The following is a 57,671-nucleotide window of genomic DNA, read 5'->3' on the forward strand; positions in this document are numbered from 1 at the left end:
CCGAAATTCCTAAAAATATCGATAAATATTATCCTCCATACTATTATTCATTTACAGCTGAAACTGCTAAACTTAAACGTCAGCCGTTTATTAAAAGATTAATAGGGAATTTAAGGTTAAAAAAGCTGCTTAAAAAAGACAGGCCAGCCTTGAGGTATTTAAAGCCAATCGATATAAAATTTTCTGATAAGATATTAGAAATAGGTTGTGGAAAAGGTAGGCAGATTTGCGATTTATTTAATTTAGGTTTTGAGAATATAGAAGGCGTTGACAAATTTATTCCCGAAGAAATAGACCATGGCTTTGGCGTGAAAATTCTGAAAAAGGATATTCAAGAGCTTAGAAATAATAATTACGATCTTATTATCATGAATCATGTTTTAGAACACATGCCTGAACAACAGGAAGTATTAGTAAATTGTAGAAAATTATTAAAAGAGAGGGGTTGCCTTCTCGTAGCTATCCCCATCATTGCCGAGGCTTTTAATATTTATAAAGAAAATTGGGTTCAGCTAGATGCCCCCCGACACTTTTTCCTACATACGGTTAAGAGTATGAATATCTTAGCGAAAGAGACAGGTTTTGAAATTAAACACACACTTTTTGATTCAATAAATTTTCAATTTTGGGCAAGTGAGTTGTATAAAAAAGATATTCCGCTTTTTCCCGAAGAAAATAACAGGTTGGCTTATCCGGTAGAGAAATTTTTCACGTCAGCCGAAATGGAAGACTTTGAAAGAAGATCGACAGCGTTGAATCTGGAAGGTAAAGGCGATACAGCAGTTTTCTATTTATATAAATCTTAAGACTCAACTATTGACCAATAATCCATTTAATTCTGTTTGCTTTGTTGATTAAATACACTAAAAAATAACTTGCGAAATAAGCCATAAAAAATCTTACGTATTGAATTATCACCAGTTCGAATGATGATTTGCCGGCGGCTGTGATTCCCAAAGGACTAAAGATTGTTGGCAATACTTGTACTATTATTATGTAATGGATCAGGTGAATTCCATATGTACTGCTACGCGGATTTAATTTTTTGATCCATTTCGGGTTGCCTAGGCGATATAGAAAAACAAAGCATACCAGAGAATAAATGATATTAGTGAACCTTAAAGTATTATATGGATCTGCTTTTACACCGGCATTTATTAAGTAATAACTTTCCCAGCAAGAGATTATCAGAGCAATAGCAGAAGCCAAGCCCAAGGTAAATACCGAACGTTTTTTAACCCAAACATTAAACTCTTTAAAATATTTATGTAAAATTACGCCTAACCATAAATAGAACACAAATCCTACTACAGCGGTCGTATGGGTACTGTAAATCCATTCATGATATAAATTGACCGAATAAAACAAGGAGCATAATCCTAAAAATATACCTAGTTTATAGTTATAAAGATGCTTTCTAAAGATTAGCAAAATTGAAATGCTGCCAAGAAAATTAAGAATAAACCAAAAGCTTGTTTTAACAACAATGTCATATAGTTGCTGTCCAAGCCCCCAAAGTGGTTCCTCAAACATCGGAGACCAGCTACCTTTTATATAAACAACTAATAGATTTGTGTAGATAAGTATCAGAAACACAATTAACCAAAACAACCATGGTTTAAATGTCCCGTCAAATCGTCTTTTTAAATATTGTAATGACGTGGTGGTATGGATTTTATCTCCTATCAAAAAACCTGCGAGTATATAGAACAGAATTGTTCCAAATTTAAAAACCTGCATGGCAAATAACTGAATGGACTGTTCATAAACATCCTTAAAAAATTTAGGCTCGGGCCACATATAAGTGTGCTCTAATACAATCGTTATGATGGCTATGAATCGAAGCGAGTCAATAAAATCGTAATTTAGTTTTTCTTTTTTAAGCGGTTCTGACATAATAATTTTGCAATAATAAGAACTATAGATTATATATTGCCAATTTTAGTCAGTCATTGTTGGTGAAATAACATTTAACATTTTGTAATTCCTGATTTAATTGTTGTAATCCTTATTTTCGTATTTAATCTAATGAATTTATTTCCCCCAATTTTTTTTTAATGATATCTATAATTATCTCTTCAACAAGTCCTGTTTTTTTAGAAAGTGTAACTAAAAATATTACTGAAACAATTGGCGTTGCATTCGAAATCATTAGTTTCGGTAATGCAGACGGTAAGAGAGGTTTGTCCGAACTTTACAATGAGGGTGCTAGAAAGGCAAAATATGACCTTATCTGCTTTATGCACGAAGATGTAAATGTCAAAACTCAAAACTGGGGAGCCATTGTAGCTCATATTTTCAAACAAAATGAAAAGCTGGGTCTGGTTGGTTTGGCTGGGAGTTCCTATAAAACGTTGGTACCCTCCGGCTGGTTTTGCGATGCTGGAGCAAAGATTACCAATTATGTAAATATGCTTCAGCGATATAAGTTTAGTGAAACAGCAACCAAACTTGTTTATCAAAACCCAAAAGATAAACCTATTGCAAAAGTTACGGCAGTAGATGGCGTTTGGTTTTGTACTAAAAAATCAATTGTCGCCCAATATCCGTTTGATGGAGCGCTTTTTCAAAAGTTTCATTGCTATGATTTAGATTTTTCTTTTAGTGTAAGCCAATCTTATGATGTTATGGTAACTTTTGAGGTGTTATTGGAACATTTTTCTGAGGGAAATTACGATAGAACATGGATAGAAGAAACACTTAAACTTCATGAAAAATGGAGCCACATTTTTCCAATCGATTTTGATGGCTTGACTAAAAAGGAAAAATTTATTGCCGAGAAGTACTCTTTCAGGGTTTTTGTACGGCAAATGCTGGTTGCAGGATATACTAGGCTTGAAATTTTTAAATTATTCTGGAGTAGCCCTTTACGTAGGCAAAACTTCGGTTTATTTTTTAAGTTAATAAAGGAAATTCGCCGAACTCAAATATCGTAACCGGCCGATTTAAAATATGGACGCCAAAAATCTAAATGTAGATCCCAGGCATGGCAACCAAAGGGTAATTCTCCTCCGGTCATTTTTATAGCCCTATCTGGTGCAGTTTCAATTGAGAACCTTAATGCCTTTCTATAGGGTGGTACAATAATTCTTTTGGCTCTTCTGTTTACTTCGATTGTCCAAAACATATCCTCATTAAAATAACCCGATTTTTGATTTTTGTAAGAATTTACTAAGTCTGAGTGCTCCATACAGAAGGTATAAAAAGTAGAAACTTTTCTTAAAGAAAAACCTCCGTTTCCGACATTATTATTCATCTGGCGTTGAATTTCAGGTTTGCCATGTTTATCGAGGTAATTATATCTCCTATGGAGATAAGTCCTGATTTGTTCTTTAAATTTTTTAAATAACGTTGGATATTCTTTCTCCCTTAACCAAGGAGCACCAATGTAATCGTAGCCCAAATTACACCAGTATTTTAGCTTATCAGTAAAAACAAAAGCATCTAACTGATAAATGAGCATATACTCATATTTCAGAAATGTTTTGTAAAAATCAGTTTCGAGCATTAAATTATTATAAGAGAATACATCTTTGAAATACACATTAGGAAAAGAAATTATTTCTTTGATAAATGATAAATCAAAGTCGACTTCATTTTCATTTAAATGTTCGGGCTTAATTATAATTATATCATAGTTAGATAAAATTTTCTTGCACTGGGTTAAGGCGATTTGTTCTAAGGCTGTTAAATCGGTTTTATATATTGGGATTATAACCGCGTAATCAGACATTGTCACTTTCACTTTTAGTAAATAAAATTAAAATACTCATTAGCCCCTTCAATATTTTAAAAGCGATTTTGTTATTTCTGATTGCTAAAAACTGTCTTGTTCGTTTTGAGTTTAATACCTCAATAACTTTATAATCTTCAATAAATAATGGGAAATACCTGGCCATCGTTTCAGCTCTTTCAGCATGCATCAATTTGTGGTTATCAATAATGGATGAAATGCCTTCTGTATCATAATTACAGATAATTTGATTGATGTGCTGATAAGATACATTTGCCTTGCAAATCGCATAAATGAAAAACTCCCAGTCGGATGCTATTTTATAACTTTCATTATAATAAAAAAGCGCGTCAAATAATGTTCTTTTTATAAAACTTGCCTGGTGAGAAAGGTTATGCTCTTTAAAATAACCGAATGAAAGTCTATCCGGATACGTACGAATGTGTTCGCCGTGTTTTTCCATGTACGCTGCATCGCCATAGTATATGCCTGTATTGTTATCAAGATGAGGAACCGCTTTTTCTAAAGTATTGTTTTCGTAGAAGCAATCACCGCTGTTCAGAAATAGGATATAATCGCCGTTAGCCTTAAGAATGCCTTTGTTCATCGCGTTATAAACGCCATTATCCGCTTCGCTAATTGAATAACTAATATTTGCCTGCTCCTCAAACAATATTGCCTTACCACCGTCACTGCTCCCGCCATCTATAACAATGAATTCAAAATTTTTCCATGTCTGGGCCTTTACACTATCGATGGTTTTTTGCAATCCGATTTTGTTATTGAAATTTATGGTAACGATGGATATTTTTATGCTCATGTTTTAGTATTATGGTCGAGCTTATTAAACAGTTCGGTTAGCTTTTTAGAAACCTCCATTGGGGTATAACTCAGGATAGATTCATGCGCATTCCCTTTTATGGTATTCCAAAGATTTACATCCTGATATAATTTAACAATTTTATCAGCAAAATCATTTGTTTCATTGGCGAGCATTACATTCTTTTCATGTGTTAAGTTCATACCTTCGGTTCCAATTTCGGTAGACACTATCGGCAAGCCAAACTCCAAACTTTGCCCGATTTTACCTTTCATTCCGGCTCCATATCTTAGTGGTGCAACAAAAATTCTAGTGTGCAGGAAATAGCTGCTTACATCTTCTAAAAAACCTGGCACAAATACATGATCACCAGCTAAGCTTTTCACTTTTTCAGGTGGGAAACTTCCCAATAAGTAAACGGGGATGTTGCCTAGTTTATTCCAGACCATGGGCATAATTTCATTAATCAGCCACTCTACAGCGTCAACATTTGGCTCGTGTTTATAGCCGCCAATAAACACGATTCCTTTCCTGTTTTCGAAGCTAATTTCAGTTTCCGGAATACAAAGTTCATGTACATTCGGAATGACAAAAATATTATTTATTCCTTCCTTTTCTAAAAGCCCCAGTTCAGTCTCTGTTACAACAAGTGTGGCGTCAGCATCTTTAGCTAAGCCTAGCTCTATTTTTTTAAACTTTATGGCTTTCTTCTTTAACTTTTCATTCTGTTCTTTTTCTGCCTGTCTTAACATGCGTACAAAATGTAAGTCTACGGTATCGAATATAATTTTAATCTTTTTATTCGATTTTAATAATTTCCTGAATTCAATATTTAAAATCGGTCTGGAAATCCAGGCATAATCTATCTCGTTTTTTAACCTTTCCAGGTTATAAAGCATTCCATCTCTATCCGGTGAATTTAAAAGGACATCAACGCCAAGTTGAATTAATTGTTCATAATATGGCGATACCCTTAATCCATTATTTGGTAAATAAACCACGTTGAAATCTAAATTTTTAAAAATTTTAATGATTTCGAAGAGTCGTTTTGAACCCGAAGATTTATCATGTTGAGGCAAATCATCATCTATAACCAGAATGGTTTTTTTCGATGAATCTAAAAAATTTAAGACCATGGTTATCGACGGTGTTTTCTTAAACCATGATTTTATTTTACCCAGCATATTTTATTTATTGGTGTAATTAACGAACAAAAATATAACATTAATCTTTTAATTGGCAAGGCTATTATTTTGAACTCTCGTGGTATATTAATTTAATTAAAGAGAAGGCAGACCGCTTTCTGATGTAAAAAAGTGATTTTATATTAAATAGTAATGTGTTAAAAAGCTTCAAAGAGAAATTCCTTGTATCTAATTCCTTATAGCCATTTAACAGTAATTTTATAAATTCTTTGACGTTTTTAGGGGTTTGAGGATGTTTAGAGAACAGATTTAAATGCGCCATCCTGGTCAATTTTGCATCCGTTCTATCTTTCCCTGTAGAACTTTCCAAATGTTTACGGTGAAGTACGAGTTTATCAGTAATATAATTTATTTTTCCAGTACACGCTGCGGTATAAGCCAGCCACCAATCGTAGTAAAAGGCATCAGGGAAATCAGGCGTTAAGGTTAAAAGTTCTCTTTTTAGCAAACAGGCGTGACCAGAAACGCAATTAAAATACAGCAGGTTTTTTGCGCATTTTCCGTTAACAAACCGATGATGCGAGAGCGTGCTTTTGCCAGTTGGCTTACCCTGTTCATCTATATAGGTTGAGTCATGATAAATCAAAAGGTTCTCTCCAATACGCTCCATCAACCTGGTAATTTTATTTTCTATCCAAATATCGTCCTGGTCTGCAATGGCAATAAAATCAGCAGTGCAATTGTCCATCGCCTTTTTAAAGTTTTGATTAAAACCTAGATTAGATTTATTTACCCAAAACTTGATGTTGTGATTTTTTGAGGCGTAGTATTCTAAAATTTTGACCGTACCATCGTTTGATATATCATCACTAATTATAATTTCTAAATTTGGATAGTCTTGATTTAAAATTGAATCGAGTTGTCTGGCTAAATATTTTTCGCCATTGTAGGTGCATAAAGCAATTGAAACAAGTGGTTTTTTGGTTCCCATTATTTCCTCCGCTTTTTCAGCCCGTTCCACATCCTAACTAAAAATAAAAACAACGGATTTCCGGCTAATTTACCCAGAAATGAACCTGATAAATGAAAAACTGTCGAATTGGTTTGTATCCAGCGGGTTCTAAAAAACCGGTTGTATTTGCTTATCAATTCATTCCTGATCCGAAAAAAATCAGCATCGCGATTGCCTCGGCTTTTGTGGGTCAAGTTAAAAGGGATTACGTAGGAGGAAAAACCATTTAACTCGGCCTGCAGTACCAAATCGGTTGCGTATAAATGAAAACCGCTTAAATCGTTTGAAACTTTGAGGTTTGCACTATTTTTTACGAGGAGGAAATTTTCATCTAAACCGGTTACTTTTAATGGAAATTTACCTTTATTCATAAACGTTCCGTCGGGGTAAGAGATGTAATAAACAATATGGTTCGGACCAACAGCTCCGGCATTGCCACAAACACCCCAACTGGCATCTAAGTTATCCAGCTGCACCAGGCACTTCATCAAATCTTCGAAGCCATCTTTATTTATCAAAATATCCTGATGGCAAATGATTATATACCTTCCTTTTGCCTTTTTCAGAAACAGATTGATCGCGGAGAAAGCATCGAAATTATTTTTTTCGGTATTGTCTGCAAAAATATATTCGCATTTATCTTCACTGAAACCTTTTGATAAAAATGACTGGAGCATTTCGTTATACTCTAGTTTCCGGGTGACAAGGGTACATATCGAAAATTCAAAGGCGTAAGTTTCTGCCTGAATGGAACTGGCGATATTTAAAACGTTACTCATTAATCATTAAACGTTTGCATGTCAATTAAACGTTTGTATAATCCATTTTGCGACATCAGTTGCTGGTGCGTACCAGTTTCGATGACTGCACCTTTATCAATTACCACAATTTTATCGGCATGTTGGATGGTGCTCAAACGATGCGCAATAACAATTGAAGTTCTGTTTTGCATCAGCTTATTCAAAGCATCCTGAACTAATTTCTCAGATTCAGTATCGAGTGCCGAAGTAGCCTCATCAAGCAGCATAATAGGCGGATTAGCGAGAACAGCTCTTGCTATGCAAACCCTTTGTCTTTGTCCGCCGGAAAGCCTGTTTCCTCTATCGCCAACAAAAGTTTGGTAACCGTCTTCCGTGTTAAGGATAAACTCGTGTGCATTTGCAATTTTAGCCGCTGCAATTACTTCTTCTTCGCTTGCTTCGGGTTTTCCGAAGGCGATGTTATTGAAAATACTATCATTAAATAAAAAGGATTCCTGATTTACCGTTCCCATCTGGCTGCGGATGCTTTCAACGGTTAAATCGCGGTAATCACGACCATCAATTTTAATGGTGCCTGATTTAGGATCGTGGAAGCGAGGAATCAGATCCATTAGCGTGCTTTTTCCACCTCCAGAAGGTCCAACCAATGCGACTGTTTGTCCTTTTTCGATATCGAGATTAATGTGTTTTAAAACTTGCTTATCTCCATAATTGAAGGCTACGCTTTCGAAAACCAACGATTTATTGAACATGTTTAAGTTTTCTGCATTGGGCTTATTTGTCAACTCCGGTTTAGTATCAATTAGCTCTAAAACACGTTCACCAGCAGAAATTCCGGAGTGTATTCCACTAAATGAATCTGTTAGGGCTTTTATTGGCTGCATAACCTGACTAAAGGTAGCCAGGTAAACCACAAATTGATCAGCGGATAAATCTCCTTTTCCATTCAAAATCATCGTTCCACCATAAAGCAGGATGAATACAACAACCAACACACCAAGTGTCTGCGAAACGGGGGAAGCAAGTTGTTGCCTTCTTGCCATTTTTCTATTGAGAAAGGAGTAGAATTTATTTTCTTCGCCGAATTTATTTTTAACACGTTCAGAAGCATTGAAAGCTTTTATAATTTTAATACCACTTAAAGATTCATCTAAGAAGCCAATCATCTTCGCAAAAGATTCGTGTGATTGTGTCGCCTGTTGTTTCAATCGTTTAACTATTTTACTTATAATAAACCCCGAAACAGGGATTACAAGTAATGAAAATATGGTTAATTTAAAAGATATTCCGATCAATACAGCAACGAAGAAAATTAACTGCAGAGGTTCTTTAAAAACAACCTGAAGCGTATTTGTTACTGTGAATTGTACCACCTGAACGTCAGAAGCAACCTTGGAAATAATGTCACCTTTACGTTCATTGTTAAAATAGCCAACATGTAGGTTCATCACATTATCAAAAACGGTTTTACGCATGTTTAACAGGGTATGCACGCGTAAGTCTTCCATAAACCTTTGAGAAAAGTACCGGAACAAATTTGAAAGAAAAACTGTAATTATAATTACACCACAAATAACCTGCAATGCATATATCTTGTCGTGCGCAATTATGGTTGCTACATAATCATTAAACTGTCCGAATAGATTCAAAGCGCTACTTTTTTCCGAAGGTGTAACATTAATTGTTGCCTTATCAAGGAACAGGGCCTGCATTAGCGGCCCTAGTAGCGTAAAAAGAAAAGTATTAAAAACAATGGCAAACAAAGTTGCAATAACATATGGAATTGCGAATTTTTCTATGGGTTTAGCAAAAGATAATAAACGGAAATAAGTCTTCATTTTATGGAAAATGGAATATATATCATGGATGACGTAAAAAACATCTCCAAAAAATCTAATTAAAACTTGGCAAATGTACAGTTTTCAAACCAAGCTTTAAATTCTGCTGATTTATGGCAAAGAAAATTACAATCGTTTAATGCTTTTACCTTGAACTGATTTATCAATAACATCCATTACATCTGTAACGTTCAGGGAGGAATTGTATTTCTTTTTTAAATCATTAAGTCGCTGGCGACTATTGTTTATAATATCTAGAGAGGCTAAATAATCTCTGTAAGCGCCCCAAACCCATAATTTACCAGTTAATAATTTGGGCAAAAGTTCAGCAAAAACCAAGTGTAGCGGCAATAACCGCAGCCGGTATCCCTGAAGTTGAATGCGCTGAAGTATAAAACGATTACGGTAATATATTTTCTTGATAAAATTTGATTTGATTTGAGTTTTTGTACTTCCGCTGATGTGATGAAAGCAGACGGACTGGTGTTCATAATAACATTTCCATCCTAGTTGCCAGGCCCGTAAACTTAAGTCAAAATCTTCTGATGAAAATGGAGAAAATATTTCATCAAAGCCGCTCAGTTCTTTTAATTTTTTCGCATCAACTAAGGCATTGGCCCCAGAAAGATAAGCTGTGTATACCTGGTCATCTTCGGGCGTTTGGCTATAATAAAATTTATTTGCTTTAATTCGACAACCACTATAATACAGTAAGCGGGCGGCATCCTCAATTTTGGTTTCATCGAAACTCATTATCCTTCCCATCACCCCAAAAGTATCCGGCCTGTCAAAATATTTCCATTGATGCCGAAAATAATCAGGTGTTAGCTTAACATCGGAGTTTAAAAGCAAGATCAAATCATACCTTGCTTCGCGTATGCCGTGGTTACAGGTGTACGAGAAGCCTCGGTTTTTATCGTTGATTAAGAGATTGATGCTTGGATAGTTATTTTTTATAAAATTGATGCTGTCATCCTTGGAGCCATCATCAATTACAATAACCTCAAAATCCTTATTTACATTTTCCGTGGCAATAAATACCGACGGTAAATATTTTTCCAGCAAATGCCTGCCGTTATAGTTCGGTATTATAATAGAAACACTTAGTTGCATTTATTTCACAATTTTGTAGTTTCTGTACTCGAATAAACGCAAGCCAGTCAAATCCTCAATTTTTTGTAAAAGTCTCCTCCTGAAATTCATTTTGGGCGTTTCTTTAGTTAAATCCTTTTCAAATTTCCAGTTTGCAGCGTCAATTCTTGCTCGCAAAACTTTTGGATGACTACCTGTAAAGTGAACCAGTCTGTCTGCATTATGCATATCGAAAGTATTTTGAACCGGATAATTTTGTTCTATCCATTCTTCCGTTTGATAATATTGGTTAAAGTTGCGGACCTTACCCTGCAAGCCTTTTGGTGGTTTCACCCAACCGTAATGATAAATGTAAGCGTCAATTAATTTAACTTTCAGCTTTCTGTCGTTTATTCTAAAACCCTGCGCATCTTTGTAAGAGTGTATTCCAGGCAAGTTTTTTAATATTCTCACCTCCCTGCGATACCACCTTCTCGATTCCGCCACGTAATCGTAAGATGCATAAAAATGCTTATATTTCAGAAGTAAAGCCTCAACATCATCATTGTTTAGTTCCGCTTCAAGTTCTTTTTTAATTAAAGGTAAATAATCTTCATGTATAGCCTCATCTCCCTGGATATAGATCAACCAATCTGCATCGACTGCCGCCGCTGCCAGTGCTTTGTTCGTCTCATTGGCAAATACGAAACCGCCTTCTTTTAAATTATCGTCCCATACGGTATCAATAGTCCGTATTTTTTCAGGCGCAATGCTTTTAACCAGCGCTGAAGTTTCGTCTGTAGAATTTCCCAGGGCTACAACAAAATCATCGCAGAGTGGTAAAATTGAAAGTATAGCTTCTTTTATCGGATAATCATTAGCAACGGCATTTCTGATGAAGGTAAATCCGGTAACTTTCATTTATTCTTATTGGTTTAGGCTTACATCACCTATTAAATTTTGTTTATTTGTACAAATATAGTTTTATTGATGAATACCCATCGCACTCTTTTAAGCGAAATTAAACAAGGTAATTATAAGGTTTTGGCCAGGACGTTATCCTTGGTTGAAAATGATATTGCGCCGTCCGGATCAATTCTAAGAGATTTAGAGAGTAATTCAAAAACAATAGTTTTAGGAATAACCGGTCCGCCGGGGGCAGGGAAAAGCACATTGGTAAGCGCGATAACAGATCGATGTTTAGCGAATGGAAAACGGGTAGCCATATTGGCCATCGATCCTACATCACCGTTCAATTTCGGTTCTTTACTCGGCGATAGAATCAGGATGGCCTCTCAATTTAATAATCCTGATGTTTTTATCCGCTCGCTGGCAACAAGAGGTGCTTTAGGTGGAATTTCAGCAAAAACCATTGAAATGGTTGATGTTTTAAAAGCTTCCAACTTCGATATAATCATGGTCGAAACCGTTGGCGTTGGACAATCGGAAGTTGAAATTGCCGGTCTTGCCGACAAAACAGTAGTGGTGCTGGTGCCTGAAGCGGGTGATGAAATTCAGAATATTAAATCAGGTTTGATGGAAATAGCCGATTGCTTTGTAGTAAATAAGGCAGATAGGGATGGGGCGGCTACTTTCGCTAATAACCTAAAAAAGATACTCCATCAAGGCACGAAATCTATTCCAGTATTAAAAACAGCAGCAGATAAAAACGAAGGTATTGTCCAGTTATACGATTGGGTTGCCGAACCGATGGACAACACTCAAAACGATAAAAGAGCACTTTTATTTGCTGAAAAAGCATGGAGAATTATTCAGCATAACAATATGAAGCAAGTAGATAAAACAAAGCTTCGTGAAGAAATTCGCGAAGCTTTGATGAAAGATAACTTTAATATTTATCGATTTGCAGACAAGTTTGGGAAGAATGGTTAACGATTTAATTGATAAGTTATTAACCTGAAAAATCGCCAAAGACTACCCGTTCATAATGTCTTCAATCTCCTCAACTTCCAATGGAATATCAGCCATTAAATCAACGTTTCCATTTGAAGTGATTAAAATGTTATTTTCTAAACGGATGCCTAAACTTTCCTCCGGAATATAAATTCCAGGCTCTACTGTTAAAATGTTTCCTGGAGCAAAAGGTGTGTATCGGTTTGCAAAATCGTGTACATCGATACCCAAATGATGTGATGTGCCATGCATGAAATATTTTTTATATGCCGGCCAGGCAGGATTTTGATTTTTCACTTCTTCAGTCGAAATCAACCCTAATCCGATCAGTTGTTCAGTCATGATTTCTCCAACTTCTTCGTGGTAAGTATTCCAAACTGTTCCGGCTATCAGCAAATTCGTAGCCGATTTCATTACGTGTAGAACAGCATTGTAAACATCCTTTTGTCTTTTGGTAAACCGGCCATTTACCGGTACAGATCGACTCATATCAGCATTATAATTTGCATACTCTGCTCCAAAGTCGAATAGTATTACATCACCATCTTTACATTCCTGATTGTTGTCATTATAGTGAAGTATATTTGCATTATGTCCTGACGCAATAATTGGTGTGTATGCGTGGCCTGTACCTCCCTGTCGGATAAATTCATGAATAATTTCAGCCTCGATTTCGTATTCCTTAACCCCGGGTTTAATGAATTTCAGAACTCTGACGAAAGCGTCGCGGGTAATGCCACATGCTTTTCTGGTTAATTCAATCTCCAGATCTGATTTTACTGCCCTCAGTTCACGCATTATTGGTGCCGAACGTTCATAGTGATGTAATGGATATTTGGAGCGTATTTGTTCTATAAAACGGATGTCGCGGTAAGGCACCATGTGTGCATAACGGTCATTCTCGTTTGTGTTTAAATAAATATGGTCCGCGTAATTTATTATGCTATGCAAAATCGAATCAAAATCTTCCAACCAGTAGATGCTTTCAATACCTGATGCGGCCTTAGCCTGCTCTTTGGTATATTTATAACCTTCCCAAACTTTAATGTAGTCGTTTGTCTGTCTTAAAAACAGGACTTGTCTGTACAAAGGATTAGGACAATCAGGATACAAAAGCAAGATTGTTTGTTCCTGATCGATACCAGATAAATAGAATAAGTCAGGATTTTGCTTGAAAATAAAGTTTTGGTCGCCACTTCTCGGGAACTCATCGTTGGACTGAAATATAGCTAATGAGTTCTTCTTTAATCGATTAGTGTATTTTATTCTGTTTGAAGTAAACAAATCATTGTTGATTTTCTGATATTTCATTTTAAATATTTTCTTTTAAGACACGACGCCAAAAGTAATAAAATGATTAATGACTGTGAAGTTTGGAACGGAGTTTGTATAAAAGTTTGAAAATTTAATATTTTGATTAATTTTGCAGCTACTGAAAAATTAATTAATTAAATGTTTAACCCTTAAAAAAGAAAAAGATTATGAATTATTCTACTTTAAAGAAAAGTGTTGCACTTTCTTTAGTGGCATTAACAGGAGTAGCTTCTCTTGCTGTCGCTCAGGAAACTCCTGCAACAACTACTTCTTCAACCAAGGTATTTGGTGGAAGAGGACAGTACAGAACTTGGTCAATTGGCGTTAACGGTGGTGTATTAGCTCCTGTTGTTGCTATTGGCGGTTCTAACGATTTTAACTCATGGGATGTTAATTTAGGTTACGGTTTAAATATCCGTAAACAATTAGGTCACTCATTCGCTTTAGAATTAAACGGATTACGCGGTAAAGTTTCTGGTTCAAATGTTTCTACTAACGGACCAATTGCTCCAGGAAGTGCAACTGCAAGAGAATTCGAAACTCAATTGCAATATGCTGTAGATTTGCGTGGTGTTGTTAACGTTGGTTCTATTGATTTCTTACGTCGTGAGAACTCTGTAGGTTTCTTCGTTACTGCGGGTGCTGGTTATATGGCTTATGCTCCAAAAGTAACTTATACTAACGGTACTGTTGTTGATTGGAAAGGTAAAGCTACAGGCCCTGTAGGTGATCCACATGAAGCAAAAGATTACGTTAAAGGCATGTACATTCCAGTAGGTGTTGGTGTTAAATTTAAAGTTTCTGAGCGTGTTAACTTCAACTTAGGTTACACTATGAACTTTATTGATGCTGATAACTTTGATGGAGTTTACGCTCAAGGAACTACTAAAGATAAATTCTCTTACGGTTATGCTGGTTTAGAATTCTCTTTAGGCTCATCTGCTAAACCTAGCTTAGAATGGACTAACCCATTGGCTACAATGTATGATGATTTAAAAGATCCTACTTTACGTCAAGAAGTTGAAGCTTTGAAAAACCGTGTATCTGCTGTTGAAAAATCTGTTGAAGATTTGAAAAAAGATACTGATGGTGATGGTGTTGCTGATCAATTCGACAAATGCCCAGGAACTCCTGCAGGTACTGCTGTTGATGGTTCAGGATGTCCACTTCCAAAAATGACTGCTCCAGTTGATTCAGCATCAAATGTAACAGGCTTTGAGAGAATTGGTTTCGATTTCAACTCTTCAGTTTTAAAAACTGAGTCTTACCCTACTTTAGATAAATTATCTTCAGTGTTACGTGAAAACGGTGGTAAAGTAACTGTAAACGGTTATGCTTCAAGCGAAGGTACTGCTGCATATAACATGAAGTTATCTAAAGACAGAGCGAATTCTGTTAAAACATACTTAGTAAACTCTGGCGTTAACGCTAGTCAAGTTGCTACTAAAGGTAATGGTGAAGCTAATCCAGTTGCTTCTAACGATACTGAAGAAGGTCGTATCCAAAACCGTCGTGTTGAAACTTCTAGAAACTAGTATTTCAATATAAAATTTAAAAAAAGTCCCGATGCAAATCGGGACTTTTTTTATGCCTTTTAGTTTCGCGTGTTATGGTTTTTAGCTAAGTTTGTATCATGTATTTCTTCAGGAAAAAAGATCCGAACAGGCCAAATAACATCAATTTGAAAATTATGCATTTTATCAATGCATTAGCCATATCTGTTTTTCTTGCCGGCATCATCTATAAGCTGATTCAATGGCTTGCTAAATAAATATTTTATGAAAAAAATCATTACGACTACAAATGCGCCCGCACCAATTGGGCCATATAGCCAGGCGGTACAAGCAGGTAACTTTTTATTTGTATCTGGTCAGGTTGCGATAAATCCCGAAAACGGTGCATTAAACATTGATAATATTGAAGAAGAAACACATCAGGTTATGCGTAACCTTAAAGCTGTATTGCTTGAAGCAGGCTTAACCTTTGATAATGTCGTTAAGTCGACCATATTTTTGAGTGATATGGGTACCTTTGCCCAGGTTAATGAAATTTATGGTCAGTACTTTTCAAGTGATTTCCCTGCTCGAGAAACCGTTCAGGTGTCTGTGCTTCCCAAAAATGTTAATGTAGAAATTTCTGTGATTGCAATAGTAGGATAGTTTTGACGGTAAGCAAAAGCAAGTATTTTTTTGCTGGTATCATTCCGTATATCATTTGGGGTACAATGTCTATCCCATTGAGAAATATAAAATATATTCCGCCTCAGGAGATTTTGTATTACCGGATATTCATTTCTATTTTAATGGTATGGACAACTATATTATTGTTCAGACGTAATGCACTAAAAAAGGATTTAGATTATTTCAATACGCTGAATTCAGCTGCAAAAAGAAAGTTAATCCTATTAACTATTCTATCATCAGTATTAATAACTGGGAATTGGTTTACCTACATCTTCGCGGTTAATAGTGTTAGTTTGAAGGCGGCCGCTTTCGCTTATATGGTTTGCCCCTTGGTAACAGCACTGTGCGGTTTTATTATATTGAAAGAAGCGCTGACAAAGACTAAAACTGTTGCCATTGTAGTAGCGTTCATAAGTGTCGGTTTACTTGCTACTGGTTCATTTTATGAGGTAATATGGGCTGTTATTATTGCATCCTTCTGTGCCCTTTATGTAATTGTATTAAAAGTAATTCAAAACATTGATAAATTCAATTTCTTAGGCGTTCAATTAATCCTTTCGGGATTAATTATGCTACCAATGTACTTCATCAAATCAGAAGCTTTTCCAACAGATATGTTCTTTTGGAATCATATCTTTTTGATAGCAATTGTTTTTACCATAATTCCATTGTTTTTAAATGCTTATGCCTTGCTTGGCATGTCATCGTCTGCACTTGGAATTTTGATTTATTTAAATCCGATAGTTGCTTTTGCAGTTGCATTTTTCTACTTTAAGGAGAAAATCGATAGTCACCAGTTATTTGCATACCTGCTTTTACTTTTATCGATTATTATTTTCAATGCGGAATTGCTTAAAAGTGTTGTTTACAAGAAACGGTAATTACTTTGTCTAATTCGGTTTTAAATACTCCAATAGAATTTATCAAGGGCGTTGGCCCTAGTCGCGCCGACGTTTTAAAAAAAGATCTGGGTCTTTTCACCTATGAGGATATGCTTTCGCATTATCCGTTTAGGTACATCGACAGAACTAAGTATTTCAAAATAAATCAAATTAACCCCGATGCCCAACATATTCAACTGATCGGACGTGTTATCAGCAAGAAAATAATAGGCGAAAAACGTACCAAAAGAATTGTTGCTGTTTTTAAAGATGAAACAGGCATAATGGAGCTGGTTTGGTTCCAGAGTTTAAAATGGGTTGAAGACAATATAACAGTTGGCGTTGCCTATGTTGCTTTCGGTAAACCAACTTTTTTTAACGGAACATTTAGTATTTCTCACCCGGAAATGGAGCTCTACCAGAATAAACCAGTTGGAAGAGGAAATCTGACCTTACAGCCGGTTTATAATTCTACGGAAAAACTTAAAAAGTTTACGCTGGATTCTAAAGGCATCCAACGTTTAATTGCGGGGTTGCTTGACCAGGTAATTCACCAGGTTCCCGAAAACTTGCCGCAGTATATTCTAGATAAATATCAATTGCCTGAAAAAAAAGCGGCATTGCTGAATATTCATTTTCCCAAAAATCAGAAAGATTTAAGTGCGGCAGAAAGAAGATTGAAATTTGAAGAGTTGTTTTTCATTCAACTTCAGTTATTGCACAACAAACAGTTAAGGCAGTTAAAATTTAAAGGCGTTAAATTTGAAAAGGTAGGCGAAAAAGTTAACCGCTTTTACAAAGAATTTTTACCTTTTGAGCTAACCAATGCTCAGAAGCGGGTTGTTAAAGAAATCCGTATCGATACGCAGCGCGGTGTTCAGATGAACCGACTTGTTCAGGGCGACGTAGGCAGCGGTAAAACTGCAGTTGCACTAATGAGTATGCTTTTAGCTAATGACAACGGCTACCAGGCCTGTATGATGGCTCCCACAGAAATTCTGGCCCGACAGCATTACGCTTCAATTACGGATCTGGTTACTGACAGCCTGGTTAAAGTAGCAATTTTAACCGGCAGCACGAAGAAGAAAGACAGAACCGCTTTGCATGAGCAGTTGGAAAACGGCGCAATCGATATCCTGATTGGCACACATGCATTAATTGAAGATAAGGTCCAGTTTAAAAATCTTGGTTTAGTTGTAATCGATGAGCAGCACCGCTTTGGAGTAGAACAAAGGGCTAAATTATGGCGCAAAAATGTAATCCCACCACATATCCTGGTGATGACTGCAACGCCAATTCCCCGAACCCTGGCCATGACTTTATATGGAGATTTAGATGTTTCTATAATTGATGAGTTGCCTGCAGGCAGAAAGCCAATTGAAACCAGGCACCTTTTTGAAGGGCAAAGATTACGGATGTTCGGCTTCATGAAGCAGGAAATTGCCAAAGGCCGGCAAGTTTACATTGTTTACCCGCTAATTAAAGAAAGTGAGAAACTTGATCTACTTCATCTCGAAGCTGGTGTAGAACAATTGAGTTACCAGTTTCCCCGCCCGGATTATCAGATAAGTATTGTTCATGGACAAATGCCAAATGCCGATAAGCAATTTGAAATGCAACAGTTTATCGATGGAAAAAGCCAGATTATGGTTGCAACAACTGTAATCGAGGTTGGGGTAAACGTACCTAATGCATCGGTAATGGTAATAGAAAATGCCGAACGGTTTGGTTTATCTCAACTTCACCAGCTAAGAGGACGGGTTGGTCGCGGTTCCGACCACTCGTTTTGCATTTTGATGAGTGGCAATAAATTGAGTAAAGAAGGTAAAATTCGATTAGATACGATGGTTAGAACGAATAATGGTTTTGAAATATCGGAAATCGATCTGCAACTTCGTGGTCCGGGAGATATTACCGGAACACAGCAAAGTGGTGTTCTTGATTTGAAACTCGCCGACTTAGCAAAAGATCAGATTATCCTTTCTGAAGCGCGGAATACGGTTATCGAACTTTTCGAAGCCGACCCGCAGCTCGAAAAACCAGAACATGCATTACTTAAAATGCATTTGCAAAAACTTGAAAGAGGTATTTCATTTGATAAAATTTCTTAGTATCATTTCTCAGCAGTTTTTATTTACAAGTTTGTATTCGATTGCAATTTTAAATTCTCAAACCTTAGTTTTGCAATATCAAATTTAATTCATTGGCAAACTCCAATCCCAACCCTATTGTGGTAAAACCCGACCCTTTCGCATCCTTGCGATACAGAGAGTTTCGTTCTTTTTTAGGGATGCGCTTCTTCTTTACACTTGCATATCAAATGCAAGCTGTCGTAATTGGTTATCATATTTACGATTTAACACATGACCCCTTGAAACTGGGCTTGGTTGGGCTTTGCGAAGCCATTCCTGCCATTGGTATTGCTTTGTATGGAGGTTATATTGCCGATAAAAGTGAAAAACGAGGGTTGTTAATTAAGATTTTCTCCGGTGTATGGCTGGCCTCTGTTTTGATGTTGATTATTACGAGCAAATACCTCCACCTTAAGGAAGACCTTATCGTGTTGATTATGTACGGGCTGGTTTTTTGTATTGGTTTAGCCCGGGGCTTTTTCGGACCTGCAACTTTTTCGCTAATGGCGAAGATTGTTCCTAAAGAATTGTATCCAAATTCCAGTACCTGGAATAGCAGCAGCTGGCAACTGGCCACAATTATAGGCCCTTTAACGGGCGGCTTGGTGAATTGGCTTTGGGGAATTACTGCCGCCTACAGTGTCATCGTATTGCTGGTGTCCATTTCTCTGATTTGTATTTTCACATTTAGGAAACATCCATCAACCTACATTCCGAAAGAGAATATTTTCCACAGTTTAAAGGAAGGCATTAATTTCGTTTTTAAAACCAAAATGATGGTTTGGGCAATGAGCCTGGATTTGTTCTCCGTATTTTTCGGTGGTGCCGTGGCTTTGTTACCTATGTTTGCAAAAGATGTTTTCCACCTGGGCTCTTTTGGACTTGGTATGATGCGTGGCGCAGCCTCATCTGGTGCTGTGATAACCATGTTAGCTATGACGCGTTTTTCGCCGATGGGAAAACCATGGAGAAACCTGCTGATTGCCGTTACCGGTTTTGGCTTAAGTATTATTTGCTATGGACTGTCTAAAAATTTTTACCTGACTCTATTTTTCTTATTCCTGGAAGGGTCTTTCGATAGTGTTAGCGTTATTATTCGCCAAACGATTATGCAGTTGCTTACGCCCGATGACATGCGCGGACGGGTTTCTGCAGTGAATAGTATGTTTATCGGCTCTTCAAATGAGATTGGCGAATTCGAATCTGGATTATCGGCAAAATTATTAACCTTAGTTCCTGCAGTGGTTTTCGGCGGAAGTATGACTGTCGGAATTGCCTTCATCACCTGGTTAAAAACTAAACCGTTAACCAAATTAAGTTTGCAGGACATAAACGAACAGACGAGCAGGGTTTAGTTGCAGGATTGTTGTTTTCGGTTGATTTGTTCCCGCAGATCACACAGATTTCGGCGGATTATGAAATTTTACCTATTGAAATTGGAACTTCTCTCTGCGTAAATCACCGCAATCTGCGGGAGATATTAATAATATACTCGAGCAAATCTGTTCCCGCGGATCACACAGACGTCCGTATATTAAAATTCTAATCAGAATTGGAGTAAGGAAGCTATTTTTTCCGCGTAGATCACCGTAATCTGCGGTAGACCTAAAACTAGAACTGCTTATTCTTGCCCCAGATTAAATAAATAATTGACCCTAAAAACGGTGCAAGAATAATGATGATAAACCATAATACTTTCACGCTAAAGCTCATTCTGCTATTTCTGGAAATATGATAAAGCGCAATTAATATCAAAACCAGCCATAAGATGGCCGGGATAATTATGAAAAGCGCAATCTGGTTGCTGTTAACATTGGTTTGTAATAACATAAGTTGAATTCTATCCTAAGCTTCAACAATTCTTTCGCCAATTTGTTGTCTCCACATGGCCTGGTATAAACCATTTTGTGCAATTAAACTTTCGTGTGTACCCTGCTCAATAATGTGGCCTTTCTCCAAAACGTAAATCACATCGGCATGTTTAATAGTTGATAAACGGTGCGCAATTAAGATCGTCATGTGGTCGGTTAAATCAGATACTGATCTGATGGTTTTAGTAATTTCTTCTTCTGTTATAGAATCCAGGGAAGAAGTAGCTTCATCGAAAACCAAAATGTCCGGCTGGCGAAGTAAAGCCCGTGCAATTGATAATCGTTGTTTTTCTCCGCCGGAAACTTTTACACCACCTTCGCCAATTAAAGAATCCAGGCCTTTATCTGCTCTCGCCAATAATGTTTGACATGCGGCCTGTTGCAAAACTTTATAACATTCCTCATCAGTTGCCGTAGGGTTTACAAATAATAAATTTTCTCTTATCGTGCCTGAAAAAAGCTGCGTATCTTGTGTTACAAAACCTATTTTTTCCCTCAGCGCGTCCAAATCTATGGCATTACTCGGACTACCATTGTATAAAATCTCGCCGTCTTTTGCCGGATACAAACCGACCAAAAGTTTAACGAGCGTTGATTTTCCCGAACCCGACGGGCCAACAAAGGCAATGGTTTGACCGCTGTGCGTATCAAAAGAAATGTTTTCCAATGCATTCCTGTTTGCAGTAAGGTGCTTAAAGCTTACCGAATTGAAAGAAAGTTCATTTATTTTTTTAATCGAAATCGGATTTATAGGTTTCTTGTCAACAGGTGTGCTTAAAATCTTTTTGAAGTTCCCTAAAGATACTTCAGCTTCACGCCAGGCTAATATGACGTTTCCGAGTTCCTGCAATGGTCCGAAAAGGAAAAATGAGTAAAATAAGAATGAAAAATATTGTCCGGGAGAAATGGTGTTGTCGAATATCAGAAGCAATAAAACAACAATCATGGAGCTTCTAACCAGGTTTACTGTGGTGCCCTGAACAAAGCTCATACTTCTTACATATTTCACTTTTTTAAGCTCGAGGCCCAGTATTTTGTAGGTGGTTTTATTTAGTCTTTCTATTTCCTGGTCGGCTAAACCTAAACTTTTTACCAGTTCGATGTTTCTTAGCGATTCGGTGGTGGAACCTGCCAATGCTGTTGTCTCGCCAACGATAGAACGTTGAATGGTTTTAATTTTGCGGCTTAAAAACCAGCTTACAAAACTAATAATCGGAATTGCTGCGAAATAAACTAAGGTTACTTTATAGCTTATGGAAACCGAATAAACAATTACGAAAACCATCCCGATTAAGCTTACAAAGAGCACGCTGATAAAAGAAGTTATGAACTTTTCTGAATCTAACCTTACCTTTTGCAATACACCCAAAGTTTCTCCACTTCGTTGATCTTCGAATACCTGGTAAGGTAACTTTAGGGAGTGCTGCAAGCCATCGGCGTACATTTTTGCACCAACTTTCTGCACAATTACGCTGGTAAAATAATCTTGAAAGTTCTTTGCAATACGGGAAACCATGGCTGCGCCAATTGCCAAACCGATAAACCCGAGTGCGCCCCATATGTAAGTACTTTTGCTTGTGAAAGACGCCCGTTTGTTGATGTATAAATCTAAAATCCTACCGGTAAAGTAAGGATCCATTAAAGAAAAGCCAATATTTACACCTGCCAGCAATAATGCCAGGGCCACAATCCACTTGTGGTTTTTCAGGTAGTCTAATAATAATCCCATTAAGTTTTGTTGTTTGTTAATGCAAACATAAAAAAAGGGAACGGATAAAAATCCATTCCCTTTTTTTATGACGTTTTAGAAAGATACTGAGTACCGCCTAACTAAAATCCATATCTCAAGCCGATTTGTGCCTGCCATGGATTACCTGTTGGAATTACAACTCCAGTATTATTTAAACGGTAGTTGTAGTTCGAAGTTGCAGCATCAAAACCCGTAACAGCATAAAGTGCTTGCGTACCTAAAGTTTCTGATGTGCCCCAGGTTTTCTTAAATAAGTTGGCTACGTTAAACAAATCACCAGAAATTTCCAGACTTTGTTTTCTACCTGATCCAAATTTAAACTGATAGGCTAACCTTAGATCAACTGTACCATAGAATCCGTTTATACCGCCATTACGCGCAGCAAATGTACCTTGGTATTTTGTAATGTAGTCTCTTAAGCTTTGGCTTGCATCACCATTTGCTAATAAAGTTTGTAAGGCAGTTCTAAGTGTTGCCGGAACATTTGTATTTGATGGGTCGAATATGTATGCTAAATCATTTGTAGCAACGAAGTCGCCATTTGTATTTCCTCCAGATAATAAACTATACCTGGTGCCGCCGATACCCGAATAACGAATACCTGCTTTAATGCCATGGAATGATGGCAAGGTTCCATAAACAACAACCTTGTTTCTGAACTGACCATTAGAATAAGTCATATTACTTAAGTTTCTTGGGTCATCAACAACAGGTAAAGATAATGTTGCCGAATTCGCTACGTTACCGTTGAATGAAGTATTGTCTTTTGAATCGTTATAGGTTAAACTCGCCGAGATTTCACCATCTTTAAAGTATCTCCAGGTAGCATCTAAAACTACCGCAAATTGGTTAACTTTTCCTTTGCTGTTTAATTCTAATACTCTACCAAATGCATTCGTTAAGCGGCCTGTTTTCCAATCCGTAGTACCGTTACCAGGGATAATTGTATTTGCTGGCACATATACGCCTCTGTTTCCTTCATTTGATAACGTGAAAAAAGGATTTGCAACCATATTCCTATCAACATACATATAGTTATTACGTGCTAATGTTACGTATCCAGTAATACCAACGCGTATTTTATCATTAATTAGTTTGTTGTAAGATAAGTTAGCTTTATAAACTACCGGTACTTTAGCATCATCAGCATAAGTATTAATGGTTGGAATTTGTAAAGCTGCTAATGTTGGGGCTGTTGCGCTTCCATTTCTGTATCCAATAAAGTTAGGCGTTGGCACACCTGTACCGGTTACATCAACAGTTGCAAAGTGTTTGCCATCAAAAGTAAGGTTATTGATGGTCATGTAGTTATTAATATCTGAACCAAAAATACCTGCTCCAAAACGAACGAAATCTGTTCTGTTTTCATTAATATCCCAATTCAGCTGAATTCTTGGCTGAACTAAAAATTGTTTCAATTTATTATCAGTTCTCACTCCAATAGCATCAAATAATTGTTGGTTTAGTGGTGAGGTTGGATATTTACTGAAGTCTAAACGCAAACCACCTGTAAAGTCTAAACCTTTGCCCAATTTAGTTTGCATTTGGCCATAAATTGCAGAATTCCACAGATTACCAACAACAGTCGGATCGGCAACTAAAGGTACTTCTCTATAATAGCTGATTGGGATTAAGTTGTTGAAATTTTGTAAAGCAGTTTGTTGGTTTCCTGCTGCAGCCGTACCCGATCTGTTAAATGTGAAACGACCATTTACCTCACTACCATATAACGATTTGGCGTGGGTGTACATAATGTCTATACCAAAAGTATATTTAATCTTATCGGTATTATAATAGAAATTATCTACCAATTGGAAAACATTATTGGTAAAACCTTCTTGACCGAAACGGTGTCCGCCGATTTGAACTGAAGTTGCTAATGTTGCCCCGTTAGTAGGAGAGATAGACTCTAAGTTAGAAACAACAGCTCTTGGTATAGCAAAACCTAACTCATCATTCTGCGTACTGGCCTGATAGGTATATAAATGTTGTAATTTTAGTTCGTTAGTTACTTTGCTACTAATTGTTGAGCGTAATGTTGCCAACAAACTGTTATCAACGTTTTTATCGTTACCATAACTTTCATAGAAATTTATCGCTGTATTATCGCCTAAACCTAATGGATTCCTATCATTGGTATAGTTATCTCTAACCGTCAATAAATTCTTATCATTAATTTGCCAGTCTAAACGTAGAAATCCAGCATCTGTACCTCGCTTTTTAGCGAAAGAACCAAATTGTTGTGTGTTAGCAACACCATATTTGCTTCTAGCAACCGCTAAAAAGTTGTTTAAGGTACTGTTGGTAATATTAAATCGCGCTACATCAGCATCTGAATTAATATCTGCAATTATCAAAGGACGAGAATCTCTTTGATGATCCCAGGCTGCAAAATAATGTAATTTATCTTTAATGATAGGACCACCTAAGCTAAACCCATATTGGTAAGTAGAAAAATCATTAACTCTTTTATTCCCTCTGATGTCATATTTACTTGCTAAAAAATCAGCGCGGTTATAAGCGAATGCACTACCTGTAATTTCATTTGTACCAGACTTGGTTACCGCGCTAATGGTACCACCACCTGAACGGCCTAAACTCACATCGTATTGGTTGGTTACCACTTTAAACTCCCGAACACTTTCTATCGAGATGGAATATGGCGCACCGCTACGGCTCGTTGTACTACCAGCTGATGTCGGGTTTTTTGCCGTCATACCGTCAATAGTGAAATTAGTAGATGAACCTAACTGACCAGAAATGCCACCTGGACCCGCTAAAGGTGATAAATCTGTTAAACTTGAAAAGTTACGACCGTTCACGGGTAAAATGTTCATTGTTTTTGATGAAATCTCTGTAGAGGCTCCAAATTGCTGCACTTTATTTCTTAAAGAGGAACCGCTAATTTCCACATCGCCAAGGTTTTGAGCTGCTTCCTGCATATTGATAGCGACCACTACCGCATCACCCTGATTAAGCATAAACCCTGTTCTGTTTTGTTCGGAATAGCCAATATAAACAGCTTTCACGGTATAAGGGCCACCTAAAGGTAATTCCTTAAAAGTGTATTCTCCCCGTGCATTAGTTGATGTACGGGTTGTGAAGCCTGTAGAGTTGTTTTTAACCTGAACGGAAACACCTGGGATGGGTAGTTTCTTTTCGTCGGTAACATTACCGGAAATAGATGCTTGTGTAGTTTGTGCTTTTAAAGAATGTGAAACACAAAAACAAAACATCAATACTGCAAATAGTAAATTTCTGACCATAATTAGTTTTTGATTTTTATGGTGCAAAGTTGTTGCTGTTGTGTTAACTCAAGGTCGATTTTAGATTAAGAAATGATTGTGAAATTGTTGCGTAAAGTTTAACAGGAACCTTATTAGCCGGGGGAGCGTTATCTGTTACTGTTGATTTATGTCGTGCTGACGCTATACAGGATAATATAGACTGTCATTAATTTTCAAAAACAACATTACTGTTGCTACGGACTTCCAACAGGGTTGAGTCAGGGTTGGTTCGGACCTGTGACAATTGTACGCGACTGAACTCTGTCGCGATAGTGACTGAACTGCAATTAAAATTCCTTTTTAACCCATAGCGCAGGCTGGCCTGATTAAGCCGTAGGATTCAATAAAAAAAACCTCCACCAAATTAATTGGCGGAGGTTTCCAAAACTTAAAATAAATTAAGGCTATTTCTTTTCAGCAGTATATTTATCGCTGAATTTTTTATCCAGTTGTTTGTGCAGGTTATCCAGGTTGATGTCTCTTCCCTGGATAAAAGCCTGTTCCACTTTATTGGTTCTCATGTCCAAAGCATCGCCTGCAGATATAAATAAAGTAGCATCTTTTCCCGCTTCAATACTTCCTGTCGTTTTCTCTACGCCCATGACCTTTGCGGCGTTAAGTGTAATGGTTGATAAAGCTTTTTCTTTATCCAAACCCCAGGCGTTAACCGTTCCAGCCATAAAAGGGAGGTTACGCTGTTGCCAGTAACCATCAATACTCAATACCACATTTAAACCAGCATTGGCTAAAATGGCAGCATTCTTATAAGGCATGTTCACATCATCATCATTATTATTTGGTAGCGCATGAGGTTGCTTCACCACAACGGAAATGTTGTTGTCTTTAAGGAAATCGATAACCAGGTAAGCTTCATCCGCACCTGTGATAACAGGCGTGATGCCGAATTTTTTAGCAAAGTTTACTGCTGCAACAATATCTTTCTGACTTTCTGCTGCAATAAATAACTTTTCGTTACCCGAAAATACCTTTTTCATTGCTTCAAAACGTGTATTGATGACTTCTGGTTTACCCATTTCCGTGTAAGCTTTTGCTTCAGCGAAGAATGAGGTTAGCTGACTAATTGCTGCCTGTGTGCGTTCGTTCAGCGATTCTGGTGATGTTGCCGGGCCTCTGCCAAAACCACCAAAACCACCTCTGAAACGGGGTGTTACCGGCCAGGTCATGTGCATGGCATCATCGGTTTTAATTGCAGCATCTTCCCAATTCCATGCGTCTAACTGGACAACTGAAGAGCTACCCGAAACCGTACCGCCTTGGGGGGTAGGCTGGGCCATTAAAACACCATTACTACGTAAGGTTGCAGGAACTTTCGAGTCTGTATTGTATGCTACGATAGAACGTATGTGTGAATTGTAATCGCCGATTTCCTGGAAATCTAATGTTGCCTTTATCGATTCTGTTTCAGCCAAGCCAAGGTTTGTGGTGGCGGCAATCAAACCTGGATAGATATGTTTCCCGGCTGCATTAATGCGTATCACATCATCTTGTGGAACTTGTCCGCCTGCTGTAACCGATACAATTTTTCCATTACTGAAAAGAATGGTTCCGTTTTCGACAACTGTTCCATCTCCTACATGTATTGTTGCGCCTGTAATGGCTATTGCTTTTGTTTGCTTTTTGGCTGGCGATATATTGGCTTGTGAAAAGCACATCAGGCTCGATGCCGTTAAAGCAAGACTTAATACATATTTTATTTTAGTGCGCATGTTCTTTTTCATTTAATTCTGCTGAATAATCTTCTAAAGTTTCGCAATTGTAAAGGCGTGGTGCATTGCCGAATGGACGTTGTGTACGAACGCCACTGCTTTTGCTGTCCAGCATCTTTTGAATTAAACGAGCTTTCTCTACTTGTTGTGTTTTTATTACCTGGGCATCTTTATCAATATCCCAGTAAGCAACACCGTCAACAAAAGTTTTTTCTGCTTTTGCATAGATAGATAAAGGGTTTGCCGACCAAACCACAACATCTGCATCTTTACCTGGCTTCAAACTCCCAACTTTATCATCAATATGAAGCATTCTTGCAGGGTTGAGGGTTACAAATTTCAATGCATCTTCCTCAGGAACGCCACCATACAGAACCGATTTACCGGCCTCCTGATTCAGGTGGCGGGCCATTTCGGCATCGTCAGAGTTGAAAGCTGTTGTTACACCAACATTGTGCATAATTTTTCCGTTGTAAGGGATGGCTTCGGCAACCTCGTTTTTGTAAGCCCACCAATCGGAGAAGGTAGAGCCTGCAATACCGTGTGCTTTCATTTTGTCTGCTACTTTATAGCCTTCTAAAATGTGTGTAAATGTGTTGATTTTAAAACCCAGGCTATCTGCAACGTGAATCAACATGTTAATCTCACTTTGAACATAAGAGTGACAAGTTATGAAGCGTTTGTTATTTAAAATTTCAACAATTGCATCTAGCTCCAAATCTCTGCGAACACTGTTGCCCTTTACCTTCATTGCTTTTTCGTATTCTTTAGCACGGGTAAATTCATCGACAAAAGTTTGCTCAACACCCATACGGGTTACGGGGAAACGGGCACCGGTACCAAAGTTACTTTGCTTAACATTTTCGCCTAAGGCAAATTTGATGAAACCATCTGCGCCAGCGAATTTCAATTCCTCCGGTGCTTTACCCCAACGTAATTTAATTAATTGAGATTGGCCACCGATTGGGTTTGCAGAGCCGTGTAAGATATGCGAAGTGGTAACACCACCAGCTAACTGGCGATAAATGTTTACGTCTTCTGAATTAATAATATCAGTGATGCGAACTTCTGCCGAAACAGATTGTGCGCCTTCGTTAATGCCGCCGCTACCGGCAATATGAGAGTGTTCATCGATAATACCAGCAGTGACATGCTTGCCTGTACCATCAATTACTTTTGCGCTTCCTGCTGATAAATTTTTACCAACAGCTTTAATTTTTCCATTTTCTAAGAGTACATCCGAATTTTGAAGAACACCTTCTTTTTCGTTTGTCCAAACGGTAGCATTTTTAATTAAAACACTTTCTTGTTTAGGTAATTCTGCATTACCGAAAGCACCAAATGGATAAAGCAATGTTCCTACTGCCAAAGTTGGTTTTGGTTCATCACGTTTTGGCATTTCGCGGGCAGCTTCTTTATAAGTAGCAGTAAATTTTCCAAATGTTCCGTCGGGTAATGCCACTTCACCCTTAAAAGTTAAAGGGCTGGCAGACGTTAAGTAGCCACTTAAACGAACATCGCCTTTAGGATTTTTCTTTAAGTTAAAATTGATGCTAATCCAATCGCCGTTTCTAGTGAATGTTGCTGTTGTTTTAACACTATCAACGCCGCTTCTTTCGATGGCAGCAGTTGAACCACCAGCAGTTCCTGTAATTTTTAACAGTAAGCCGCCACTTATTCCATCAACATTCAGGTTGTAATTTCCACGGAGATCAGAAACATCCATTTTATTTACGATGTAGCGTTTGCCCTGAACCCAGTTTTCGAAAATGATGTTTTCTTTTTTGAATAAGTTATCAGAGGAGATTAAAAAATTAGCCACCTTACCTTTTTCCAATGAGCCAACCTTATCGCTGATGCCCAGAAGTGAGGCCGGAATTTCGGTAACAGATTGTAAAGCTTGTTTTTCAGTTAACCCGTTATCAATTGCTGTGCGGATATTAGCCCAAAAGTCACGGGCGTTTTCTAGGCCGAAAGAAGTTAGGGCAAACTTAATTCCTGCTTTTTCCAATACTGCAGGATTTGTTGGTGCCATTTCCCAGGCTTTCATTTGAGTTAAAGTGATGTTTCTTGCTTCCGCAGGGTCTTCAACATCGTAAGCTTTAGGAAAAGACAAAGGAATAATCAGGCTTGCGCCTGTTGCCTTCACCTCATTAATGCGTTGGTATTCATCACCGGTAGATTTGATGATGTATTGCTTGCCAAACTCTTTTCCAAGTTTATCAGCACGAAGCACGTTTGCCCAACCATCAACCTCAAAAATTTGAGGCATAGCCTGTTGCTTTCCGAATTCTTCTAATGATATGTTATACTCCTCCTTCTGTTTGCCATACCATTGCGAATCGTAATAGGTTTGGCGTAGCAAAGCGATAGAACCCATTAAAGAAGTTGGATAATCGTTTGATGATGCTCCTTTATTAAACGAGTAATTGGCTGCGGTTTGGTCTTTTAAAAAGACATTGTTGTCAGAACCTTCATTTAAAGTTACCGCCGCAGAAACACCACGGGCAATACCATCACGACTAATCGTATTTACACTTCCGAAACCAGCTTTACGTAAGTCATCCGCTTTTTTACTATCGACAGTAAAAATACTTTTTACATAAGTTTCTGGTCTGATGGATTCATTCCAGCCATAGGCTCCTTTCTTGGTGGATACAAAAATGGACTGGCGCTGACCGCCGCCTCCACCAAAACCCCGACCCTGAACAATTGCTTCAGGAACGCCGTAACTTGTAAAAGGATCAACGAGAGAAGGATAAACAAATTTTCCTTTTAAATCCACTACAACGTAGCCTTTAGGAACTGCCAATCCTGAGCCCACAGCCTGGATTGTAGAACCTTTCACTAACAAGGTTGCATTGGTTAAAGTTTGATTGGCATTTACTACAATAGTTGCGTTAGTGAATGCAAACATGCCCGGCCTTGTGTCGTAGGAACCATTAACAGGATAGGTGTTTTGCTGTGCAAACAGAATTGTAGAGGAAAATACCAGCGCAAAGGCGAGTAAAATTTTCTTCATAATATGTTTAGGGGTTTATTTTGTTTAAAACTAATATAAATTACGGTCTATATTGCTTATTAACCTATTTTTTACAATTAATCATTACTTTTGAAACATAAATATTATCACTATGTATCAAATTTTAAAAAGTGCCCATTCTGGATGGCGTTATATTGTTTTTATACTATTGCTTATTGCGGTAATTAAAGCCTTATCTGGCTGGTTGGGTAATAAAACTTACACTGAAGGCGATAGAAAACTGAATGTATTTACTTTAATAAGTGCGCACATTCAATTAGTGATTGGCTTGGTTTTATATTTCGCAGGCGATTGGTATAAAGCAGACAGTAGCAATGCAATTGGTCGATATTGGAAAATGGAACACATCAGCATGATGATATTGGCCATTATTTTAATTACAATCGGCAACTCGAAATCAAAAAAGCTTACGGAAGCAGTTGCAAAACATCGTACAATAGCAGTGTTTTTTAGCTTGGCGCTAATTATAGTTGTTGTAACCATTTTGTTAATGGTAAAGGATGTACCGGGACGGAGTTTCTTTGGTGTGTCGTAATTGCGTTAACCGGAAAGCGCGGCAAAGGTTTAACCACAGAGAACAGAAAGATCTCACAGAGGGTATAGAGCATTGTAAAACTTAGCGTGCGCGGTGCATTCCCTCAGTGTATGTTTGAGAGGCAAACCAAGCTTTTCAAAAGGTTGACAAAGTTGGTTACCACACAGCGCATAGAGAGATATATAAAATAGTGCGCTTAGTGTGTGGCTCTGTTTGCTCATTGTCAAATTATTCAGCATTCCAGCTTAATGTTCTTTGAGGTTTTCTCTCAGTGACCCTGTGGTTAAATATTGATTAATTTCCTGTTTTTCCACAGAGCATAAAAAGATGTCATAGCGCAATTAGAAGCCCAGCTTGAAGTTCTTTGCGCCTTTGCCTTCGCGGCCTTTGCGGTTAAGAATTTAAAACTATTTTCATTAAAATTTCCATTTTTCAAATTTCTTTATATTTTTGTCACCCAATGATTAACAATATACATACATGGCTTTGGCAAGGTAATTCAAAACAGAATTGCGCCGGCTGCGTATGAGTAGATATTTTATCAACCTAAATTAAAGAACCATTAAAGCCCGGCGTAGAACCACACGCCGGGCTTTTTATTTATTAATAATTTAACAACAGGAGAGATTGCTTCGTCGTTCCTCCTCGCAAAGACGAATAGAGAAATGTTCAAAATTAATACCAGCTATAAAAAATTACTTGCCGATACCACTACACCAGTGAGCATTTATTTACGCTTACGCGATGTATACCCGAACAGTATTCTATTAGAAAGTTCTGACTACCACAGCCGTGAAAATTCAATGAGTTTTGTTTGTGCCGACCCGGTTGCGGGCATTATTTTAAAAGGTACCAGGCTAGAAAGTTACTTCCCTGATGGTTCGGTTGAAATAACAGAAAGTGAAAACTTAAGCGAGCAGATTTCTGCTTTCAAAGATAAATTCAAAGAAACTGAAATTCCCGAAATCAAGTTCATAACGAGTGGCTTGTTTGGCTATTTCACCTGGAATGCCGTTCAACATTTTGAAGATATTAAGTTTATATCCGAAACGCCTGAAGGAGAAGAAATCCCTGAAATGCAGTATCATTTGTATCGTTACATCATCGCGATAGACCATTTTAAGAACGAGATAACTTTATTCAGAAATGCTTTTGAAGGTGAAGAAGAGGTTGGTTTGGAGAAAATGGAATACCTGATTCAGAATAAAAACTACCCGGAGTACAAATTTCAAATTAAAGGAGAAGAATCTTCTAATTTAACTGATGAAGGTTTTATTCAGCTGGTAGAAAAACTTCAGAAACACATTTATCGTGGCGATGTTTTCCAGATTGTACCTTCCCGGGCGTTCAAACAAGCTTTTACGGGTGATGAATTTAATGTTTACCGTTGTCTGCGCTCGATAAATCCATCTCCCTACTTGTTCTATTTCGATTATGGAAACTTCAAACTCTTTGGTTCATCGCCGGAAGCACAGATTACCATTAAAAACAATACGGCAAATATTTTCCCAATTGCCGGTACTTTTAAACGCAGTGGTAACGATGTTGAAGATGCAGAACAGGCAAAAAAATTGGAGCAAGACCCGAAAGAGAGTGCTGAGCACGTTATGCTTGTCGATTTGGCCAGAAACGATTTGAGCAGGCATTGCAACCGGGTTGAGGTTAAATCTTTCAAAGAAGTTCAGTATTATTCGCATCTTATCCATTTAGTGAGCAAAGTTAGCGGCCATTTACAAGATGACGTTAGCGCATTTAAAGTCGTGGCAGATACTTACCCAGCAGGAACTTTAAGCGGTGCACCGAAGTACAAAGCCATGCAGCTTATTGATGAAAATGAAAAACTTGGTCGCAACTTTTATGCAGGTGCAATTGGTTTTATGGGCTTTAACGAAGATTTTAATCATGCCATTATGATCAGGACTTTTATGAGCAAAAATAATGAACTGCATTATCGTGCAGGCGCAGGAATTGTTGCCGATTCGGTTCCTGAAACCGAAATGCAGGAAGTAAACAATAAGATTGCGGCTTTAAGGAAGGCAATTGAAATGGCGGTAGGTATTTAACCCCAACCCCTGAAGGGCTTAACATAGTGATAATAAAAGATAGAAAATAGTTCTTCTATTTAAGAAAACTGTTATAAAATTTAAGAAAATGGATAATAACAATATGCCCCTTTCAGGGGGCAAGGGGGTAGTTTTGGTAATCGACAATTACGATAGTTTTACTTATAACCTTGTTCATTTAATTAATGAAGTTGGTTATGAAGCTGAAGTATGGAGAAACGACAAATTCGAACTTGCCGATGTGGAACAATACGATAAAATTTTACTTTCCCCAGGACCAGGAATTCCGGAAGAAGCTGGTTTATTGCTTGATGTGATCAAAACATACGCGCCTACAAAAAGTATTTTTGGTGTTTGTTTAGGTCAGCAGGCGATTGCTGAGGTTTTTGGCGGAACGCTTTTAAATCTTGGCCGGCCAATGCATGGTGTTGCAACCCCGGTAACTGTTGTTGATGGCGACGAATTTTTGTTTTGGGAATGCCCTCAAACAATCAATGTTGGCCGTTACCACAGTTGGGTGGTGAGCAAAGAAAATTTTCCTTCATGCTTAAAAATCACAGCCAGAGATCATAAAAATGAAATTATGGCTTTAAGGCATGAAACACTTGATGTTCGTGGCGTGCAGTTCCATCCGGAAAGTGTATTGACGGAGTTTGGCAGGCAAATGATGGAGAACTGGCTGACCAGTTAAACAACAACTAATGGGAAAGTAAATGAATATTTTAGATAAAATCGTTGTCCGCAAACAACAAGAAGTTGCGGATGCAAAAGCCTGGATTGCTGTTAAAGATTTGGAGCAATCCATCCATTTTAAAAGAACACCTTATTCTTTTAAAGAATTTCTGCTCGCTGATGATCGGACAGGAATCATTGCTGAATTTAAGCGCCATTCGCCTTCGAAGGGATTAATTAATGGCACTGCCGATGTAGCAGAGGTTACAAAAGCCTACAATAATGCGGGTGCCTCTGCACTTTCTGTTTTAACCGATGTAGATTTTTTCGGTGGTAAAACCGATGATATTCTTGCTGCAAGGGCGGCAAATGACATTCCGATTCTGAGAAAAGATTTCATCATTGATGAATACCAGATCTTGGAAGCGAAAGCCTGGGGCGCTGATATTATACTGTTAATTGCCTCTATATTAACTCCGAAGCAAATAAGTGATTTCGGAAAATTTGCCCAAAACCTCGGCTTAAATGTGCTGCTTGAAGTCCACAATCTTGAAGAGTTGGAAAGAAGTATTTGTCCGAATTTAGATGCCATCGGTGTCAATAACCGAAATCTTGGCGATTTTACCGTTAACATTCAAACATCGTTCGATTTGGTGAACAAAATTCCTGACGAGTTTTTGAAAATTTCGGAGAGTGCAATTAGTAATCCTCAAACGATTAAGGAATTAAAAACGGCTGGTTTTAACGGCTATTTGATCGGCGAGAATTTTATGAAAACGAATGATCCTGCTGATGCAATTAAACAATTTGTGAGGCAGATTTAATTTTAGGTGTTCACTGTAAGATATATAAGTGGAAATCCCTTAATCCCTTAATGGTTTTTGTTTTTCCGAACACCTAATTAACCAAAAGCAATTTATTAAGCTTAAAATTATTGAAAATGGTTAAGAAATTAAGAGTATCAAGATAAATATGCTCTTATCATTTTCACTATAAGATATATGACTGGAAATCCCTTAATTTTCTTGATGCAACACCTAATTGTATTACCGAAAGTAATTTATTAAGCTAAAATTATTGAAAATCATTAAGAAGTTAAGAGCATTAAGATAAATATACCCTTGGCATTTTAACTATAATATTATAACTGGAAATCTCTTAATTTTCTTAATGCCTTAATTGTTTTTAATCTTCCGAACACCTAATTGTATAACAGACTAAAACAAAAAAAACTTTTATTACATCAGCATGGTTTGTATATGGATTTACACATTTGCAAATTCGTATATTTCCTTAGAAATCGAAATTGTTATTTAGGGGTTAAGGAGAGAACAGTAAAATTGCTTTTTTGCTACTAAAATTATAGGCAATTTTATCTAAGTTTGTTTTAATTACATGGGAAAACAAAAATTTTATGATACTGCGATAAAGCAGGAGCGAGCCATTTTGGTCGGCGTAATTACGCCCGGAGAAAAGGAGGAGCAAACAAAAGAATATTTAGATGAGTTGGCCTTTTTGGTTGAAACAGCAGGAGGCTTAGTTGAAAAAAACTTTACGCAGAAGATGTTGAAACCCGAGCGTGCAACTTTTGTGGGGACGGGAAAGCTTGAAGAAATAAAGGCTTATGTAAAATCGGAGGAGATTGATACGGTGGTTTTCGATGATGAATTATCGCCATCGCAACTGCGAAATATAGACAGGGAATTGGGTGTTAAGGTTTTAGACAGAAGTAACTTAATTCTGGATATCTTTGCCAGCAGGGCACAAACTGCGCAAGCGAAAACACAAGTTGAACTGGCTCAGTTACAATACGTTTTGCCGCGATTAACGGGTATGTGGACGCACTTAGAGCGCCAAAAAGGTGGTATTGGTATGCGTGGGCCAGGTGAAACGCAGATTGAAAGTGACAGGCGAATTATTTTGAACAAAATCTCTTTATTAAAAGAGCGTTTAAGAAATATAGATAAGCAGAACGAGACGCAACGCAAAAATCGTGGCGAGCTGATTCGCGTTGCCTTAGTTGGTTATACGAATGTTGGGAAATCAACAATTATGAACATGCTTTCCAAGTCTGAAGTGTTTGCAGAAAACAAGCTTTTCGCTACTTTAGATACGACGGTTCGTAAGGTCGTAATTGAAAATTTGCCTTTCCTGCTGTCTGATACTGTTGGATTTATTAGAAAACTGCCTCACCATTTGGTAGAATGTTTTAAATCTACATTGGATGAGGTTCGTGAAGCCGATCTTCTGATTCATGTAGTCGATGTTTCGCATCCAAATTTTGAGGATCAGATTCATATTGTAAATGAAACCCTGAAAGATATTGGCGCAATTGATAAAGACATGATTTTAGTGTTTAATAAAATTGATGCCTATGTGTCGCCCGAGGTTGAGGATGAAGACAGCGATGGAAAGCTAACCCTCGAAGATTTTAAGAAAAGCTGGATGAGCCATGGTAAAGTACCGGTTTTGTTTATTTCGGCCACAGAGAAAGAAAATATAGAAGAATTTAAAACGCTATTGTACGATAAGGTCAAAGCTGCACACACAGCGAGGTATCCTTATGATAGTAATCTTTTATATTAATTCTGGGAAAAGATCTGTTGGGTTAATTATCAATCATCAAATTGCAATGACTAAACCGTAGCGATTAATTTAGAAGATGAGTAATAATTAAATAACCAAAAACTGCCTTTCGATTTAATTTGGTTATTGTGATTGATCATTGTTCATTCGAATTTGAACCCTGGTTCTTGAAGTTGTGATTTAATTATTGGAATTTGGAGCTTGATCATTGCGACTTCTTAATAATCGCATTAAAGATTAGCATAAGTTGAGTGGCTTCGTCTGATAAAATAAATTTTGAATTTTGCAGCGCTTGCTTGTCTTCGATGTCAATCAGGCTAAGCCATAGTTTTGTTTCTTAGCTTCTTTTCTGCAAATTTTAATCCGATAAATGAAATCAGCTTTACTTAAGGCCTCATTTGCTTCAATATAATTTGCTGCTACAGAACCTGAAGAACGGACAACTTGTTTAATATCCTGAACATTGATTACATTATGGGTAACCAACTTACAATAACTTCTTACAGATTGAGCCACCAGAAATGTTCTTTCTTCAAGATAAAAGTTTGTTCCGTTGCCCATTAAATAAATATAAGTATTTTTACACCAATTACCTTTTGGTTTTTATTCCTTTAATGGTCTGATAATTGAATATCGGTAATTGAATTTTTAACATTATCTATTTGATTTCGCGCTTGATAGGCCTGATAATTGAATATTGGTAATTGATATTTTTAATAATTATGGAAAGTAAACGTCAGCAGAAATTTGCAGGAGTACTACAGGAAGAATTAGCACAGGTTTTTCAGCGCGAGGGTGCTTCGTTTTTGCCGAATACCTTAGTTACCATAACACGTGTGCGGGTGTCGCCTGATTTAGCTGTTGCCAAAGTTTATTTAAGCTTTTTTAATACAAATAATACCACGCTTTCAATTAATACGGTAAATGCCCACAGCAGCGAGATCAGGTATAAATTGGGTTCAAGAATTCGCCACCAGGTTAGGGTTGTGCCTGAACTTACATTCTTTGTAGACGATACAAATGAATATGTGGAAAAAATGGATAGTCTTTTTGAAAAGATAGCCAAAGAACCTAGGCAAAAAGAAGAGGACAGCGAGGAGTAGCTTCGTTGTTTAACGCATAGATTGATGAGCACTTTAGAAGCCGTTATTAAGGACAATACCTTATATATTCATAAAATAGTCGATTTTAACAAGAATTCTGATAAACTCTTACCGCTTGATTTTACTTCGGCCAATGTCGAGTTAACAGGTGAAATTCTGGATAACACGGATTTATTTTCTAAATGGGTAAATCAAAAGTTGGCAAATAATAAGGCCCGTTATGGTATTGGTGGTTACAATGAACACAGAACTATTTATTCCCGAAGTGCTCATTTTAATACCGGAGAGGAACCGCGGCGCTTACATTTAGGTGTAGATATCTGGGGGCCTGCCGGAACGCCAATTTACAATTTTTATGACGCTAAAGTTCATAGCTTCGCTAACAATAATAACTTTGGAGATTATGGTGCAACAATAATTCTAGCCTACAATATGGATGGCTTGGAGTTTTATGCGCTTTATGGACATCTCAGTTTAGCATCATTAACTGGTTTAAAAGAAGGCAGTTTTATAGCGGCTGGAGAAAAAATTGCGGAACTAGGACTGAAAGAGGAAAATGGACACTGGCCCCCGCACCTTCATTTTCAGCTAATTTTAGATATTGATAATTTAAAAGGTGATTATCCGGGCGTCTGTAAATTCAGCGAACGCAATAAATACCTGGCAAATTGTCCTGATCCAAACTTAATTCTTGAATATTCGTTTTATTAATCTAAACAGGCTTTCAGCTTATTTTAGTAAATTAGGATATGAAGAAGTTAATAATTGTTGGTTTTGTTTTGTTCAGCAGCCTGGCAATGGCACAGGTGCAGTTTAAAAGCGGGCCATCGGCTTTTGCTTCGTTCCTTAAAAACAATACCATTTACCCTCAATTTTCTAAGCAAAATTGTATTCAGGGAACTGTTAACGTAAGTTTTAAGTTAGACCAGAACGGGAAAGTTTACTCTTCGAAAATTACCAGAGGAATTATTTCTGATTTAGATGACGAAGCTTTAAGATTGGTTAGACTAAGTAGCGGCAAATGGCAGATTCCCGCAGGCTATGATACCACAATTTCTGTTATCGTTCCTGTAAACTTTAAATTATCTGGCTACGGTTGTGAAGGAAAAAGTAAATCAGAAATCAAAGCGTCTATTATTGCTTTCGAAGCAGAAGAAGGTTTAACAAATGCTGTAATCAATTTCTATAAAAACAAGGCGCAGGCGAAACCTGGGCAAGAAGCACAAATACTAGCTATAAAAAACCAGCTCGGAATCGATGATGCCTATTTGGATGACATCATTGAAACGGCAGTTAAAAAGATAAAACAAGGTGACAGGGAAGGTGCCTGCGAAGATTTCAACCTTGTGAAAAATTTGGGAAGCGACAAGGCAGATGATTATCTCGCCAAATATTGTAAATAATGCGGTTAACCATTCGAATTTTTGCCCTTCTGGATATCATAAGTGTTTGCCTTTTAGCAAAACCTTTTTGGGAGATTATTACACATTTAAAAGAAATTCCTGACCAGGTTTTGTCGCAAGCCAGGGTTATCCTAACGCTACCCATGTTTGTATCGTTACTTGTTTCGGCGGCAGGATTAATACTTTTTAAGAAATTTGGCTTTATTACCTATTACATCCAATTTCCGTTTCGCTTAGTCGTATGGGTATTTTCTATTGGTTTTATAACCTTGCTTCCAGAGCTCCTGAATCTAAACCAAATCTGGTTTGATATCTTATTTAAATTATGTTTTATTGCCGAGTTTTTCAGGTTATATTTTACCATTAAAATCCATAAAAAAATATTTTAAACGACTACGGAAATTGCCGCGGGTAAAATTGTTGCTTCCACCTTATTCAGCTTTCCAATATACTCACCATCGACCTGGAAATGTGCTTTATGTTTAGAGAAAATTTTTACTTCGGAGGTTTGAAAAACTTCTATCTTCTTTGGGTTAAATGGTAGTTTTGTTACCCATATTTTAAGAATTTCCAGATAAGAATAGTCTTTTACCAGAATGATTTCGAACAATTCGTCGTCTAATTTTCCATCAGGGTTTATCTTTAATCCAGTTCCATACATCGTTGCATTAGCAATTGCCACCATTGCTGCTTTTGATTTTACAGTTTCATTCTCAAGCTTTAATTCAACGTCCATCCTCTTGTGGTTCCATAGTGCATGCCAGGTTGCTTTGGCATAACCCCACATGCCCCGTTCTGGTAAGGTGTCGAATTTATTTACCAAGTAGGCATTGAAGCCTAAATCTGCCAGGTGAATACAGATCTCATCGTTAATTTTGACCACGTGAATTTTTTTCGGTTTGCCTGTTTCCAGGAAATCCAGCGCTTCTGTAATGTCCGTTGGGATGCCTAATTCTTTTGCCATTCCATTTGCAGATCCTGCAGGAATTATACCTATCGGTATTTCTGAATTTAACAAGCATTCGGCGACTAGTTTTAGCGTCCCATCACCGCCAACGGCGACAACTTTATCAGCTTTTGAACTATCTATTTTGTGTTTTATTTTATCAATAGAGCAATCATCGGGTAACTCAAAAAGTTCTGTTTCAATTTGCTTTTCTTCGAAATGATTAGAAATTACTTCCTTTAGATTGATGTTGTGACTACCCGAACCCGGGTTGATAATGAACAGTAATTTCATGGCTGATTGACCTCTTTTGGTTACATCAAAACAACTTATTGTAAACTCTGTTTTAATTATAATGAATAAATCGGTTAGCGTTAAAGTTTATCATGGTTATGGGCACACACACAACCTGGTTGTTTACGGACATGTTTTTAAACATAAAGCAAAAACTACACAGGTTTACAGCAACAATTTATTCGTGAATATTATCCACCTGTTAAGGCTTTTTATACTTAAGCCTTATCCTTTTGTACAAATCAGGCTTCGGTTTGCAAGTCAAATTATATATAATAAAACTGAGGCAGATGGCTTCTTTAAGTTTGAATTTGAAGCTGAAGAGGAAGTAAAGGCAGGTTGGCACGCCGTAACCGTTGAGGCAATTGATGAAAATGGCAAGATTTTACATGCCGGCAGCGGCGAAATTTATGTTCCGCATATCACCCAATACGCTTTTATTTCTGATGTTGATGATACCGTGATGATTTCTCATTCAGCGACCTTAGGAAGGCGATTACGAGAGCTTTTTATTAAAAATCCACATACACGAAAGACTTTTGCTAGTGCCGCAAAGCATTACCAGCAACTGGCGCTTGCCCACACAAAAGCGGAACAGCCAAATCCATTTTTTTATGTGAGCAGCAGCGAATGGAATTTGTATGATTATCTGCTTGAAACGTTTAAGTTCAATAAATTGCCAAACGGAGCCTTTCTTCTTAATACTTTGAAAAGATGGAAGGATTTGATTAAAACCGGCAAAACTGGTCATGAAGGTAAACTGCTTCGCGTCATGCGGATTTTAGATGCTTTTCCAAATCAAAGATTTGTTTTTTTTGGCGATAATTCACAACATGATCCGCAAATTTATACTTCTATAGCAGAGAAATATCCAAAAAATATCGAAGCAATCTACATTAGGAATATACGTCCGGAGAAAGAAGCTGAAACCAGAACGCTTTTAAAAAAGGTAGAAGTTAATAAAGTTTATACCTGTCTTTTTAGTAATAGCGACGAAGCGATTGAGCATTCAAAATCAATCGGACTGATTAGTTAGTTTATCGATTTGCCGAAAGGCGTAAATGCCAGGTTCATCAATTTAAAATGCTGGCGACCGAAAGGTATGCCAACGATTGTCAGGCAAAGCAATATTCCAAAGAAAAAGTGTGTTAATGCTATCCAGATGCCTCCGCAACAAATCCAGATGATGTTCATGATAGTGGAAAGGCAACCCGTGTTTGATGAGCTGTCTGTAATTTTTACACCAAATGGCGCGAGGCCGACAACAGCAAATTTGAAACATTGGATGCCGAATGGAATGCCAACTATGGTTAGGCAAAGGATTAATCCACCGATGATGTATTCAAAGAAAATAAATATTCCGCCGAAAACAATCCAAATAATATTGCCTAAAAAATTCATTGCCGTTTTTTAGGTTAAGATAATTTTAACGTGCAATTGTTACATGGTCATACTTCGAAATGCGGAATCTTTCTTGCTATCTAAAAATATAGCTTGGCTGTGTGCTACCATACGAGAGGTCATCGAGAGCCTGTCGAAGGAATTGTAAAACTGCTTTACAGGACGCTTCGACAAGCTGAAGGTAACCACAATTGAGATAGACTTATTAGACGATCACTCGTTAGGCTGGTTATTAACTCTAATTATTAGCATCTGCCGGCGCATTTGTCGTCGAATCGGATGTGCTATCGGTTTTCAATGAATCACGAACGTTTGTGTCGGTGTACTTATACATGCTGTCCGCATTTTCACTATCCGCTTTTTTGCTGTTACAGGCAGTAGCTGCAATCGAAGCTATTGCAAATAAAATTAAGAATGTCTTTTTCATTTTTCCGTTTTATTTATTATTAATCCCTTTTCGAAGAAGATTGTTTTAATTTTCTTGATTTAAGGGATAGATAAACCCTATATATGGGCTTTAAATTTCTTCTTTTTTCTCCTGAATTTTTAGTAATTTCAGCATACACACAAAGAAAACCTTGTTATGAAAAAACTACTGTTCCTATCGGCTGCGGTCGCTTGCTTTACCTTTTCAAAGGTTAGAGCCCAGAATGTAAACGGTGTTCGTTTAAGCGATATCCATGTAGATTACGTCGAAATCTCACCTGTCTATGATTCAGGAGATTTAATTTTAAAACTGGATTATGGTCAGAAATACAAACGCAATAAAGATTTAAATGTTAGAGGTGATGACGGAAAAGAACTGCTTTTTAATTCTTATGCTGACTGCCTCAATAAGCTAAAAAATTATGGTTATGAGCTTTTTCAAACTTATACTTATCTGATTGATAAAGATAATAACAGGCCCGTTTATATTCTTAAGAGAAAATAGATTATTTCCCGCAGATAGGCTGATTAGTTTGTTTCGCCATTTGTTTCACGCGAAATCCTTATTTCTAATCTGTGGAATCTGCGGGAAACTAACTTAAATGAAATCCAGCGTGTTAAATTTCTTATTTAAAATATCGGCATTATTCACATCGAGCCACTTATCTAAAATAGTTCCATACACCTGCCTGAAATCCAGCTGGTATTTTAAATCGCCAGTCTCTAAATCGCTTAAATTAGGTGCATCATTGAAAATGCCTTGCTTCTTCAGGCGGCCACCAAAGATGAACATGTTATTGGCGGTTCCGTGGTCGGTGCCATTACTGGCATTTTGTTCAACCCTTCGGCCGAATTCAGAAAAAGTTACAACCAAAGTATCTTCCAGTTTATTGTTGGTTTTTAAATCTTTTAGGAAAGCCGCCATACCTTCGCTGTATTGTTTGAGCAAATTTCCCTGTTGCTGAATTTGGTTTACATGAGTATCAAAACCACTTAGGGATACATAATAAACCCTAGTTTTCAGTCCTGATGAAATGAATTTTGAAACTGTTTTCAGTTGATTTGCAAAACCAGATTGGGGATAGGTTGCCTTACTTTGATATACTTTAGATGTGTTTTGAATATAACTTGCTGAAGACGATGTTTCGATCATCGTTTTGTACAGATAACCCAGATTGTCTTCATCCAGATCTTCCTTATCGTTTTGTAGCATGGCTTTAAAGAACGGATCATTGGTGTTACGAAACAGTGCTGCAGGGTCTTTCAATGCAATGCCTTTTTTTGTTTGCCCTTTCATAGCCAGAGAAAGTGAATCGTCTACTTCTATGGCTGTATAAGGAAACTTGCAGGTTTGGCAATTGCTGTCCAGATAGCGGCCGATCCATCCTGTAGAAAGGAACTGGTTGCTTTCACTTCCTGTTTGCCAGATATCCATGGACCGGAAATGTGACCTGTCAGGATTTGGGTAGCCCACGTCATTGATGATTGTCATCCAGCCCTGGTCATGAATTTCTTGTAAAGCCGCCATATTGGGATTCAAGCCTTGCATATCCGTTAACTTAATTACCTCTTCCGGTTTAATAGCGATGCCTTTTCTTTTTTGATAGTAAATGTCGTTACCGTAAGGGATAACTGTATTTAATCCGTCATTACCGCCGGATAGCTGTACTATAACTAAATTTTTATACAAGCTTAGCTCATCGAGGGCCATGGCTTCTAATGGTTTCATAAATGCGGGGACAAAAAGTGAACCCGCGGCTACAAAACCGGTATTTCTTAAAAAACTTCTTCTATCCATTTTCCTGCAATTTAATTGTGTTTGAGCAGACTATTTGTTAAATCAATGCATTTAGCAAAGTTGATATTCGGGCATGCTGGTAAGTTCTACAGAAGTATTCCTTAAACCTGCGTTGTTGCTAATCATGTTTATTATTTTATCTGTTAATTTTGGCTGAAGCAAAAATTCAGCAAGTTCGACAGGCGTTATGCTCTTAGGCAACGTATTCAAAAATTTTGGCCAGTCCGCCTTCGCATCTACAAAAGATTTTGGTTTCGCTTTAATATTTGCGTTTGCAGTGGCTGATCGGCTTTGTGCAATTACCGCTTCGTCTTCCGGATCGGCTTTGCCGCTAAAATCTATCGCCCCATCATTTAAAACCAAAGAAGGAATTCTCATTCTTAGCATCAGAGAGGAACTATCAATCCAGCTCTGCCCCGCGGGCCAACCTGCTACATTCGGCGGATTAAACAAGTATTGCCCTAAACTACTCTGCAGTTGAATTAAAACTTGTGGTTTGTTGTAAGTAACATAAAACTCACGGCTGAGACCAACCAGGAATTCTGCCGGGGATTTGATTTTATTGCCTAAATTTTCTGGCGCATAAAACCAATCAGCGGTAAACATTTTCTTCAAGAGCGTAGCAATATTATACTTAGAATTAAAAAATGCCGATGCCAATTCTTTCACATGAGCTTCGTTCGGTACATCATTTACAAAAAATTTATACACCTTACGGGATATGAATTTGGCTGTTTCAGGATTGTCTAAAATGATATCGATGATGTTTTCGCCGTCGAAGTTTCCAATTTTTCCAAAGAACGTTTTCGTCCCGGCATCGTGTAAATTTGGCCGAAAAATGAATGAGCCATCTTTGTCGTACATCCATCCTGTAAAAGAACGGGCAGATTCTTTTATATCCTGTTCCGTATAATTTCCCCGCCCCAACGTGAATAGCTCCATTAATTCACGGGCAAAATTTTCATTGGGTTTGCCTTTCCTGTTTTGCTGGTTGTTTAAATACTGCAACATAGCGGGTGATTTAGAAACTTCGACCAGCAAAGTTTTAAAACTACCTAAGCAATTTGCCCTTTGTATGTTGTTGAGTTGCTGGGCGAAAAAAGGATTGTTGCTCCTGCAAGCAAAATGGCCGTGCCAAAATAAAGTCATCTTCTCCCTTAATGGCAAAGCTGTATTAATCATTTTCTCCACCCAGGCAATATTTAAATCCCGGCTTTTCTCATTCTGCATTTTAACAATTTCCTGTCGCTGCTTTTTTTCTTCGTCGGTCAAATCTTTTTTGGCATATAGGCCTGCCTGCATTAAAAGTTGCTGCTTGGATGCAACTGTATCAATCAGGGTGATATCATCAGCTACTTTTGGTTGTTCAAACAAACCTTCAATAACTTTGATGATATTTTTTCTGCTTAATTTATGCAGGTCGGTATAAGAGATGCCAAAGCCTGCCCTGTTGTAAAGATGTTTAACTTTATAGAAATTATCTTTTGGGCTCATAATGATAACTTTAATTACTATGACTTATTTAAAACGCCTTGGTTTAATCTTTGTTTCATTTGCTACTTTTGCCTATGTTTTTCCAATTGCTAGATGATGATCTAAGTTTTCCCAGCCCTGCCTTGGCAGAAGAAGATGGCTTGCTTGCAATTGGCGGTGATCTGAGCTTGGAAAGACTTCTATCAGCTTATTCAAATGGCATTTTTCCATGGTTTAGCGATGGTGAACCAATTCTATGGTATGCGCCTCATCAGCGTTGTGTAATTTACCCCGATAAGATTAAAATCAGTAAAAGCATGAAGAAGGTGATGAGGGATGCGATCTTTAAAATAACCATCAATAAAGCATTTTCTGAGGTGATTCGAAATTGTGCATTAATGCCCAGGGAAGGCCAGCAAGGCACATGGATAACAAATGATATGCAAGATGCTTATATCAACCTGCATAAACGGGGTTTCGCTCATAGCATAGAAGTGTGGCTAGATGAAAAACTGGTTGGCGGTTTATATGGCTTAAAAATAAATCGTGTTTTTTGTGGTGAGAGCATGTTTAGTCAGGTCAGTAACGCGTCAAAAGCAGCACTGATATTTTTGAGTAAAACAGATATCGATTTAATTGACTGCCAATTACCCAACGACCATCTTATGAGTTTAGGCGCGGAGCTGATTCCGCAAAATGAATTTATGAAAATTTTAAAGTTAAAGGCCTCTTAGTTTTTTCTTCGAGTGTTTGATGTGTTGCATGTCAACTCTTCTATTAGAAAGTATACTTGTGCGCGGCCATGATTAACGAGGGCTAAACCAGTACCTGGTATGTTAACGACCAAAGAAATTTTCCTTTGCTAGCGTTGCCTATTGCACAAAACTTATGAACGCGAACCTTCAGTCTTATTAGAAGCAATTTATTATTAAAACAAAAAATCCTGCAATTTTAAAATTGCAGGATATTACCTTTGTTTATTAATTTTATTAAAGCTCTCTAACCCAAATGTTTCTGAAGCTAATTGCAGGACTTGGATCACCATGGTCCTGAAGTTTGATTGACGAAGGACCATGTTTCTTATATTGTGGCGCACCAATATACCTTGTTTCCCCTTTTAACACATAACCATTTTGAAGTAATACCCCATTTAAGAATAAGGTAACACTTGCGGGTTTTAATAAGCTACCATCTTCATTAAAGCGGGGTGCATTCCAGATTATATCATAATACTGCCATTCGCCTGGTTTTTTATTTGCGTTAGCTAAAGGGACTGCTTGTTTGTAAACACTTCCTGTTTGTCCGTTAACATAAGTTTTGTTGTTATAGGCATCCATAATCTGAATTTCGTAACCATTATCTCCGCCACCTGTCGACGCCAAGAATACACCGCTATTGCCACGTGCCTGTCCTTCACCACTAATGTTTGCAGGAATTTTCCACTCCATGTGTAACTGGTAATCGGTAAATTTTTTATTGGTTTCGATATTGCCTGTACCTTTTTTAACGGTAAAAAAACCGTCGTCTAATGTCCATGCTGCTGGTTTTGTTGCATCTTTTACTGAGTGCCAGGCGTCCAGATTCCTGCCGTTAAACAGGATTATTGCATCAGAAGGTGCATCCTGAGGTAAATTGCCCGGCGTTACCATTTTTGGAACTGGTTCCCAAACCTCTGTTGTTTTTGGGTCTTTAGCCGGGTCTATTTTTTTGTCTTGTGCCATTGCCTGCATAGAAAAAAATGCCGGAATAAATAATAATGCGTATTTGCTCATAATTATAGATTAACTGGTTAAAGTTAATCGATTTATTAGTAAATGGAAATATGGTATTCAATTTATTACGCCGAGTTATTCAGCAACGTAAGTTTCCGTTATGATAACTTCATCTGGAACAATACTTTCTTCCTCTTGTTGGGCAAAATCACGTACAGGACAATATCCGGTTACGCCCCGGTATAACAATCCTGCACCGATTGCAGCACCTGTTAAACCTAAAATAGGATGCGAAAATATACCGGTAAGGCCTTTGAAAATCAGGTAAGTTCCTGCTGCTCCGGAAAGCCATCTTTCAGAACTTGACACGTTGTTGTATAGTTCAGGATATTTCCAGGCTTCTTTGATGTTATTGACTGTAGTGTTTAAATCTTCGTTTGTCATGATAGTAGTTTTTCTTTACCTTACAACAAAAAAGAAAGAATAGGGTTTGGCCCTGTCTTGGAATTAGTAAAATAAATTGCGCTCGAATGTTTTTAGCTTTTTGCTTGGTTGCTTACTTGATTTATAAGGTTTACCAGATAGAAAAACAGAAATCTTATGATTTAGGTATAAGAGTTAATTGGGCGAGAATTGTTAATTTTTGGGCTGTTATCCTTGGGTTTATTTTTCTCAGCCTCGGGATTTTGAAGTATTACAGAGCTGTAGATTATATTAAATCGGACACTGCTCAAATAAAAGAAATTAGGAACGCATTATCTGGAAAATGGCTGTTGGTTAAAAGAATAGGGTTTAAAAACAATGCAATAGAACCGAACAATATTTTAAGAATACAAGCTTATTTTAGAAGGTTTCCTGGTCATTTTTTTCCAGAAGTTTATAGCGTTACAGTTTCAAATCCAGAGGCATCTTCTATACCAGCTCAAGAAATAGTGTTGCAAAACCCTAATGATGAAGAATCTGGTCTATCTGTTGAAATGAAGATTCAAAAATTAAATAAAGACACGCTAGTTTTGAGGTATCCACCTTTCATCACTTCAACAAAAAAAGAAGCCATAGCGATATATGAGCGGCTTAGGTAAATTACTTAATTCAAAATATCCCTGATGTCTTCTTTACTTAAAGATTTAAAGAAACTTTCTTCAGTCGTAATTAATGAATTAGCGAGCGATTTCTTTCGCTTTTGCAAAGCGAGAATTTTTTCTTCGACCGTATCTTTAGCAATGAATTTATAAATAAAAACTTTTTTGTCCTGACCAATGCGATGTGTCCTGTCAATGGCTTGCTGTTCAACAGCGGGATTCCACCATGGATCTAAAATGAAAACATAATCGGCCTGTGTTAGATTTAAACCAACGCCGCCCGCCTTGATAGAAATTAAGAATACCTTTAAATCTTCGTTTTGTTGAAATTCAGAAACGATTTCTCCCCGATTTCTTGTAGCGCCATCTAAATAAGCAAAAGGAATGTTCTCCGCTTCGAAATGCTTTTTGAAAATATCAAGGTGTTTAACAAATTGTGAGAAAACCAAAACTTTATGTCCGCCTTTAAGCACATTATCCAGCGTATGGATAACGTTTTCGAATTTGCCGGAGTCGGAGAGATATTCAGCATCTATCATAACCGGGTGGTTCGCCAGCTGACGCAAAGCCGTTAGTCCCTGCAAAAGCTGAACTTGCTTTTGAGCAAATGTTCCATCATCCATACTTTGCAGCAAATCGTTGCGGTACGCTGATTTGGTTTTTTCATAGTATGCCGCCTGGTCTTCGCTCATGTCGCAATAGATAACCTGCTCTGTTTTTGGAGGCAATTCTGAGGCAACCTGCTCTTTTGTCCGGCGAAGTACGAAAGGCTTTATGATAGATTGAAGTTTACGGGCTTTTTCTTCATCTTTTTTCTTCTCAATTGCCTGAACATATTCTTCATAGAAAAAAGCCTGCGTACCTAACAATCCCGGATTTAAAAAGGTTAACTGCGACCATAGATCGCCTACTGAATTTTCAACTGGCGTACCGCTTAAAATTAGACGGTGTCGCGATTTCAAAGCTCTGACTGCCTTGAAAGATTTTGATGAAGGGTTTTTTATGTTCTGGCTTTCATCCAGAATAACGTAGTTGAAATAAAAGTTTTTCAACTCATCAATATCAACCCTTGTAACGCCGTAAGTGGTAATTACGATGTCGTAATTGGTGAAGTGGGCTACGTCTTTATTCCTGTTTGTACCGGTGTGGGCCAGGATTTTAAGCTTGGGTGTAAATTTTTTTGCCTCAGTTAGCCAATTGTAGATTAGTGAGGTTGGCATTATAATTAAAGAGGTGGTTTGAGTTCCTGCAAGCTGGTCATCTTCCTTCGCTTTTTGCAGCATAGCAAGCGTTTGAATGGTTTTACCCAAACCCATGTCATCGGCTAAACAGCCGCCAAAGTTGTATTCACGCAAAAAGCTGAACCAATTGTACCCAGCCTTTTGATAATCACGCAAATTGCCTTTAAAATGGACAGGCATTTGCACATCGGCAATATCTTCGAAATCGCTTAAGCGTTGTAATTTACGTTCTAACGTTACGTTTGCGAGGCTATCTTCAGCTAAATCATTAATTAAACCGATGTGGTGTTTCCTCAATTTTAATGTTTTACCGGTTTCGGCCAGACTGAACAGACTGCTGTATTGTGTAAACCACTTATCAGGAATAATGGCAACTTCACCGTCGGGCAAAGTGAACTCTCTTCTTTTATGAAGAATGTGCTGTTTTAAAGATAAGAACGGAATCTGGTATTTGCCAAACCATACGACAGCATTGATATCGAACCAATCGTTTCCTTCTTTAACCTCCAAATCTATTTTGCTTGTGCCGAAAACGAAACGTTTTTGTCCGGTTGCCTGCTCAATTTCGAAGCCTGCGGATTCCAGGCTTTCAATATGCTCGTTTACCCAGTTTATTGCTGCATAACTTGGGTTATCTTCTCCGGAGATGACTTCCAGGTTACTGAATAAAGCACTTGTTTTTTTTAAACCAAGTGATAAGAGCAGGTTATACTGTTTTTTTTCCCAATCAGCAGAACGTTTAATCCGGTGGAAAATATAATTATCGGCAGTTTTTTCCAGTCTAACCGTTACTTTATGTGCGTTTTCTACAGGAAATACATATTCACCATATTTAAAATAAAGCTGTATCTGTGACAAACCGCCGTCAACGTAAAAAACTTTTAGAACCGGCGTTGCCTCAAATTGCTCGGTTCTGATTTCGAAACCTTCTGCATACACATGGTGCTTTTCGATTAGCGGGGCAACGAATTTTTCAAAATAGGTCGCCTCTGTTGATTTTGGGATGGCGATGTATCTTTTTGCCAGAAAGGGTTGTAATTTTTTACCTTCAATATCCTGGTCGAAAAAGTATAAAATATCATTTAGTAGCAACCAAGCTGGTTTATTGCTAATAATCTGCGCTTCCTTAAACATAAATTCAATGCGCAGGTTTTGATACTTTATTGTAGGGAAATAGCGTGTTTCAGTTTCATTTCGACGAAAGTGAAAGAGAATGGATGCAGGCTCCGACGCTAATTCAATTTTACGTTCTACCGGCCAGCCATCCTTATCCATCAGGTAAAGTTCGTCCTTTACTTTTAGAATTTCTAAAGCCTCTGCAAGCTTTTTTTCGATTTTCGGACGAACAGTTTCATAAAATTTATCATCAAAAATTTTTGTGAAAAATTCTGTTGGCCTGATTAATTTTTTATAGTGTTTTTTTATTAGCGAATCCTGTTCGATATCATCTAATATTTTAATCAGCTTATAGTCGGTTTCGTCGAGGCAGGAGTTAAACTCTTCTGCAGTATGTGTGAAAATTCTCTGGTAAGTAAAAGAGAAGTCGCCTTGTGGATTAAGCTGAACCACATGAGGTTCAATTAAATAGCCTAAATACTCATGTTTGCACAAAGAGTACACTACTTTACAGTTTTTAGAGCTATCGACGCGTAACATTGATTGAGTTAAATTTTTCCGAAGCTACCCGCTTGAAAAACTTTAAACTTACAATATTTTAAGGTTACATCAAAAGATTAACGGAAATAGGAATGAAAACAAATTGGGTTGAATGATTTATAGGTAGCTATAAGTAAAAAAGGCATCCTGAAAAAATCAGAATGCCTCTAGTTTTATAGGTATTGTTGTGTTATTTCCAACCACCACCTAGTGCACGGTACAATTCAACTACTGATTGTAGTTTCTGTAACCTATCGTTTATACCACTCAACTGTGCTGTTAACAAGCTTTGTTCTGAGGTTAAAACGTCTGTGTAATTTGTTGCCGAACTATAGCGTAATAATTCTTTAGTAAAATCTACAGCTTTGGTTAGCGAAGCTATTTGTTTTGCTCTTGTTTCTTCTTTTTCTGCTGCGGTTTGATAAGCATACAAAGCGTTTGAAACTTCCTGTCCGCCAGTTAATAGCGTTTGCTGAAAAGTGTAAAAAGCAATTTGTTGATTAGCCTGAGCAGTTGTTAGGCGGGCTTTATTAGCACCTTTTGCGAAAATTGGTTGGGTTAAACCGCCAACCAAATTGTAAAAAACAGACTTATCGAAAAAATTGCTTAACTGCAAACTTGTTAAACCACCAGTTGCCGTTAAGGTTAAAGCCGGGTAAAAGTAAGTTTTTGCGACATTCGTATTTTCAAACGCCGATCTGAAGCCAAATTCAGCAGCAATAACATCTGGGCGGTTTTGTAAAAGTTGTGCAGAAATTCCGGTTTGTAAATTGCTGTATGGGATTTGCTGGTCTAAGGAATTACGATTAATTGGTCCGGGGGCTGTGGCGAGCACAACGCTTAGCGCATTTTCTGCCTCTTTAATACTTCTTTTTAAATCAGGCAAAGTAACCTGGGCTGCATATAAATTCGCTTCGCTTTGTACAACCGCCGCACCATTTACAATTGCACCTTCTTTTAAAGCCTTCATGGTTTCAACATCTTTTGTTCTGATGCTGATGGTTTGGTTCGTAATCTCCAATTGCTTATCTAAAGCCAATAAAGTATAATAGCTATTGGCAATTGTGGCGATTAATTGTGTTTGTACAGCACGTTTGGCGGCATCAGTTTGTAACAATGTTGCATAGGCAGCACGCTTAGCGCTGTTTAATTTACCCCAGATGTCAGCCTCCCATGCGGTGCTTAGTGCCGCTCTGTAAGTTTGCGTTTCCAGATTAATGTTAATCCCGGCAGGAAAATTCAATGCAGCAGCGGATTGTTTGGCATCAGTAACCGAAACATCAGCTTGTAAACTAGGCAAAAATGCTGCACGACTTTGACGCAATGTAGCCTCAGAAATTCTAATACGTTCTATGGCTTGTTTTAAATCTAAATTTTGATTTATTCCCTGCTGAATCAGCGACTGCAGCGTGGTGTCAGAAAACAAACTTTTCCACGGTAAATCTGCCATGGTTGTTGTATCAGTGGTATTATTATCCCGGTATAATCCCGCACTTCCAACTTCAGGACGTGTGTATTTCTTCGTTACACAGGCACTAAAAGTGAGGATGGCAAAACCGATTAAAATGGGATACTTATATCTAAAATTCATGTCTGTTTAAATTAGTGTTTACTTTTAGCCGTTGCTAATTCGTATTCTTCAGGCGTTTGCTCTTTTTCAATTCCTTTTTCAAACGGCGATTTGTTGCTTATTCTCTCCTGAAGGCTTTGGAAAATGATGAATAATGCCGGTATTACGAATACGCCGAATAGTGTTCCAATAAGCATACCACCCACAGCACCTGTACCAATCGATTTATTTCCCGATGCACCTACTCCTGATGATAACATTAAAGGCAATAAGCCTAAAATAAAGGCGAAAGAGGTCATCAAAATCGGACGCAGACGTGCAGTTGCGCCATCTATGGCGGCATTTATAATGCTCATTCCCTTTCTTCTTCTATCAACTGCATATTCTACAATCAGAATCGCATTTTTAGCTAATAAACCAACAAGCATAATGAGTGTGATTTGTGTATAGATGTTATTATCCACACCAAATATTTTGTCGAAAACGAATACACCAGCCAAACCGATTGGCAGAGAGATTAGAACGGCTAATGGTAAAATATAACTTTCGTATTGTGCCGCCAGCAAGAAATAGACGAAAATTATACATAATAAAAAGATAAATACCGTTTGGCTTCCTCCGCTTATTTCCTCGCGTGACAAGCCTGAGAACTCGTATCCGTAACCTGCTGGTAAACTTTGTGCTGCAACTTCCTGCACGGCTTTCAGGGCATCACCAGAACTATAACCAGCATTCGGATTACCGGTTACAGCAATGGAGGTAAATAAGTTGAAACGGGAAATCGCTTGTGGACCGTAAACCTTGGTTAAGGTGATGAACTCGGAAACCGGTGCCATCTGGCCGGAACCATTTCTAACAAAAATTCTTGTTAAAGTTTGTTCGTTGGCACGATATTGTGCGTCTGCCTGATACATAACCCGGAATTGTTTACCAAATTTATTAAAGTTTGATGCGTAAACGCCACCATAATAACCTTGCATTACACCTAAAACATCAGCCACCGTTAAACCAGCTTGTTTTACTTTTGCCACATTAACGTCGATCTGGTATTGTGGGAAGTTCGGGTTAAATGAGGTTGATGCATATTGAATTTCAGGGCGCTTACTCAATGCCGCTAAGAATCCATTCCCAATTTCATTGAATTTTTTGATGTCGCCACCTGTTTTGTCCTGCAGTTGGAATTCAAAACCACCGCTGGTACCAAAGCCCTGAATGGTTGGCGGTGCAAAGAAGATTATTTTCGCACCTTTGATAGTAGCGGTTTTAGCGAATAGCTCTCCAATGATGGCCTTCACGTCGCGTTTGCGCTCATCCCATGGTGCCAATCGTGAAATTACCATTCCATAAGAACTGCCCGAACCACTAATCATACTACGGCCGACAACGCGAAGTGTATTTTTGATTTCAGGTATTTTGTGAGCAATACTGTCTATTTGTGCGATTACAATATTAGTTTCTTCTTGTGATGTTCCGGCGGGAAGTGAAATATCGGACATGATTGTACCTAAATCCTCGTTTGGTACGAAACCTTTTGGAGTGGTATTCATGGTCCAAACTAAAACCACCGTGAATAATGCAATACCCAAACCAACCATCCATTTGTTGTGCGAAAGGAAACTGACTGATTTTTTGTATTTCCCTGTTACAGCGTCAAACGAAGTATTAAAAGCACTGTAGAAGCGATTTAAGAAATTCTTCTTTTTTTCATGGTCTTCGGTATGTGGTTTTAAGAACAACGCACATAATGCCGGACTCAAAGTTAAAGCGTTAATTGCCGAAAGGATAATGGAAATCGCAAGTGTTAAACCGAACTGCTTGTAAAATACGCCCGATGAACCTTGAATAAAACTCACCGGGATAAATACGGCGGCCATAACTAAAGTGATGGAGATGATCGCACCACTAATGTCATCCATTGCATCAATTGTTGCTTTTTTTGCATCAGTGTAACCTTCATCTAATTTCGCGTGGACGGCCTCCACAACAACGATCGCATCATCTACCACAATACCAATTGCGAGTACGAGCGCAAATAATGTAAGTAAATTGATGGTGAAACCGAATAAGCTTAAAAAGAAGAATGTACCAATAATTGCCACCGGAACACTGATTGCCGGAATTAAAGTTGAACGGAAATCCTGTAAGAAGATAAACACCACCAGGAACACTAAGATAAATGCCTCGATTAAGGTGTGAATTACCTTCTCGATTGATGCATCCAGGAAATCATTCACATTTACCAGAGTGGAATAATGAACGCCCTTCGGAAAGGTTTTCTGGGCCTCATCTAAAGTTTTAATCGAGTTCTCAATAACTTCTTTCGCATTTGAACCTGCTGTCTGGTTAATGGCGATACCTAAAGCCTGCTTGCCATTAAATTTAACTGAACTTGCATAACTTTGGGCGCCCAGTTCTATTCTGGCGATGTCTTTTAAACGAAGAATTTGTCCGTTTGCATCCGATTTTATAATGATGTTTCCAAACTGTGCCTCGTCTTTTAATCTACCGGTATATTTTAAAGTGTATTGAAATGCCTGGTCACCAGATTCACCAAACTGACCCGGGGCAGCCTCCACGTTTTGATCGGCGAGGGCCGTATTAATATCACTTGGTACTAACCCGTAAGTTGCCATAACATCAGGTTTTAACCAGATGCGCATGGTGTAATCTAGTGTTCCGAATGCACTTGCATCACCAACACCGTTTATACGTTTAATTTGAGGGATGATGTTAATATTTGCATAATTCTGCAGAAACTTTTGATCATAAGATGGGTCATCACTATATAAACCAAAGATTAAAACGTTACTGGCCTGTCTTTTTGCAGTAATTACACCGGATCTTGTAACCTCAGCAGGTAATAGACTTGTTGCCCTGGCAACCCTGTTTTGAACGTTTACTGCCGCTAAATCCGCGTTGGTACCTAACTTAAAATTTACGGTAATACTTGCTGTTCCGTCGTTACTTGCGGTAGATGTCATGTAAGTCATGTCCTCCACACCATTTATTTGTTCCTCTAAGGGAACAACTACACTATTCATCACCACGTCGGCATTTGCACCCTGGTATGAAGTGGAAACCTGCACAGTTGGGGGTGCAATTTCCGGGTATTGCGAAACCGGCAGCGTAGCTAAACCTAAAACACCGAGGATTACGATGATAATTGATATAACTGTCGACAGAACCGGCCGCTCTATAAATTTCTTAAACATAATTTTGAATTACGATTTGTGCTATACGATTTGGAACCGCTTATTTTTTTAACTCAGCATAAACTGAATCGGTACTTTTCTCTTCCGGTTTAATCTTCATTCCATCTTTTAAGGATTGAAAACCTTCCAGAACAATCTTATCACCAGCTTTGAGGCCCTTGGTTACAACAAAAAATTTGTCTTTAGCCAAATCCATAATCTGAATTTCGGTACTAATAACTTTTGAAGAATCGCCTAAAACATAGACGAATTTCTTACCCTGTAAATCAATTGTAGATTTTTGAGGAACCAGAATTGCATTTTCGACCTTTTGAGGAATTCTCACTGATGCACTACCGCCAGATTTTAATAAGGCTATAGGGTTAGGAAAAGTTGCCCTTAAACTTGCCGAACCGGTATTAGTATTAATTTGGCTGTTGATTGATTCGATTTTACCATTCTGAGCGTAAACTGTTCCATCTGCCAAAACCAAACTTACCGCCGGAATGTTTTTCATTTGCTGCGATAAGGTGCTGCCTTTATAGGTGTTAGAAAAATCCAGGAGCTGTTTCTCATTAAGAGAGAAATATGCATAGACTTTCGAAGTGTTTGATACTGTGGTTAACGGTTCTGTACTAGAGCTGCTTACCAGACTTCCGGTACGGAAGGGGATACTGCCGACAATACCGTCGACAGGACTCGTAATTGAAGTATAGCCTAAATTAACCTGGGCGTTTGCTAACGTAGCTCTTGCCTGCGCCAAAGCTGCTCTTCTGCTTTGCAGCGTCAGTTGTGCAGCATCGAGATCATATTTACTGATGATGTCTTTTTCTACCAGGGGCTTAGTTTTATTTACCTGCAACTGGGCTGCATTCACATCTGCCTCAGCACTGCTGATTGCCGCTCTTGCTGTTCTTACTTCCTGCTCATATTGCGGGGCCATAATAGTGAAAAGCAATTGGCCTTTTTTCACAACTGTACCCTCATCTACCAATATTTTTTGAATAAAGCCGTCTACTTTAGGACGTATATCAATGTTTTGGATGCCTTCAATTGTTGCGGGGTAATCTGAATTAAGTTCTGTGGTTTGTGCGTTAACGGTAAAAACCGGGTAAGCTTGAGGGCCAGCTGCTGCCGCAGCTGCAGCTTTTTTAGCATCATCGTTGCCGCCACATGATGCTAAAATCATAGCAATGCTGACACTGAAAAAGAGAGTTGTTACTTTTCTCATGGACTATTTTTGTGTGTGTTTAAATTTAATTCCGGACTAAAAGCGTTGTCAAAATCTGATTTTGAAGTTCCAGATTTGTGCCCAAAAATAGCGCCTAAAAAAAAATAAGTCTGTCCAAATTCTGTCATTTAATCAATCGATTGATTTATTTTTAATGCAAAATTGCCTTTTAGTAGGTTTAAATAGCTGTTTTAAAGTTGTTTATGTACTTGTTATGAAAATGAATTGATGTGTAAATAAATTGCGACACATGTTAAAACCCTGTTAAACCAGTGCATTTGTATAGATTTAGTTTCAATAATTGTGTGTAAAATCAGGCAGTTTTGACTTTTGTTAGTGTGAAAAGTACACAGTTCTACAGGTTGTCTGATAGTTATGCTTTTAATTATAGTATATGTTTGAGCAAAGCCGAGATTCAGGAGATGCCGGCGCAGCTAAATTTTTGTACGCTAGTAATCTGTTTAACAAGATTCTCCTCTAGACGTTGTTCCGGCCGAAGGCGCTGGCTAAAATATGATGTTTAAAAAGCTTAGTCTACTGTTCCTTCGAAAACTAATTTCGCCGGGCCACATAAAAATACATTGGTAAAATTTTCACCGTCATAATCAAATTCTATTTTGATGTCGCCACCTAAAACTTTAATATCTGTATTGATATGGCCAGTTAAATTTTTGTAGTTCGCCATTGCCATAGCGACTGCAGTTACACCAGTTCCACAGGCAAAGGTTTCATCTTCGACACCACGCTCGTAAGTCCGAACAAATAGGTGGTCACCTTTATCCTCAACAAAATTAACATTAATGCCT

At 37.8% G+C, this 57,671-nt stretch carries 50 protein-coding genes (2 of these 50 running past the window's edge); 22 read left to right on the top strand and 28 right to left on the bottom strand.

What is annotated here, in order from left to right; all coding sequences use genetic code 11:
* Window positions 1–806 carry the 3' portion of a bifunctional 2-polyprenyl-6-hydroxyphenol methylase/3-demethylubiquinol 3-O-methyltransferase UbiG gene (locus tag ASF92_RS13270; protein WP_157263878.1) on the top strand. The gene continues 151 nt to the left of window position 1, outside the view, so the window shows 806 of its 957 coding nt (coding positions 152–957); its start codon lies beyond the left edge, outside the window; it ends in the stop codon at window positions 804–806.
* Window positions 807–813: 7 nt separating this feature from the next.
* Here the strand turns inward: ASF92_RS13270 and ASF92_RS13275 are convergent, their stop codons facing one another.
* Window positions 814–1,896 (bottom strand): acyltransferase, encoded by a 1,083-nt coding sequence (locus ASF92_RS13275; protein ID WP_056093754.1) that lies wholly within the window; start codon window positions 1,894–1,896, stop codon window positions 814–816.
* A gap of 161 nt (window positions 1,897–2,057) precedes the next feature.
* Here ASF92_RS13275 and ASF92_RS13280 point away from each other — a divergent pair, with 161 nt between their 5' ends.
* Window positions 2,058–2,936 carry a glycosyltransferase gene (locus tag ASF92_RS13280; RefSeq protein ID WP_056093757.1) on the top strand — a complete coding sequence of 293 codons (879 nt, stop codon included), beginning with the start codon at window positions 2,058–2,060 and terminating at the stop codon, window positions 2,934–2,936.
* On the opposite strand, the gene ASF92_RS13285 is transcribed toward ASF92_RS13280, so the two are convergent.
* From ASF92_RS13285 to ASF92_RS13320, 8 genes are all read right to left on the bottom strand, one after another.
* Window positions 2,924–3,733, bottom strand: a complete 810-nt coding sequence (locus tag ASF92_RS13285; protein ID WP_056093760.1) for a DUF5672 family protein — start codon at window positions 3,731–3,733, stop codon at window positions 2,924–2,926. The two genes, ASF92_RS13280 and ASF92_RS13285, sit on opposite strands and share 13 nt — an antisense overlap.
* Window positions 3,726–4,553 (bottom strand): glycosyltransferase family 2 protein, encoded by an 828-nt coding sequence (locus ASF92_RS13290; protein WP_056093765.1) that lies wholly within the window; start codon window positions 4,551–4,553, stop codon window positions 3,726–3,728. The genes ASF92_RS13285 and ASF92_RS13290 overlap by 8 nt, the downstream gene beginning before the upstream one ends.
* Window positions 4,550–5,737, bottom strand: a complete 1,188-nt coding sequence (locus ASF92_RS13295; protein ID WP_056093770.1) for a glycosyltransferase — start codon at window positions 5,735–5,737, stop codon at window positions 4,550–4,552. Before ASF92_RS13295 ends, ASF92_RS13290 begins: the two co-directional genes overlap by 4 nt.
* Before the next feature lie 64 nt (window positions 5,738–5,801).
* Window positions 5,802–6,689 carry a glycosyltransferase family 2 protein gene (locus ASF92_RS13300; protein ID WP_056093773.1) on the bottom strand — a complete coding sequence of 296 codons (888 nt, stop codon included), beginning with the start codon at window positions 6,687–6,689 and terminating at the stop codon, window positions 5,802–5,804.
* On the bottom strand, window positions 6,689–7,489 hold the full coding sequence (locus ASF92_RS13305; protein ID WP_056093776.1) for a glycosyltransferase family 2 protein: 801 nt from the start codon (window positions 7,487–7,489) through the stop codon (window positions 6,689–6,691). The genes ASF92_RS13300 and ASF92_RS13305 overlap by 1 nt, the downstream gene beginning before the upstream one ends.
* Window positions 7,489–9,309 (bottom strand): ABC transporter ATP-binding protein, encoded by a 1,821-nt coding sequence (locus ASF92_RS13310; RefSeq protein ID WP_056093779.1) that lies wholly within the window; start codon window positions 9,307–9,309, stop codon window positions 7,489–7,491. The genes ASF92_RS13305 and ASF92_RS13310 overlap by 1 nt, the downstream gene beginning before the upstream one ends.
* A gap of 126 nt (window positions 9,310–9,435) precedes the next feature.
* Complete coding sequence (locus tag ASF92_RS13315) at window positions 9,436–10,422, bottom strand: glycosyltransferase family 2 protein (protein ID WP_056093782.1); 987 nt, start codon at window positions 10,420–10,422, stop codon at window positions 9,436–9,438.
* Complete coding sequence (locus ASF92_RS13320; protein WP_056093785.1) at window positions 10,423–11,301, bottom strand: glycosyl transferase; 879 nt, start codon at window positions 11,299–11,301, stop codon at window positions 10,423–10,425.
* Between the two features lie 69 nt (window positions 11,302–11,370).
* On the opposite strand from ASF92_RS13320, the gene meaB reads away from it, so the two are divergent.
* Window positions 11,371–12,273, top strand: coding sequence for a methylmalonyl Co-A mutase-associated GTPase MeaB (gene meaB / locus ASF92_RS13325; RefSeq protein WP_056093788.1), 903 nt, complete (start codon window positions 11,371–11,373; stop codon window positions 12,271–12,273).
* 42 nt (window positions 12,274–12,315) lie between these two features.
* Here the strand turns inward: meaB and ASF92_RS13330 are convergent, their stop codons facing one another.
* Complete coding sequence (locus ASF92_RS13330; protein ID WP_056093791.1) at window positions 12,316–13,605, bottom strand: aminopeptidase P family protein; 1,290 nt, start codon at window positions 13,603–13,605, stop codon at window positions 12,316–12,318.
* A gap of 170 nt (window positions 13,606–13,775) precedes the next feature.
* Here ASF92_RS13330 and ASF92_RS13335 point away from each other — a divergent pair, with 170 nt between their 5' ends.
* The 6 genes from ASF92_RS13335 to ASF92_RS13355 all read left to right on the top strand — a co-directional run bounded on the left by ASF92_RS13335 (window position 13,776) and on the right by ASF92_RS13355 (window position 20,159).
* Window positions 13,776–15,143, top strand: a complete 1,368-nt coding sequence (locus tag ASF92_RS13335; protein ID WP_056093795.1) for an OmpA family protein — start codon at window positions 13,776–13,778, stop codon at window positions 15,141–15,143.
* Window positions 15,144–15,241: 98 nt separating this feature from the next.
* Complete coding sequence (locus ASF92_RS21425) at window positions 15,242–15,379, top strand: DUF6728 family protein (RefSeq protein ID WP_231729815.1); 138 nt, start codon at window positions 15,242–15,244, stop codon at window positions 15,377–15,379.
* Between the two features lie 7 nt (window positions 15,380–15,386).
* Window positions 15,387–15,767, top strand: a complete 381-nt coding sequence (locus tag ASF92_RS13340; RefSeq protein ID WP_056093798.1) for a RidA family protein — start codon at window positions 15,387–15,389, stop codon at window positions 15,765–15,767.
* 2 nt (window positions 15,768–15,769) lie between these two features.
* The gene (locus tag ASF92_RS13345; protein ID WP_056093801.1) at window positions 15,770–16,672 is read left to right on the top strand and encodes an EamA family transporter; all 903 of its coding nucleotides are present in this window, start codon (window positions 15,770–15,772) and stop codon (window positions 16,670–16,672) included.
* Between the two features lie 5 nt (window positions 16,673–16,677).
* Window positions 16,678–18,783 (top strand): ATP-dependent DNA helicase RecG, encoded by a 2,106-nt coding sequence (gene recG, locus ASF92_RS13350; RefSeq protein ID WP_056093803.1) that lies wholly within the window; start codon window positions 16,678–16,680, stop codon window positions 18,781–18,783.
* Window positions 18,784–18,875: 92 nt separating this feature from the next.
* Window positions 18,876–20,159, top strand: coding sequence for an MFS transporter (locus tag ASF92_RS13355; RefSeq protein WP_231729816.1), 1,284 nt, complete (start codon window positions 18,876–18,878; stop codon window positions 20,157–20,159).
* Window positions 20,160–20,415: 256 nt separating this feature from the next.
* On the opposite strand, the gene ASF92_RS13360 is transcribed toward ASF92_RS13355, so the two are convergent.
* The 5 genes from ASF92_RS13360 to ASF92_RS13380 form a co-directional block, all read right to left on the bottom strand.
* Window positions 20,416–20,634: a PLDc N-terminal domain-containing protein gene (locus ASF92_RS13360; protein ID WP_056093810.1), complete on the bottom strand. Its 219-nt coding sequence runs from the start codon at window positions 20,632–20,634 to the stop codon at window positions 20,416–20,418.
* Window positions 20,635–20,649: 15 nt separating this feature from the next.
* The gene (locus ASF92_RS13365) at window positions 20,650–22,404 is read right to left on the bottom strand and encodes an ABC transporter ATP-binding protein (protein WP_056093813.1); all 1,755 of its coding nucleotides are present in this window, start codon (window positions 22,402–22,404) and stop codon (window positions 20,650–20,652) included.
* Between the two features lie 101 nt (window positions 22,405–22,505).
* Window positions 22,506–25,691 (bottom strand): TonB-dependent receptor, encoded by a 3,186-nt coding sequence (locus ASF92_RS13370; protein ID WP_056093816.1) that lies wholly within the window; start codon window positions 25,689–25,691, stop codon window positions 22,506–22,508.
* A 425-nt stretch (window positions 25,692–26,116) separates the two neighbouring features.
* Entirely contained in the window at window positions 26,117–27,439 is a 1,323-nt protein-coding gene (locus ASF92_RS13375; protein ID WP_197413295.1) for an amidohydrolase family protein, read from the bottom strand.
* Window positions 27,429–30,461 carry an amidohydrolase family protein gene (locus ASF92_RS13380; RefSeq protein WP_056093821.1) on the bottom strand — a complete coding sequence of 1,011 codons (3,033 nt, stop codon included), beginning with the start codon at window positions 30,459–30,461 and terminating at the stop codon, window positions 27,429–27,431. Before ASF92_RS13380 ends, ASF92_RS13375 begins: the two co-directional genes overlap by 11 nt.
* Window positions 30,462–30,573: 112 nt before the next feature.
* On the opposite strand from ASF92_RS13380, the gene ASF92_RS13385 reads away from it, so the two are divergent.
* From ASF92_RS13385 to hflX, 5 genes are all read left to right on the top strand, one after another.
* Window positions 30,574–31,017 carry a hypothetical protein gene (locus ASF92_RS13385; protein WP_056093822.1) on the top strand — a complete coding sequence of 148 codons (444 nt, stop codon included), beginning with the start codon at window positions 30,574–30,576 and terminating at the stop codon, window positions 31,015–31,017.
* 665 nt (window positions 31,018–31,682) lie between these two features.
* Window positions 31,683–33,080 carry an anthranilate synthase component I family protein gene (locus tag ASF92_RS13390; RefSeq protein WP_056093825.1) on the top strand — a complete coding sequence of 466 codons (1,398 nt, stop codon included), beginning with the start codon at window positions 31,683–31,685 and terminating at the stop codon, window positions 33,078–33,080.
* A gap of 88 nt (window positions 33,081–33,168) precedes the next feature.
* Window positions 33,169–33,771, top strand: coding sequence for an aminodeoxychorismate/anthranilate synthase component II (locus tag ASF92_RS13395; protein ID WP_056093827.1), 603 nt, complete (start codon window positions 33,169–33,171; stop codon window positions 33,769–33,771).
* 22 nt (window positions 33,772–33,793) lie between these two features.
* Complete coding sequence (trpC, locus tag ASF92_RS13400) at window positions 33,794–34,576, top strand: indole-3-glycerol phosphate synthase TrpC (RefSeq protein WP_056093830.1); 783 nt, start codon at window positions 33,794–33,796, stop codon at window positions 34,574–34,576.
* A gap of 571 nt (window positions 34,577–35,147) precedes the next feature.
* A complete protein-coding gene (gene hflX / locus ASF92_RS13405; protein ID WP_056093833.1) occupies window positions 35,148–36,338 on the top strand; it encodes a GTPase HflX in 1,191 nt (396 codons plus the stop codon).
* Between the two features lie 312 nt (window positions 36,339–36,650).
* Here hflX and ASF92_RS13410 read toward each other — a convergent pair whose 3' ends face one another.
* Complete coding sequence (locus ASF92_RS13410; RefSeq protein WP_056093836.1) at window positions 36,651–36,899, bottom strand: four helix bundle protein; 249 nt, start codon at window positions 36,897–36,899, stop codon at window positions 36,651–36,653.
* Between the two features lie 161 nt (window positions 36,900–37,060).
* On the opposite strand from ASF92_RS13410, the gene rbfA reads away from it, so the two are divergent.
* The 4 genes from rbfA to ASF92_RS13430 are packed head-to-tail and all read left to right on the top strand — an operon-like array spanning window position 37,061 to window position 39,233.
* Window positions 37,061–37,441 (top strand): 30S ribosome-binding factor RbfA, encoded by a 381-nt coding sequence (gene rbfA / locus ASF92_RS13415; RefSeq protein WP_056093840.1) that lies wholly within the window; start codon window positions 37,061–37,063, stop codon window positions 37,439–37,441.
* A gap of 24 nt (window positions 37,442–37,465) precedes the next feature.
* Window positions 37,466–38,152, top strand: a complete 687-nt coding sequence (locus ASF92_RS13420) for a peptidoglycan DD-metalloendopeptidase family protein (RefSeq protein ID WP_056093843.1) — start codon at window positions 37,466–37,468, stop codon at window positions 38,150–38,152.
* Between the two features lie 38 nt (window positions 38,153–38,190).
* Window positions 38,191–38,844, top strand: coding sequence for an energy transducer TonB (locus ASF92_RS13425; protein ID WP_056093846.1), 654 nt, complete (start codon window positions 38,191–38,193; stop codon window positions 38,842–38,844).
* Window positions 38,844–39,233 (top strand): hypothetical protein, encoded by a 390-nt coding sequence (locus ASF92_RS13430; protein ID WP_056093850.1) that lies wholly within the window; start codon window positions 38,844–38,846, stop codon window positions 39,231–39,233. The genes ASF92_RS13425 and ASF92_RS13430 overlap by 1 nt, the downstream gene beginning before the upstream one ends.
* Here the strand turns inward: ASF92_RS13430 and ASF92_RS13435 are convergent.
* On the bottom strand, window positions 39,230–40,084 hold the full coding sequence (locus ASF92_RS13435) for a diacylglycerol kinase family protein (RefSeq protein ID WP_056093854.1): 855 nt from the start codon (window positions 40,082–40,084) through the stop codon (window positions 39,230–39,232). The two genes, ASF92_RS13430 and ASF92_RS13435, sit on opposite strands and share 4 nt — an antisense overlap.
* A 61-nt stretch (window positions 40,085–40,145) precedes the next feature.
* Here ASF92_RS13435 and ASF92_RS13440 point away from each other — a divergent pair, with 61 nt between their 5' ends.
* Window positions 40,146–41,120: an App1 family protein gene (locus ASF92_RS13440; RefSeq protein ID WP_056093859.1), complete on the top strand. Its 975-nt coding sequence runs from the start codon at window positions 40,146–40,148 to the stop codon at window positions 41,118–41,120.
* Here the strand turns inward: ASF92_RS13440 and ASF92_RS13445 are convergent.
* Together ASF92_RS13445 and ASF92_RS13450 are read right to left on the bottom strand one after the other, a co-directional pair.
* Entirely contained in the window at window positions 41,117–41,485 is a 369-nt protein-coding gene (locus tag ASF92_RS13445; RefSeq protein WP_056093863.1) for a YccF domain-containing protein, read from the bottom strand. The two genes, ASF92_RS13440 and ASF92_RS13445, sit on opposite strands and share 4 nt — an antisense overlap.
* A 238-nt stretch (window positions 41,486–41,723) precedes the next feature.
* Window positions 41,724–41,912, bottom strand: a complete 189-nt coding sequence (locus ASF92_RS13450) for a hypothetical protein (protein WP_056093866.1) — start codon at window positions 41,910–41,912, stop codon at window positions 41,724–41,726.
* A 156-nt stretch (window positions 41,913–42,068) separates the two neighbouring features.
* Between ASF92_RS13450 and ASF92_RS13455 the strand changes: the two genes are divergently transcribed.
* Window positions 42,069–42,416, top strand: coding sequence for a hypothetical protein (locus tag ASF92_RS13455; protein WP_056093871.1), 348 nt, complete (start codon window positions 42,069–42,071; stop codon window positions 42,414–42,416).
* Window positions 42,417–42,509: 93 nt separating this feature from the next.
* On the opposite strand, the gene ASF92_RS13460 is transcribed toward ASF92_RS13455, so the two are convergent.
* The gene (locus ASF92_RS13460) at window positions 42,510–43,709 is read right to left on the bottom strand and encodes a DUF1501 domain-containing protein (protein ID WP_056093874.1); all 1,200 of its coding nucleotides are present in this window, start codon (window positions 43,707–43,709) and stop codon (window positions 42,510–42,512) included.
* Between the two features lie 51 nt (window positions 43,710–43,760).
* Complete coding sequence (locus ASF92_RS13465) at window positions 43,761–45,203, bottom strand: DUF1800 family protein (protein ID WP_056093878.1); 1,443 nt, start codon at window positions 45,201–45,203, stop codon at window positions 43,761–43,763.
* 74 nt (window positions 45,204–45,277) lie between these two features.
* Here ASF92_RS13465 and aat point away from each other — a divergent pair, with 74 nt between their 5' ends.
* Window positions 45,278–45,916: a leucyl/phenylalanyl-tRNA--protein transferase gene (aat, locus tag ASF92_RS13470; protein WP_056093879.1), complete on the top strand. Its 639-nt coding sequence runs from the start codon at window positions 45,278–45,280 to the stop codon at window positions 45,914–45,916.
* Window positions 45,917–46,171: 255 nt separating this feature from the next.
* Here the strand turns inward: aat and ASF92_RS13475 are convergent, their stop codons facing one another.
* A complete protein-coding gene (locus ASF92_RS13475; protein WP_056093882.1) occupies window positions 46,172–46,954 on the bottom strand; it encodes a DUF1080 domain-containing protein in 783 nt (260 codons plus the stop codon).
* Window positions 46,955–47,029: 75 nt separating this feature from the next.
* A complete protein-coding gene (locus ASF92_RS13480; protein WP_056093885.1) occupies window positions 47,030–47,338 on the bottom strand; it encodes a DUF2892 domain-containing protein in 309 nt (102 codons plus the stop codon).
* Between the two features lie 86 nt (window positions 47,339–47,424).
* On the opposite strand from ASF92_RS13480, the gene ASF92_RS13485 reads away from it, so the two are divergent.
* Window positions 47,425–47,976 carry a hypothetical protein gene (locus tag ASF92_RS13485; protein ID WP_056093888.1) on the top strand — a complete coding sequence of 184 codons (552 nt, stop codon included), beginning with the start codon at window positions 47,425–47,427 and terminating at the stop codon, window positions 47,974–47,976.
* A gap of 5 nt (window positions 47,977–47,981) precedes the next feature.
* On the opposite strand, the gene ASF92_RS13490 is transcribed toward ASF92_RS13485, so the two are convergent.
* From ASF92_RS13490 to dapF, 5 genes are all read right to left on the bottom strand, one after another.
* On the bottom strand, window positions 47,982–50,873 hold the full coding sequence (locus ASF92_RS13490; protein ID WP_056093892.1) for a DEAD/DEAH box helicase: 2,892 nt from the start codon (window positions 50,871–50,873) through the stop codon (window positions 47,982–47,984).
* 190 nt (window positions 50,874–51,063) lie between these two features.
* A complete protein-coding gene (locus ASF92_RS13495; protein WP_056093895.1) occupies window positions 51,064–52,464 on the bottom strand; it encodes an efflux transporter outer membrane subunit in 1,401 nt (466 codons plus the stop codon).
* Between the two features lie 11 nt (window positions 52,465–52,475).
* A complete protein-coding gene (locus ASF92_RS13500) occupies window positions 52,476–55,655 on the bottom strand; it encodes an efflux RND transporter permease subunit (RefSeq protein WP_056093897.1) in 3,180 nt (1,059 codons plus the stop codon).
* A gap of 40 nt (window positions 55,656–55,695) precedes the next feature.
* On the bottom strand, window positions 55,696–56,865 hold the full coding sequence (locus ASF92_RS13505; RefSeq protein WP_056093901.1) for an efflux RND transporter periplasmic adaptor subunit: 1,170 nt from the start codon (window positions 56,863–56,865) through the stop codon (window positions 55,696–55,698).
* 529 nt (window positions 56,866–57,394) lie between these two features.
* On the bottom strand, window positions 57,395–57,671 hold the final stretch of the coding sequence (gene dapF / locus ASF92_RS13510) for a diaminopimelate epimerase (RefSeq protein WP_056093905.1). 506 nt of this gene lie beyond the right edge of the window; 277 of the gene's 783 nt are visible here — the last part of the coding sequence; its start codon lies beyond the right edge, outside the window; it ends in the stop codon at window positions 57,395–57,397.

The sequence above is a fragment of the Pedobacter sp. Leaf176 genome (assembly GCF_001424305.1).
Lineage (GTDB): Bacteria > Bacteroidota > Bacteroidia > Sphingobacteriales > Sphingobacteriaceae > Pedobacter.

Coding starts and splice junctions, on each gene's coding strand:
- ASF92_RS13275 (WP_056093754.1), bottom strand. CDS start 1,896: ATGTCAGAACCGCTTAAAAAAGAAAAACTAAATTACGATTTTATTGAC.
- ASF92_RS13280 (WP_056093757.1), top strand. CDS start 2,058: ATGATATCTATAATTATCTCTTCAACAAGTCCTGTTTTTTTAGAAAGT.
- ASF92_RS13285 (WP_056093760.1), bottom strand. CDS start 3,733: ATGTCTGATTACGCGGTTATAATCCCAATATATAAAACCGATTTAACA.
- ASF92_RS13290 (WP_056093765.1), bottom strand. CDS start 4,553: ATGAGCATAAAAATATCCATCGTTACCATAAATTTCAATAACAAAATC.
- ASF92_RS13295 (WP_056093770.1), bottom strand. CDS start 5,737: ATGCTGGGTAAAATAAAATCATGGTTTAAGAAAACACCGTCGATAACC.
- ASF92_RS13300 (WP_056093773.1), bottom strand. CDS start 6,689: ATGGGAACCAAAAAACCACTTGTTTCAATTGCTTTATGCACCTACAAT.
- ASF92_RS13305 (WP_056093776.1), bottom strand. CDS start 7,489: ATGAGTAACGTTTTAAATATCGCCAGTTCCATTCAGGCAGAAACTTAC.
- ASF92_RS13310 (WP_056093779.1), bottom strand. CDS start 9,309: ATGAAGACTTATTTCCGTTTATTATCTTTTGCTAAACCCATAGAAAAA.
- ASF92_RS13315 (WP_056093782.1), bottom strand. CDS start 10,422: ATGCAACTAAGTGTTTCTATTATAATACCGAACTATAACGGCAGGCAT.
- ASF92_RS13320 (WP_056093785.1), bottom strand. CDS start 11,301: ATGAAAGTTACCGGATTTACCTTCATCAGAAATGCCGTTGCTAATGAT.
- meaB (WP_056093788.1), top strand. CDS start 11,371: ATGAATACCCATCGCACTCTTTTAAGCGAAATTAAACAAGGTAATTAT.
- ASF92_RS13330 (WP_056093791.1), bottom strand. CDS start 13,605: ATGAAATATCAGAAAATCAACAATGATTTGTTTACTTCAAACAGAATA.
- ASF92_RS13335 (WP_056093795.1), top strand. CDS start 13,776: ATGAATTATTCTACTTTAAAGAAAAGTGTTGCACTTTCTTTAGTGGCA.
- ASF92_RS21425 (WP_231729815.1), top strand. CDS start 15,242: ATGTATTTCTTCAGGAAAAAAGATCCGAACAGGCCAAATAACATCAAT.
- ASF92_RS13340 (WP_056093798.1), top strand. CDS start 15,387: ATGAAAAAAATCATTACGACTACAAATGCGCCCGCACCAATTGGGCCA.
- ASF92_RS13360 (WP_056093810.1), bottom strand. CDS start 20,634: ATGTTATTACAAACCAATGTTAACAGCAACCAGATTGCGCTTTTCATA.
- ASF92_RS13365 (WP_056093813.1), bottom strand. CDS start 22,404: ATGGGATTATTATTAGACTACCTGAAAAACCACAAGTGGATTGTGGCC.
- ASF92_RS13370 (WP_056093816.1), bottom strand. CDS start 25,691: ATGGTCAGAAATTTACTATTTGCAGTATTGATGTTTTGTTTTTGTGTT.
- ASF92_RS13375 (WP_197413295.1), bottom strand. CDS start 27,439: ATGCGCACTAAAATAAAATATGTATTAAGTCTTGCTTTAACGGCATCG.
- ASF92_RS13380 (WP_056093821.1), bottom strand. CDS start 30,461: ATGAAGAAAATTTTACTCGCCTTTGCGCTGGTATTTTCCTCTACAATT.
- ASF92_RS13385 (WP_056093822.1), top strand. CDS start 30,574: ATGTATCAAATTTTAAAAAGTGCCCATTCTGGATGGCGTTATATTGTT.
- ASF92_RS13390 (WP_056093825.1), top strand. CDS start 31,683: ATGTTCAAAATTAATACCAGCTATAAAAAATTACTTGCCGATACCACT.
- ASF92_RS13395 (WP_056093827.1), top strand. CDS start 33,169: ATGGATAATAACAATATGCCCCTTTCAGGGGGCAAGGGGGTAGTTTTG.
- trpC (WP_056093830.1), top strand. CDS start 33,794: ATGAATATTTTAGATAAAATCGTTGTCCGCAAACAACAAGAAGTTGCG.
- hflX (WP_056093833.1), top strand. CDS start 35,148: ATGGGAAAACAAAAATTTTATGATACTGCGATAAAGCAGGAGCGAGCC.
- ASF92_RS13410 (WP_056093836.1), bottom strand. CDS start 36,899: ATGGGCAACGGAACAAACTTTTATCTTGAAGAAAGAACATTTCTGGTG.
- rbfA (WP_056093840.1), top strand. CDS start 37,061: ATGGAAAGTAAACGTCAGCAGAAATTTGCAGGAGTACTACAGGAAGAA.
- ASF92_RS13420 (WP_056093843.1), top strand. CDS start 37,466: ATGAGCACTTTAGAAGCCGTTATTAAGGACAATACCTTATATATTCAT.
- ASF92_RS13425 (WP_056093846.1), top strand. CDS start 38,191: ATGAAGAAGTTAATAATTGTTGGTTTTGTTTTGTTCAGCAGCCTGGCA.
- ASF92_RS13430 (WP_056093850.1), top strand. CDS start 38,844: ATGCGGTTAACCATTCGAATTTTTGCCCTTCTGGATATCATAAGTGTT.
- ASF92_RS13435 (WP_056093854.1), bottom strand. CDS start 40,084: ATGAAATTACTGTTCATTATCAACCCGGGTTCGGGTAGTCACAACATC.
- ASF92_RS13440 (WP_056093859.1), top strand. CDS start 40,146: ATGAATAAATCGGTTAGCGTTAAAGTTTATCATGGTTATGGGCACACA.
- ASF92_RS13445 (WP_056093863.1), bottom strand. CDS start 41,485: ATGAATTTTTTAGGCAATATTATTTGGATTGTTTTCGGCGGAATATTT.
- ASF92_RS13450 (WP_056093866.1), bottom strand. CDS start 41,912: ATGAAAAAGACATTCTTAATTTTATTTGCAATAGCTTCGATTGCAGCT.
- ASF92_RS13455 (WP_056093871.1), top strand. CDS start 42,069: ATGAAAAAACTACTGTTCCTATCGGCTGCGGTCGCTTGCTTTACCTTT.
- ASF92_RS13460 (WP_056093874.1), bottom strand. CDS start 43,709: ATGGATAGAAGAAGTTTTTTAAGAAATACCGGTTTTGTAGCCGCGGGT.
- ASF92_RS13465 (WP_056093878.1), bottom strand. CDS start 45,203: ATGAGCCCAAAAGATAATTTCTATAAAGTTAAACATCTTTACAACAGG.
- aat (WP_056093879.1), top strand. CDS start 45,278: ATGTTTTTCCAATTGCTAGATGATGATCTAAGTTTTCCCAGCCCTGCC.
- ASF92_RS13475 (WP_056093882.1), bottom strand. CDS start 46,954: ATGAGCAAATACGCATTATTATTTATTCCGGCATTTTTTTCTATGCAG.
- ASF92_RS13480 (WP_056093885.1), bottom strand. CDS start 47,338: ATGACAAACGAAGATTTAAACACTACAGTCAATAACATCAAAGAAGCC.
- ASF92_RS13485 (WP_056093888.1), top strand. CDS start 47,425: ATGTTTTTAGCTTTTTGCTTGGTTGCTTACTTGATTTATAAGGTTTAC.
- ASF92_RS13490 (WP_056093892.1), bottom strand. CDS start 50,873: ATGTTACGCGTCGATAGCTCTAAAAACTGTAAAGTAGTGTACTCTTTG.
- ASF92_RS13495 (WP_056093895.1), bottom strand. CDS start 52,464: ATGAATTTTAGATATAAGTATCCCATTTTAATCGGTTTTGCCATCCTC.
- ASF92_RS13500 (WP_056093897.1), bottom strand. CDS start 55,655: ATGTTTAAGAAATTTATAGAGCGGCCGGTTCTGTCGACAGTTATATCA.
- ASF92_RS13505 (WP_056093901.1), bottom strand. CDS start 56,865: ATGAGAAAAGTAACAACTCTCTTTTTCAGTGTCAGCATTGCTATGATT.